At 71.7% G+C, this 57,671-nt stretch carries 42 protein-coding genes and 2 tRNA genes (1 of these 44 cut by a window edge); 7 read left to right on the forward strand and 37 right to left on the reverse strand.

Annotated elements, in window-relative coordinates; all coding sequences use genetic code 11:
• The 3 genes from ABZ842_RS05600 to leuS all read right to left on the reverse strand — a co-directional run.
• Positions 1-266 carry the 5' end (the start) of a DegV family protein gene (locus tag ABZ842_RS05600; protein WP_361532117.1) on the reverse strand. 580 nt of this gene lie to the left of the window's left edge, so the window shows 266 of its 846 coding nt (coding positions 1-266); its start codon is at positions 264-266; its stop codon lies beyond the left edge, outside the window.
• 119 nt (positions 267-385) lie between these two features.
• Positions 386-1,165 (reverse strand): hypothetical protein, encoded by a 780-nt coding sequence (locus tag ABZ842_RS05605; RefSeq protein WP_361532120.1) that lies wholly within the window; start codon positions 1,163-1,165, stop codon positions 386-388.
• Between the two features lie 193 nt (positions 1,166-1,358).
• Positions 1,359-4,232 carry a leucine--tRNA ligase gene (gene leuS / locus ABZ842_RS05610; protein ID WP_361532123.1) on the reverse strand — a complete coding sequence of 958 codons (2,874 nt, stop codon included), beginning with the start codon at positions 4,230-4,232 and terminating at the stop codon, positions 1,359-1,361.
• Positions 4,233-4,836: 604 nt separating this feature from the next.
• Between leuS and ABZ842_RS05615 the strand changes: the two genes are divergently transcribed.
• Complete coding sequence (locus tag ABZ842_RS05615) at positions 4,837-6,159, forward strand: hypothetical protein (RefSeq protein WP_361532126.1); 1,323 nt, start codon at positions 4,837-4,839, stop codon at positions 6,157-6,159.
• Positions 6,156-7,748, forward strand: coding sequence for an NADH-ubiquinone oxidoreductase-F iron-sulfur binding region domain-containing protein (locus tag ABZ842_RS05620; protein ID WP_361532129.1), 1,593 nt, complete (start codon positions 6,156-6,158; stop codon positions 7,746-7,748). Before ABZ842_RS05615 ends, ABZ842_RS05620 begins: the two co-directional genes overlap by 4 nt.
• 107 nt (positions 7,749-7,855) lie before the next feature.
• Here ABZ842_RS05620 and ABZ842_RS05625 read toward each other — a convergent pair.
• From ABZ842_RS05625 to ABZ842_RS05640, 4 genes are all read right to left on the reverse strand, one after another.
• Positions 7,856-7,928 (reverse strand) — tRNA-Ala (locus ABZ842_RS05625).
• A gap of 148 nt (positions 7,929-8,076) precedes the next feature.
• Positions 8,077-8,310, reverse strand: coding sequence for a hypothetical protein (locus tag ABZ842_RS05630; protein ID WP_361532132.1), 234 nt, complete (start codon positions 8,308-8,310; stop codon positions 8,077-8,079).
• A gap of 3 nt (positions 8,311-8,313) precedes the next feature.
• The gene (locus tag ABZ842_RS05635; protein WP_361532135.1) at positions 8,314-8,478 is read right to left on the reverse strand and encodes a hypothetical protein; all 165 of its coding nucleotides are present in this window, start codon (positions 8,476-8,478) and stop codon (positions 8,314-8,316) included.
• 71 nt (positions 8,479-8,549) lie between these two features.
• A complete protein-coding gene (locus ABZ842_RS05640) occupies positions 8,550-10,010 on the reverse strand; it encodes an MFS transporter (protein ID WP_361532138.1) in 1,461 nt (486 codons plus the stop codon).
• Positions 10,011-10,113: 103 nt separating this feature from the next.
• On the opposite strand from ABZ842_RS05640, the gene ABZ842_RS05645 reads away from it, so the two are divergent.
• Entirely contained in the window at positions 10,114-11,043 is a 930-nt protein-coding gene (locus ABZ842_RS05645) for a helix-turn-helix transcriptional regulator (protein WP_361532141.1), read from the forward strand.
• Between the two features lie 93 nt (positions 11,044-11,136).
• Here the strand turns inward: ABZ842_RS05645 and ABZ842_RS05650 are convergent.
• From ABZ842_RS05650 to ABZ842_RS05675, 6 genes are all read right to left on the reverse strand, one after another.
• Positions 11,137-11,209: transfer RNA gene (locus ABZ842_RS05650), tRNA-Ala, on the reverse strand.
• Between the two features lie 108 nt (positions 11,210-11,317).
• On the reverse strand, positions 11,318-11,932 hold the full coding sequence (locus ABZ842_RS05655) for a histidine phosphatase family protein (protein ID WP_361532144.1): 615 nt from the start codon (positions 11,930-11,932) through the stop codon (positions 11,318-11,320).
• Between the two features lie 38 nt (positions 11,933-11,970).
• Positions 11,971-12,402 (reverse strand): ribosome silencing factor, encoded by a 432-nt coding sequence (gene rsfS / locus ABZ842_RS05660; RefSeq protein ID WP_361532147.1) that lies wholly within the window; start codon positions 12,400-12,402, stop codon positions 11,971-11,973.
• Positions 12,403-12,579: 177 nt separating this feature from the next.
• Positions 12,580-14,370, reverse strand: a complete 1,791-nt coding sequence (locus tag ABZ842_RS05665; protein ID WP_361532150.1) for a LytR C-terminal domain-containing protein — start codon at positions 14,368-14,370, stop codon at positions 12,580-12,582.
• 19 nt (positions 14,371-14,389) lie between these two features.
• Positions 14,390-15,034, reverse strand: a complete 645-nt coding sequence (nadD, locus tag ABZ842_RS05670) for a nicotinate-nucleotide adenylyltransferase (protein ID WP_361532153.1) — start codon at positions 15,032-15,034, stop codon at positions 14,390-14,392.
• Between the two features lie 47 nt (positions 15,035-15,081).
• Positions 15,082-15,231, reverse strand: a complete 150-nt coding sequence (locus ABZ842_RS05675; protein ID WP_361532156.1) for a hypothetical protein — start codon at positions 15,229-15,231, stop codon at positions 15,082-15,084.
• Positions 15,232-15,608: 377 nt separating this feature from the next.
• Between ABZ842_RS05675 and ABZ842_RS05680 the strand changes: the two genes are divergently transcribed.
• Complete coding sequence (locus tag ABZ842_RS05680) at positions 15,609-16,736, forward strand: M48 family metallopeptidase (protein WP_361532159.1); 1,128 nt, start codon at positions 15,609-15,611, stop codon at positions 16,734-16,736.
• Positions 16,737-16,880: 144 nt separating this feature from the next.
• Here the strand turns inward: ABZ842_RS05680 and ABZ842_RS05685 are convergent, their stop codons facing one another.
• The 11 genes from ABZ842_RS05685 to rplU form a co-directional block, all read right to left on the reverse strand.
• Positions 16,881-18,098 (reverse strand): hypothetical protein, encoded by a 1,218-nt coding sequence (locus ABZ842_RS05685; protein WP_361532162.1) that lies wholly within the window; start codon positions 18,096-18,098, stop codon positions 16,881-16,883.
• Positions 18,099-18,212: 114 nt separating this feature from the next.
• Positions 18,213-18,863, reverse strand: a complete 651-nt coding sequence (locus tag ABZ842_RS05690) for a hypothetical protein (protein WP_361532165.1) — start codon at positions 18,861-18,863, stop codon at positions 18,213-18,215.
• 167 nt (positions 18,864-19,030) lie between these two features.
• Positions 19,031-20,323 carry a glutamate-5-semialdehyde dehydrogenase gene (locus tag ABZ842_RS05695; protein ID WP_361532168.1) on the reverse strand — a complete coding sequence of 431 codons (1,293 nt, stop codon included), beginning with the start codon at positions 20,321-20,323 and terminating at the stop codon, positions 19,031-19,033.
• 79 nt (positions 20,324-20,402) lie between these two features.
• Complete coding sequence (locus tag ABZ842_RS05700) at positions 20,403-20,918, reverse strand: hypothetical protein (RefSeq protein WP_361532682.1); 516 nt, start codon at positions 20,916-20,918, stop codon at positions 20,403-20,405.
• 227 nt (positions 20,919-21,145) lie between these two features.
• Complete coding sequence (gene proB, locus ABZ842_RS05705; RefSeq protein ID WP_361532171.1) at positions 21,146-22,273, reverse strand: glutamate 5-kinase; 1,128 nt, start codon at positions 22,271-22,273, stop codon at positions 21,146-21,148.
• A 190-nt stretch (positions 22,274-22,463) separates the two neighbouring features.
• Positions 22,464-24,635, reverse strand: a complete 2,172-nt coding sequence (locus tag ABZ842_RS05710; protein ID WP_361532174.1) for a hypothetical protein — start codon at positions 24,633-24,635, stop codon at positions 22,464-22,466.
• 116 nt (positions 24,636-24,751) lie between these two features.
• Entirely contained in the window at positions 24,752-26,251 is a 1,500-nt protein-coding gene (locus ABZ842_RS05715) for a bifunctional cytidylyltransferase/SDR family oxidoreductase (RefSeq protein ID WP_361532177.1), read from the reverse strand.
• Between the two features lie 216 nt (positions 26,252-26,467).
• Positions 26,468-28,606, reverse strand: a complete 2,139-nt coding sequence (locus tag ABZ842_RS05720; RefSeq protein WP_361532180.1) for a glycosyltransferase family 4 protein — start codon at positions 28,604-28,606, stop codon at positions 26,468-26,470.
• A gap of 293 nt (positions 28,607-28,899) precedes the next feature.
• The gene (gene obgE / locus ABZ842_RS05725) at positions 28,900-30,339 is read right to left on the reverse strand and encodes a GTPase ObgE (RefSeq protein ID WP_361532183.1); all 1,440 of its coding nucleotides are present in this window, start codon (positions 30,337-30,339) and stop codon (positions 28,900-28,902) included.
• Between the two features lie 197 nt (positions 30,340-30,536).
• Positions 30,537-30,791, reverse strand: a complete 255-nt coding sequence (rpmA, locus tag ABZ842_RS05730; RefSeq protein WP_361532186.1) for a 50S ribosomal protein L27 — start codon at positions 30,789-30,791, stop codon at positions 30,537-30,539.
• 14 nt (positions 30,792-30,805) lie between these two features.
• Positions 30,806-31,126 (reverse strand): 50S ribosomal protein L21, encoded by a 321-nt coding sequence (rplU, locus tag ABZ842_RS05735; protein WP_361532189.1) that lies wholly within the window; start codon positions 31,124-31,126, stop codon positions 30,806-30,808.
• Between the two features lie 310 nt (positions 31,127-31,436).
• Here rplU and ABZ842_RS05740 point away from each other — a divergent pair, with 310 nt between their 5' ends.
• The 3 genes from ABZ842_RS05740 to ABZ842_RS05750 all read left to right on the forward strand — a co-directional run bounded on the left by ABZ842_RS05740 (position 31,437) and on the right by ABZ842_RS05750 (position 36,013).
• Entirely contained in the window at positions 31,437-32,039 is a 603-nt protein-coding gene (locus ABZ842_RS05740) for an acyltransferase (RefSeq protein ID WP_361532192.1), read from the forward strand.
• Between the two features lie 438 nt (positions 32,040-32,477).
• The gene (locus ABZ842_RS05745; protein ID WP_361532195.1) at positions 32,478-33,734 is read left to right on the forward strand and encodes a glycosyltransferase; all 1,257 of its coding nucleotides are present in this window, start codon (positions 32,478-32,480) and stop codon (positions 33,732-33,734) included.
• Positions 33,731-36,013, forward strand: a complete 2,283-nt coding sequence (locus ABZ842_RS05750) for a glycosyltransferase (RefSeq protein ID WP_361532198.1) — start codon at positions 33,731-33,733, stop codon at positions 36,011-36,013. The genes ABZ842_RS05745 and ABZ842_RS05750 overlap by 4 nt, the downstream gene beginning before the upstream one ends.
• Before the next feature lie 302 nt (positions 36,014-36,315).
• Here the strand turns inward: ABZ842_RS05750 and ABZ842_RS05755 are convergent, their stop codons facing one another.
• From ABZ842_RS05755 to ABZ842_RS05815, 13 genes are all read right to left on the reverse strand, one after another.
• Positions 36,316-37,599, reverse strand: a complete 1,284-nt coding sequence (locus ABZ842_RS05755) for a nucleotide sugar dehydrogenase (protein ID WP_361532201.1) — start codon at positions 37,597-37,599, stop codon at positions 36,316-36,318.
• Positions 37,596-39,245 carry a glycosyltransferase gene (locus ABZ842_RS05760; protein WP_361532204.1) on the reverse strand — a complete coding sequence of 550 codons (1,650 nt, stop codon included), beginning with the start codon at positions 39,243-39,245 and terminating at the stop codon, positions 37,596-37,598. The genes ABZ842_RS05755 and ABZ842_RS05760 overlap by 4 nt, the downstream gene beginning before the upstream one ends.
• A gap of 62 nt (positions 39,246-39,307) precedes the next feature.
• Positions 39,308-40,327, reverse strand: a complete 1,020-nt coding sequence (locus tag ABZ842_RS05765) for a Gfo/Idh/MocA family oxidoreductase (RefSeq protein ID WP_361532207.1) — start codon at positions 40,325-40,327, stop codon at positions 39,308-39,310.
• A complete protein-coding gene (locus ABZ842_RS05770; protein WP_361532210.1) occupies positions 40,324-41,454 on the reverse strand; it encodes a DegT/DnrJ/EryC1/StrS family aminotransferase in 1,131 nt (376 codons plus the stop codon). The genes ABZ842_RS05765 and ABZ842_RS05770 overlap by 4 nt, the downstream gene beginning before the upstream one ends.
• Positions 41,455-41,818: 364 nt before the next feature.
• Positions 41,819-45,931, reverse strand: coding sequence for an Rne/Rng family ribonuclease (locus ABZ842_RS05775; protein ID WP_361532213.1), 4,113 nt, complete (start codon positions 45,929-45,931; stop codon positions 41,819-41,821).
• Between the two features lie 304 nt (positions 45,932-46,235).
• Entirely contained in the window at positions 46,236-47,003 is a 768-nt protein-coding gene (locus ABZ842_RS05780; RefSeq protein WP_361532685.1) for a TIGR03936 family radical SAM-associated protein, read from the reverse strand.
• A gap of 313 nt (positions 47,004-47,316) precedes the next feature.
• On the reverse strand, positions 47,317-49,245 hold the full coding sequence (locus ABZ842_RS05785) for a TIGR03960 family B12-binding radical SAM protein (RefSeq protein WP_361532216.1): 1,929 nt from the start codon (positions 49,243-49,245) through the stop codon (positions 47,317-47,319).
• Positions 49,246-49,363: 118 nt separating this feature from the next.
• Positions 49,364-50,899: a CYTH and CHAD domain-containing protein gene (locus ABZ842_RS05790; RefSeq protein WP_361532219.1), complete on the reverse strand. Its 1,536-nt coding sequence runs from the start codon at positions 50,897-50,899 to the stop codon at positions 49,364-49,366.
• A 95-nt stretch (positions 50,900-50,994) separates the two neighbouring features.
• Complete coding sequence (rodA, locus tag ABZ842_RS05795; RefSeq protein ID WP_361532222.1) at positions 50,995-52,197, reverse strand: rod shape-determining protein RodA; 1,203 nt, start codon at positions 52,195-52,197, stop codon at positions 50,995-50,997.
• Positions 52,198-52,202: 5 nt separating this feature from the next.
• Entirely contained in the window at positions 52,203-54,482 is a 2,280-nt protein-coding gene (gene mrdA / locus ABZ842_RS05800; protein WP_361532225.1) for a penicillin-binding protein 2, read from the reverse strand.
• Between the two features lie 22 nt (positions 54,483-54,504).
• Positions 54,505-55,167 carry a rod shape-determining protein MreD gene (mreD, locus tag ABZ842_RS05805; RefSeq protein WP_361532228.1) on the reverse strand — a complete coding sequence of 221 codons (663 nt, stop codon included), beginning with the start codon at positions 55,165-55,167 and terminating at the stop codon, positions 54,505-54,507.
• A 14-nt stretch (positions 55,168-55,181) separates the two neighbouring features.
• Entirely contained in the window at positions 55,182-56,264 is a 1,083-nt protein-coding gene (gene mreC, locus ABZ842_RS05810; protein ID WP_361532231.1) for a rod shape-determining protein MreC, read from the reverse strand.
• 139 nt (positions 56,265-56,403) lie between these two features.
• The gene (locus tag ABZ842_RS05815) at positions 56,404-57,423 is read right to left on the reverse strand and encodes a rod shape-determining protein (RefSeq protein ID WP_361532234.1); all 1,020 of its coding nucleotides are present in this window, start codon (positions 57,421-57,423) and stop codon (positions 56,404-56,406) included.
• Positions 57,424-57,671: the final 248 nt, after the last annotated feature.

Below are 57,671 nucleotides of genomic sequence, written 5' to 3' on the forward strand. Positions count from 1 at the left end.
TGCAGGGAGACGATGCCGGTCGCGCCCGCCGCCGCGCACGTGCGGTACGTCTCGGCGAAGACCTCCGGGTTCGGCCGGGACGTGGTCACCGGACGCCGCTTCTGCAGGGCGGCAGCGAGCGAGCGCGCCGAGATCTCCGTACCCTCTTCCAGCGCCTGATCGCCCAGGACCACCGTCAGCGGCACCGTCACGATGCCGTGGTGCTCCACGGCCGGCGGCGGCAGGTAGGCCGTTGAATCGGTGACGATCGCGACATGGGGGGACATGACCGGGAGGTTACCGGTCAGCGGCGCGGCACGGCAGTCCGACCCCTCGGGCGCCTCGACGATCTCCACACCCCGGCCGGCCGCGGGGCCCGGCGGTCGCAGCACCGCAGCCGAAGGCGTCAGTTGGTGGTCTCGGGGCGGGTCGTCTTCTGCCAGGGGTAGTGCTCCTGACGCGGATCCCTCGCGGTGATCGCCGGCGGCTCGGGCTCGGCCTCCCGCTCCGCGCGACCAGCGCCAGTCCCCGCACCCGCACCCGAGCCTGCAGCACCCGCGGCCGGCTGCGCTGTGTGCCCCGTGTCCTCCTCCGCCCAAGAACGCCCGGGGGACGAGCTCGACGCCGCACCGGGCTCAGAGCTCTCGGTCCAGTGCCGCAGCGCGCCCGCCTCCATGTCGATCTGGGTGCTCAGCACGTCGAGGTCGTCCTCGGCGAACTTCTGCGCCCGGTCACGGGCGGCCCACCTCAGCGACTCCGCCGAGTGAACGATTCGCTCCATGCGCTCCCGCAGCTCCGGAAGCCGCGCCGCCACCGTGCTCCGGTCGGGCTCCCGCTCCAGCCGCTTGAGCTCGTCGTCCAGCTCGTGTCCGTGCACGCTGAGCCGCTCGAAGAGGGCGATCGACTCCGCGAGCCCCGCGTCCTCCGCCACGCCCGCCTTCAGCGCGTCCTGAGTGGCCCGCATCGAGGTCCGCAGCGACAGCCGGAGCTGGGCGAGCTCCCCCGCGACCCCGACCTGGCCGAGGCTCTTGGCCCGCAACGTGGTCTCTTCGACGGTGCGCCGCGCCTGCGTGACCGTACGCTCCACACCGCGCTTCGCCGCACCCACGGCCTTGACCGTGACAAAAGCCCCCAAAGCGACGAAGGCGAAGAAGAGCAGCGCCAGAATCAAGATCACGGCTTCCATGGGCGGCCCTTCGACATCGGTTGTGGTCCTTCCAACGGTAAACGGAACGGGCGGGCCGCGGGTTCCAGCAGAACCCTCAGCCCGCCCGTAGGAAGAACCCTGGTGTGCCCCCGAGAAGGAACCCGGAGAAAACCCCGAGGGCAGCACCGCCCGAAAACGGTGCTACCCCGGAGGGCGTTCCGCGGCCACGGCGTTACGCAGGGACGATGTTGACCAGCTTGGGCGCCCGGACGATCACCTTCCGGATGCCGGCGCCGTCCAGCGCGGCCACGACGGCCGGGTCCGCCAGCGCCAGCGCCTCCAACTCCTGCTCCGAGATCGAAGGCGGCACCTCCAGACGCGCCTTCACCTTGCCCTTGATCTGCACCACGCACGTCACGGCCTCGTCCACGACGTACGCCGGATCGGCCACCGGGAAGGGCTGGTGCACCACCGAATCGGCGTGCCCCAGCCGCCGCCACAGCTCCTCGGCGACGTGCGGCGCCAGCGGCGCGACCAGCAGCACCAGCCGCTCGACCACGTCCCGCGGCACCGCCCGACCCGCCTTGGTCAGGTGGTTGTTCAGCTCGGTGATCTTGGCGATGGCGGTGTTGAAGCGCAGCCCCGCCATGTCCTGGCCGACCCCGTCGATGGCCTTGTGCAGCGCCCGCAGCGTCGCCTCGTCGGCCGTGCCGGCGTCCGCGACCGCGACCTCCCCGGTCGCCTCGTCGACGACGTTGCGCCACAGCCGCTGCAGCAGCCGGTACTGGCCGACGACGGCCCGGGTGTCCCACGGCCGCGAGACGTCCAGCGGCCCCATCGCCATCTCGTACAGGCGCAGCGTGTCCGCCCCGTACTCGGCGCAGATCTCGTCCGGAGTGACGGCGTTCTTCAGGGACTTGCCCATCTTGCCCAGCTCGCGCTTGACGCGCTCGCCCTCGTAGAAGAAGCCGCCGTCCCGCTCCTCCACCTCCGCGGCCGGCACCGCGAACCCGCGGGCGTCCCGGTAGACGTACGCCTGGATCATGCCCTGGTTGAACAGCCGGTGGAACGGCTCCACGGAGGAGACGTGCCCCAGGTCGAACAGCACCTTGGACCAGAACCGCGCGTACAGCAGGTGCAGTACGGCGTGCTCCTGACCGCCCACGTACAGGTCGACGCCGCCGTGCGGCTTCTCCTCGTCGGGCCCCATCCAGTACCGCTCGATGTCCGGCGCGACCAGCTCGCGGTCGTTGTCCGGGTCCAGATAGCGCAGCTCGTACCAGCACGAACCCGCCCAGTTGGGCATGGTGTTGGTCTCGCGGCGGTACCGGCGGGGGCCGTCGCCCAGGTCCAGGGTGACGTTCACCCAGTCCTCGTTGCGCGACAGCGGGGTCTCGGGCTCGGTGTCGGCGTCGTCCGGGTCGAAGGTGCGCGGCGAGTAGTCGTCCACCTCGGGCAGTTCCAGCGGCAGCATCGACTCGGGCAGCGGGTGCGCGACGCCGTCCTCGTCGTAGACGATCGGGAACGGCTCGCCCCAGTAGCGCTGCCGGCTGAACAGCCAGTCCCGCAGCCGGTAGGTGACCGTGCCCTCGCCGATGCCCTCCTCGCGCAGCCAGCCGATCATCTTGGCCTTGGCCTCGGCGACGTCCAGGCCGTCCAGGGAGATCCGGTCGTTGGCGGAGTTGATCGCCGGCCCCTGGCCGGTGTACGCCTCGCCCTCCCAGCCCTCGGGCGGCCGTACGGTCCGGATGATCGGCAGCTCGAACGCCTCCGCGAACTCCCAGTCCCGCTCGTCCTGTCCGGGCACGGCCATGATCGCGCCGGTGCCGTAGCCCATCAGGACGTAGTCGGCGACGAAGACGGGGACGCGGGTGCCCGTCACCGGGTTGACCGCGTAGGCGCCGGTGAACACACCGGTCTTGTCCTTGTGCTCGGTCTGCCGCTCCACGTCGCTCTTGTTCTGCGCCTGCTTGCGGTACGCGGCCACGGCGTCGGCCGGGGTCGCGGCGCCGCCCGTCCAGGCCTCCTTGACGCCCTGGGGCCACTCGGCGGGCAGGATGGAGTCGATCAGGTCGTGCTCGGGCGCCAGGACCATGTACGTGGCGCCGAACAGGGTGTCGGGGCGGGTGGTGAAGACCGTGACGGCAGCGTCCTGGTGGCCCTCGACCGCGAAGTCCAGCCGGGCGCCCTCGGACCGACCGATCCAATTGCGCTGCTGCAGCTTGATGGCGTCCGGCCAGTCCAGTGCGTCCAGGTCGTCCAGCAGCCGGTCCGCATAGGCGGTGATCCGCATGTTCCACTGGCGCAGGTTGGCCTTGAAGACGGGGAAGTTGCCCCGCTCGGAACGGCCGTCGGCGGTGACCTCCTCGTTGGCCAGCACGGTGCCCAGGCCGGGGCACCAGTTGACCGGGGAGTCGGAGGCGTACGCCAGCCGGAACCCGCCCAGGACCTCCGCGCGCTCCGCCGCGCTCAACTCGCCCCACGCGCGCGTGGTGCCGGGCACCGCGCGCCCCGCCTCGAACCGGGCGACCAGCTCGGCGATCGGCCGGGCCCGCCCCGCCTCCTCGTCGTACCAGGAGTTGAAGATCTGCAGGAAGATCCACTGGGTCCAGCGGTAGTACGCGGGGTCGATCGTGGCGATCGACCGGCGCTGGTCGTGGCCCAGGCCCAGCCGGCGCAGCTGCCGCTTCATGTTCTCCATGGCGGCTTCGGTGGAGACCCGGGGGTGCGTGCCGGTGGCGATGGCGTGCTGCTCGGCGGGCAGGCCGAAGGCGTCGAAGCCCAGGGTGTGCAGGACGTTGTGGCCCGTCATGCGCTGGTACCGGGCGTACGCGTCGGTGGCGATGTAGCCCAGAGGGTGCCCGACGTGCAGTCCGGCGCCGGAGGGGTACGGGAACATGTCCATGATGAACTTGCGCGGCCGGGCCACCACCTCGGGGTCGCCGACCAGATCGCCGCTGGGGTTCGGCGTCTCGTAGGTGCCCTCGGCCTCCCAGACGTCCTGCCAGCGTGCCTCGATGTCGGCGGCCATGGCTGCCGTGTACCGGTGCGGCGCGGCCACCTGCGCAGCAGATGCGGCAGCAGCGGCGGAATTCATCTCGCTCATGGTCCTCAAAGCTCCATCGATCGTCTCTGCTTGCGGTCGGGACGGGCTCGTGGCCCACCGTCGAGTGGCCCACAAACAAAAGGACCCCTCGCACAGGAGGGGACGCCGCGCCGATTCCGACCGGATTCTTCATCCGTCGGGACTGATCAGCGCGGCTCGCTAAGCAGAAGGCGTACGGCACGCATGGCGTCAGGGTACCGCAGCGGCCCTCACGGACGCGCGCGGGTGCGGGGCGCGCAGTGTCGCACGAAACCCGTCGCCGAACCCGCTGATCGAGACGAAGTCCGGGAGATCGAGACGAGCGGAGGCCACCGCCGTATCCAACGGCATGGAGATCGAGGCACGAAGAACGCGGCACGGAGGTCGAGGCGTGACAGCCGGGGCGCGGCGGGCCGGGCGTGGCAGTCGGGGCACGGGGGTCGGGGCACGGGGGTCGAACGGCCGCCCGGCCCCCTTACCCCGCGTATCGCCCCTATCCAGGGCAAGGTCAACCGGCATTGACGCCATCCGCCCTTCCGAAACCGGCAAACCCCGAACCGCTCGGTATGCGTCGACCTAGCATGCGACCACCGGGACCGCACTTCCCGCACCCTCGGAGCCGCCCATGAAGCCCCACCGCAAGAGCCGTTCGTCGCCGGTGCCCCGTGCAGGGCTCGGCCGCCCGGTGCGGGGCGGGCTATTGGTGGCCGCGATCGGGTGCCTCCCGCTGATCGCCGTCGGCAGCGGCGACGACGTCCGCGCAGCGCTGGACTTCACCACCGGCGTGCTGTCCCTGGTGGCGCTGACCGCGTCCGTCGCCTGGGGGCTGCTCGCCACCGACCGACTGCTGCTCTCCCCGCGGCATCGACTCGTCGCGCAGGCCGTGCACCGGGCGACCGCGGTCGCAACGCTCGGCTTCCTGTTGCTGCACGCCACCGTGAAGGTCTCGCTCGGGCACGTGTCGCTGTTCGGCGCGCTGGTCCCCTTCGGGCTCGGGGTGACCAGTACGGAGGGTCTCATCGGCTTCGGAGCGCTGGCTGGGGTCCTCACGGTGGTCGCGGGGGCGACCGGGGCGCTGCGCAGCGCCCTCGCCGGCAACGTCCGGGCCGCGGGGCGCTGGCGGTCCCTGCACGTGCTGGCGTATCCCGCGTGGTGCTCCGCCCTGGTGCACGGGCTGTTCGCGGGGCGCCCGGCGCCGCCCTGGGTGGTGGCGGCGTACGGTGCGGCGCTGCTCGCCGTCGCGGGCGCCGTCTCCTTGCGACTGCTGCCGCGCCCCGTGCAGCGCCGGCTGGCGTCGAGGATCGTCGCGCTGACGGACGGCGGACGGGAGGGCCGGCACCAGGAGGCGCCGGCGGCGCCCGGGGCCCTCACCGACCGCCCGCCGCGCGCCCGCACGGCTCCAGCCGCACATCAGCGCGTACGGCCCGGCGTGCGGCCCGGACCGGACGTCGGACGGACGGGGCTGGGCGAGCGCCCGCAGCGACCGCGCCTCGCGCCGCCGTCCCCGCAGTTGTACGAAGTGCCGCCGCCCCCTGTCCCCGAGCCGGCCGCACACAGCAGGGACCTCGGCGCCGACTCCCTCTCCGGCACGGGGATGTCGGCCGCCTATTGGGCGGTCTCCCGCGCGCGCGGGACCGGTGCGACGGTGCCTTGGGCCGAGCGCGTGCCGATGACGGAGGAGTTGCCCGTCATACCGGAGCAGAGGCACCCGCCCGGAGCGTGGCCCACGCCCTCCCCCGCACCCCCCGCACCGCCGGCCGTTCCGCCCCAGCAGCCCCTTCCGTACGGCCACCACGCCCCGACGCCGTACGCCGATCAGGCCCCGAACGTCCCACCCACCCAATACGACACGTACGACGCGTACGACGACACCGCCGGCGCACAGCCCGGGCCCCACCCGCCGCGGGCCGGCGAGCCCTGGGGCGCGCCCGTTGGAGACCGACCGTGAACGACCCCCTCCCCGACGTCCCCGAAGTCCGCGTCGTCGGCCTCCCCCAGCTCACCCAGGGCTTCGACCTGGTCGAGCGGCTGGACCTCTCGATGCACCTGAAGGTGCACGGCCCCCTCGAACCGATTGCGGGCGAGCTGCTGGCGCGGCTGGCCGAGGAGGTGTCCCTGCGCGGCCGGGGCGGCGCGGGCTTCCCCTTCGGCCGGAAGCTGCGCGCGGTGGCCGCGTCCGCGATCCGCCGCGGGGTGCGGCCCGTCGTCGTGGTCAACGGCAGCGAGGGCGAGCCCGCCTGCCGCAAGGACACCGTGCTGTTGAACCGCTCGCCCCACCTGGTCCTCGACGGGGCGCTGCTGGCGGCCGAGGCGCTCGGTGCCCGCACCCTTGTCGTCGCGGTCACCCGGGACTCCACCGAGATCTCGATCCGGGCGGCGCTCGCCGAGCGGGGCCTTTCGGATCGGCGCGGACAGCCGATGCGCGTCCGGATCGTCAGGACCCCGGAGCGCATGGTCTCCGGCGAGGCGTCCGCGGTGATCCGGGCGATCAACGGCGGTCCCGCGCTGCCCCCCGGCCGTCGAGTGCGCGCCGCCGAGAGCGGCGTGGGGGGCGCGCCGACGCTGCTCTCCAACGCCGAAACGTTCGCTCAGCTCGCGGTCGCCGCTCGGATCGGGTCGCGGCGCTACGGCTGCACCGGCACCGCGACGGAACCGGGCACGGTCCTGCTGACGATCTCCGGGGCCGTGGCGCGGCCGATGGTCGTGGAGGTGCCGACGGGGGTGCCGCTGCGGTACGTGCTCCAGCTCGCCGGCGCCCCGCCGGAGCCCGCCGGGGTGCTGACCGGCGGCTACCACGGCGAGTGGATCGGCTCGGCCGCGGTCCACGAGGCGGTGGTCTCGCGCGAGTCCCTGGCCTCGGTGGGCGGCTCGCTCGGCGCGGGCGCGATCTTGCCGATCGGTCCTGACACCTGTCCGCTGGGCGAGGCGCTTCGGGTCGCGCACTGGCTCGCCGCGGAGACGGCCGGCCAGTGCGGACCGTGCAGGCTGGGCCTCCCGGCCGCGGCCGGAGGGCTGGCGGACGTCATCAACGGTGGCGGTCCGACCGCCCTGGAGGCCCTGCGCGAGGTGACCCGGGCGGTCAAGGGCCGGGGGGCGTGCAAGCACCCCGACGGCTCGGCACGGTTCTTCGCCTCCACGCTGTCCGCCTTCACCGACGACCTGGCCGCCCACGTGCTGTACGGCGGCTGCGGACGGGAGACGGAAGGGGTGCTTCCGCTGCCGTTGCCGGACCATCGGGACGCGGCGGAGTCGGCGCGGAGCAGCGAGCGGATCGTCATCGACTGGACGCTGTGCCAGGGCCACGGCCTGTGCGCGGACGTCGTGCCGGAGCTGATCCGGATCAATCCGGACGGCTATCCCTCGGTGGCGGACGCCGTGGTGCCGGTCCAGCTGCGGGGGCGCGCGCAGCGTGCCGTACGCCGGTGTCCCGCGCTGGCGATGCGCATCGAGCAGACGGCCCCGTCGGGTTCGGACGGTGCGCCGCGTCCGGTGCTGCCCGCCCCGCGCCGCAGGGCGCTGGGCAGCGGCCCGCGATGAGGGCCCTCAGGCAGGGCAGGCCCTGAACAGGGCAGAACAAGAATCCCGCCGGACCGATGGGTCCTGGCGGGATCTTTGGTGTCCGTCCCTCGTCGAGACGGAGACTGTGGAGCTAAGGAGAATTGAACTCCTGACCTCCTGCATGCCATGCAGGCGCTCTACCAACTGAGCTATAGCCCCTTGCGAGATGTCGCCCGGCCGGTTTCGTTCTCCGTGTCGCGGCGACGTCGACAACATTAACGCTCATCCGGGCGCTTCACCAAATCCGTTTCCGGCGCCCTGCCGGGGCCGTCCCCAGGTGCGGCGCCGGACCCGGCTAGAGCCCGGATCATGCCGTGGCGAAGGAGTAGAAGCGCTTCAGTGCGCAGTGTTCGTCCAGCAGGCGGCCGTAGATCGGCTCGCCCTCCAGCTCCCGGTACGTCTCGATCGGGTCGCCCTTTATGATCAGCGCCCGTGCGCATTCCTCGCACCAGTACTGGTAGTCGGGGTTGATCGGATCCATGTCGCGAACGATGGGCGTACCGCTGCCGCACCAGTCGCATTTACGCCTGTGTGCCCCCATCAGTCAGCTCCAGCAGTGGCCGCAGGACGTGCACACGTAAGAGACTCCACCATTGTCGCCGAGGACCTGGGCGACATGCGCCGATCCACAGGACGGGCAACTGAGGAGGGCACGCGCGTCCACCGCGGCGAGCAGGGCGTCACCGTCCTGGCTCGTACTGGCGGACATCGTGCTCTCCTTCCCGTTCCGGCCGGTGTCCCCTCCGGCCGTCCGATTCTGTCACGACCAGGGCTGTTAGGTCAGCGGCGTTCGCGCACGAGATGGGCCGCGGCCCCCACGACGGACACGAGGGCCAGCGCGAGCGCACACCACCACCAGCCCTGAGCGGACCCCTCCGCTCCGACCGTCGCCCGCCGACTGAGGAACAGCGTGCCGAAGACGGCCACCCCCAGGACCTGTCCCAGTTGGGTGACGGTCACCAGCAGTCCACTCGCGTCGGGCGCGCCTTCCGGACGCACGGTCGCCAACGCACCTGCCAGAACGGGGCTGAAGGCCATCGCAAGGCCCGCTCCGAAGCCGACGAGCGCGGGCAGCAGCAGGGGTCCGCCACCCCCGCCGCCCCGCCACAGGAGCCCGCAGACGGCCGTCGAGAGCCCCGCGAGGGCGAATCCCGCGGGGACCAGCGCCGGTTGGAGCCGCGCCGGCCAGCGCTGCCAGGTCAGCCCCACGAGGCCGAAGGCCAGGGCCGTCGGCGCGAACAGGAGCCCGGCGCGCAGTGCTGCGTAACCGAGTCCGTCCTGTACGTGGAGCGCTGCGGCGAAGACGAAGCCCGCGTTCACGGCCATCGCGACGGCGATGCCGAGGGCGGCCCGTCCCATGCCCGGGATCCGTAGGACGCGCGGGGCGATCAACGGAGCGCCACCGCGCCGCGCGAGCCGTGACTCGTACGCGAGGAACGCGCCGAAGACGACGGCGGACGTCGCGAGCCCGACCCAGGTCCAGGCGGGCCAGCCCGTCTCGTGGCCGAGCACCAAAGGCACCGTCAACAGGCAGACGGCGACGGCGAGCAGGACGAGCCCCGGCAGGTCGAGGCCGCGCGCGGACCGGTCGCCGTGGTCGCGCGGCAGCACCCGCAGCCCCAGCAGCAACAGTGCCGCCCCGATGGGGACGTTCACCAGGAAGACCGGCCGCCACGTCAGGCCGAAGAGGTCCGCGCTGACCAGGACCCCGCCGACCACCAGCCCGCAGACCGCGCCGAGGGCGAGCACCGCGGAGTACGCACCGAGCACGCGCGCGCGTGCCTCGCCGACGAAGTTGCGTTGGATCAGGCTGAGCACCTGGGGGATCAGCAGGGCCGCCCCCGCGCCCTGGACCAGTCGGAAGCCGACCAATTGCCCGGCGTCCGCGGCGAGTCCGCAGGCGAGGGAGGCGGCCGTGAAGAGGGCGAGCCCGCCGATCCAGGCCCGTCGGTGCCCGATCAGCCCGCCCAACCGTGCGCCGGTGACCAGGAGCACGGCGTACGCGATGGTGTAGCCGGCGGCGACGAGTTGCAGCCCGGCACCGGACGCGCCGAGTTCGGTGCGCAGGGTGGGGATCGCCGTGCTGACGATGAAGGTGTCCAGCAGCGCCATGAACTGCGTGCCCAACAGGGCAACCAACAGCAGGCCGGGCCGTTTGCCGCGGCGATTGTCAGTGCCGGGCTCTTTACTGGACGTACGGACGTCGCCGGGTTCGGGCTGCCGGGAGGAGGTGGTCGACATGACGAGGAGCCTGCCGACTGTCCGGTACGGGTACCGAGAGCCCGCTGATTCTGGTACTGGCAGCACCTGGCACGGGACGGCAGTGGCGTCGAGCATGGGGGGTGTGACGACGATGACGACCGCCGACGGCGCGGATGGCACCACCGGGACGGGCCGAACGGCCGGGGCGGAGCGGCACGGCGGCAGGCGCTCCTGCCGTCGCCGGCCGGAGCTCGCCGCCTTCCTGCGCAGCCGCCGGGCCCGGGTGACCCCCGCCGACGTCGGCATGCCGCCCGGCGCCCGGCGGCGCACTCCGGGGCTGCGCCGCGAGGAGGTGGCCCAGCTCTCCGGCGTCGGCGTGACCTGGTACACGTGGTTGGAGCAGGGAAGGCCGATCAATGCGTCGCCCCAGGTCCTCGACGCGATAGCGCGCACGCTGCGGCTGGGCCCGTCCGAGCGCCAGCACCTGTACCACCTGGCGCAGGTGCCGTACGAGCAGAAGGTGTGGGAGGACCCCACCGGGGTGGGGCCCGAGGTGCAGGGCATCCTCGACGCCCTCGACCCCCGCCCCAGCGTGGTCTACAACGCCCGGTACGACGTCCTGGCGAGCAACCGGAGCTACGACAGGCTCTTCCGGAGCGAGCTGTTCCTGGGCAAGGGACGGGGCAACGTGCTGTGGACGCTCTTCGTCGCGGCGGGGTGGGACCAGTGCCCGGTGCGCTACCCGGAAGTGGAGCTTCCACTGATGGTGGCGCAGTTCCGCGGGGCGTACGGGCGGCACGTGGGCGAGCCCGCCTGGGACTCGTTCGTCAAGGAGCTGTCGACGGCCAGCGAGCACTTCGCCGAGCTGTGGCGCAGCGGGGACGTCGTGCTGCCGGGGCCGCGGATCAAGACGTTCCGCCATCCGGCCGTGGGCGTGATGCGGATGTCCTCGGTGTCCATGGAGATCAACGGCATGCCCGAGTGCCGGCTGGTGGTGTACACCCCGGGCGACGAGGAGAGCGGGCAGCGGCTGGACGGGCTCCGGGAGCTCGACGAGCAGGGGGCGCTGTGAGACGTACGGCCCGCCGAGAGGGCAGGCGCCGAGGGGGGTACGGTGCGGCACATGAGAAATCCCGCCCTCGGAGGAGGACGGGATCTCGGTGTGTGGAGCTAAGGAGAATTGAACTCCTGACCTCCTGCATGCCATGCAGGCGCTCTACCAACTGAGCTATAGCCCCTGGTGTTCTTCGCGCTCGGCGCTGCGAACAAGAAGAACTTTAGCCTGCGACCAGCCGGAAAGTGAAATCCGGTGAGGCGGGGCCGCCGGGCCGGGTGAACGGCCCGGGTCAGGTGTCGTCGCCCAGGACCGGCTCGGGCAGCGTGCCGGCGTTGTGCTCCAGCAGACGCCAGCCGCGCGCGCCCTCGCCGAGGACGGACCAGCAGCAGTTGGAGAGGCCACCGAGGCTCTCCCAGTGCCGGGAGTCCAGGCCCAGGAGGCGTCCGATGGTGGTGCGGATGGTGCCGCCGTGGCTGACGACGACCAGGGTGCCGTCCTCGGGCAGCTTCTCGGCGTGCTCCAGGATGACGGGGGCCGCACGGTCGGCGACCTCGGTCTCCAGCTCGCCGCCGCCCCTGCGCACGGGCTCCCCGCGCTTCCACGCCGCGTACTGCTCGTGGTGGCGCTCGATGATCTCCTGGTGGGTCAGGCCCTGCCAGACGCCCGCGTAGGTCTCGCGCAGGGCTTCGTCGTGCACGACCGGCAGCCCGGTCACGTCGGAGAGCTCGGCGGCGGTGGCCGCGGCCCGCTTCAGGTCGGAGGCGACGATCGCGTCCGGCTTGAGGGAGGCGAGCAGCCGGGCGGCGCGACGTGCCTGGGCGATGCCGGTGTCGGTGAGCGCGATGTCCGTGGTGCCCTGGAAGCGACGCTCAAGGTTCCACGCGGTCTGGCCGTGCCGCCACATGACCAGGCGGCGGCCGGAGCGCTTGTACGCGTCCTCGTTCAGCGCAACTCACCGTCCGGGCCTCCGGTCAGCTCCGCGTGCTCCTTGCCCTTGCCGCGGGTCTTCGCGGCGTCCTCGGGCAGGGGCAGCTCGGGGCAGTCCTTCCACAGCCGCTCCAGGGCGTAGTAGACGCGCTCCTCGCTGTGCTGGACGTGGACCACGATGTCGACGTAGTCGAGGAGGATCCACCGGGCTTCGCGGTCGCCTTCGCGGCGCACCGGCTTGGCCCCCAGCTCCTTGGACAGCCGCTCCTCGATCTCGTCGACGATCGACTTGACCTGGCGGTCGTTGGGCGCGGAGGCGATGAGGAAGGCGTCCGTGATGGACAGCACATCACTGACGTCGTACGCGATGATGTCGTGCGCGAGCCGGTCGGCCGCGGCTTGCGCGGCGGTGTTGACGAGCTCGATGGAGCGGTCCGTAGCGGTCACAAAGCTGGCTTTCTTCGACGGTCGGATACCACCCAAGGGTCTCACGGACGGCTGACAACCCCCGCCTCCTTTGTTGACGGCCCCTTGCAGGCCCGGGCCGGGCCCGTAATAGGGCCGGTCCGGGCCCACAGGGGGCCGTCGGCGCGGTCGGTCAGCCGTCTCGGCGAGTGCGGTGGATCACCCCGTGCGGAAGTCCTTGCCGAGGACGACGCTGACGTCGGCGTTCGGGGGCGCCTTGCCCTGCTTCACCGCGCCGGCCGGGAGGCCGAGCGTCTTGGCGATCTCCGCCGCCTCCGCCTTCCGCCCCTCGTCACCGTAGGTGACCTGGGATGCGTCGGCGGTGTCCGCCTTGCCGCCGTCGACGACCGCGTAGCCGGCGTTCACCAGCGAGATCCGGGCCTTCTCGGTGGCCGCGGCCTCCCCGGTGGCGTTCCTGATGCCGACGCGGACGGCCGCGCCCTGTTCGGGGGCGGTCACGGAGCCGCCCAGGACGTTCTTGACGACATCGACGGACGCCTGCTCGCTGAGGGTGCCGTCCGGCTGGACGGGCAGCAGCGTCGTGGTGTGGTCGCCGCCCTTGGCGTGGTCGGCGAGCTTGGCGAGGGAGGCCCCGAGGTCCTTCTCCGTCAGCGAGGGGTCAAGGATCTGCGCCAGGGTCTCCACGGTGACCGTCGCGGACTGCGCGTCGCTCGGGAACTTCTTCAGCACGCCCAGCATGACCTGGCCGAAGCGCTGGAGCTGCTGCGCCTCGGACTCCTTGGGGCCGAGGTGGGTGGCGTACGCGACGGCCGCGCGGCCGTTCAGCGTCTGGTTCTCGCCCTTGCTCACCAGCGGGGCGGCGCCCTTCTTCTCGCCGGGGACCTCGGTGTCCGTCGTCAGGTCGATGGAGCCGACGAGTTCGACCAGGTTCTCCAGGAAGGGGGTGTCGAGCCGCCACGTACCGCTGATCTTCGCACCGAGGAGGGCGCCGACGGCCTCGCGGGTGCCGGCCGAGCCGTCCTCCTCGACGGACTTGCCCAGGGTGCTGGCCGCGCCGTCCTCGCCGGCGACGCCGAGGGCGTTCGGGAGCAGCACCGTGGTGCCCCGGCCGGCGGTGACGTTGTCGACGAGGAGCACGGTGGACGTGCCCTTCTTCTTGGTGTTGTGCAGGTGCACCACGATGACGTCGCGCTTCTGCGGGCCGCCGGCCGAGCTCTTCTCGCCGTCGTCGGACAGGCCGGGCAGCTTGCCGGCGGCCCAGAGGTAGCCGACGCCGCCCACGGCGAAGAGCGCGAGCACGACGGCGAGCGCGATGACCCGGAACCGACCGCGGCGCCTGGCCTCCTCGCGCCGCTCGGAGCGGCTCTCGGTGAACTTCAGCCAGTCGATGACGTCTTCGGACTCGCCGTTCTCCTCGATGAAGGAGAACTGCTCGGTGCGGTAATCGCGCTCTTCCGCGCCCTCGTCCCCCGCCCGGCGCTGGCCGGGCACGGAAAGAGGGCTCTCGGCCGGCGCAGCCCCCTCGAACGCCTCGGGGCGCTGGTGGGGCGCGGCCTGCTGCGGGGGGACGCTCCACTGCTGGGTGGTGTCGACGGCGGGCTGCTGGCCGGTGTCGTAGTCATACGCGGCGGGGGCCTCAGGGGCGTAGCCGGCGGTGGGATAGCCGCCGGCGTCGTAGCTCCCGGTGGCGTAGGGGTCGGAAGCGTAGGCGTCTGGGGTCGCGGGAGCGGGGGCGTCGTAGCCGTACGCATGCCCCGGGGCCTGACCCTGAGCCTGGCCCGGCTGCGCGTCGTGGGGCTGCTGCGGCTGTTGCTGCCCGTAGGGGTCGTAGCCGTACTGCTGTGAGGCGTACGTGTCGTACCCGGAGTGCTGCTGGTGTTGTTGGGGCTGGGGCTGCTGATAGACCGGCTGCCCGTACTCGTCGTAACCGATGATCTGCGGAGGTGGGTAATACGGGTCGTACGGCTGAGGCTGCTGCTGGTCGTTCACCGGGGCCCCTCTCCGCGGCTCAGTCGCCGCGGTACAACTGGCGCTTGTCGATGTAGCGCACGACACCGTCCGGCACCAGGTACCAGACCGGATCCCCCTGGGCGACCCTCGCCCGGCAGTCGGTCGAGGAGATCGCCAGCGCGGGGACCTCCACCAGGGAGACCTTGCCCTCGGGGAGCCCGTCGTCCGTCAGGTCGTGGCCCGGACGCGTCACCCCGATGAAGTGGGCGAGCGAGAACAACTCGGAGGCGTCCCGCCAACCGAGGATCTGGGAGAGCGCGTCGGCTCCGGTGATGAAGAAGAGGTCGGAGTCCGCGTTGAGGGCGTGCAGGTCCCGCAGGGTGTCGATGGTGTACGTCGGGCCGGGCCGGTCGATGTCGATCCGGCTCACCGAGAACTGGGGGTTGGACGCCGTGGCGATGACCGTCATCAAGTAGCGGTCCTCGGGCGGGGACACGGTCTTGTGGGTCTTCTGCCACGGCTGCCCCGTCGGCACGAACACCACCTCGTCGAGGTGGAACAGGGCGGCCACCTCACTGGCCGCCACCAGGTGGCCGTGGTGGATCGGGTCGAACGTCCCGCCCATGACGCCGAGTCGACGACGGGCCGGGCCGGGGCCCGAGGCACCGGGCCCGGCTCCATTGGCCACTTCCTGCTCTCCCATGCGTGCAGAGCCTACTGGCACGTTCGTGCGGACCGCCCGGTCGGGACTCAGCGGTCGCGGTTGAAGCGGGTCGTGATCCACAGCAACAGGAGCAGCGCGGCGAGGGCGCAGGCGCCGATCAGGAGCGGGCTCAGGCTTTCGTGACCGCCACCCTCGGCAAGGGTGACCAGGTCGGCAGCAGTGCTTGTGAGGCTCATCTTCAGCGGGACCAATCGATCGGTTGCGGGGCGGAGAGACTTCGGGCACATCGTATGCGGGCGGGTCGGGCACGCTCACGCCGACTCAGACGTTGTCGTTGTCACGGTGCCGTCCATGCGGTGCCGGCGGGTGGAGAACGGACGGGGCGACCGGTGGATTTCGGGGGCCAACACCCCTCGGCGAGCGGCGATCCGGAGTTATCCACAGGCTTCGGCGGACCTGGACGCCAGCGCCTAGGCTGGAGGTCGTCAGGGGGGCGAGCCGTCCGTTCGCACAGCCGTCGCATGCGCACGGACGTACACGAGTACGGACGCATACGAGCACAGACGCACATGAGCACCATCACATGCACCATCGGTTCACACAGGGGGCTGGAATGACCGAAAGCAGTCAAGAGAACGTGCCGAGCAGGCAGCGCCGCCGCTTCCCGGGCATCTCCTCCCGGGCGTACGAGCATCCCGCGGACCGCTCGGCGCTGGTCGCCCTGCGCAAGCTCAGCGGCTTCGACACCGTCTTCAAGGCGCTGAGCGGACTGCTGCCGGAGCGCAGTCTGCGCCTCCTCTTCCTCTCCGATTCCGTTCGGGTGAGCGACGCCCAGTTCGCCCATCTGCACGCCATGTTGCGGGACGCCTGTTACATCCTCGACCTGGAGAAGGTCCCTGCGATGTACGTGACGCAGGACCCGCGCCCCAATGCCATGTGCATCGGCCTGGACGAGCCCATCATCGTGGTGACCACGGGTCTGGTGGAGCTCCTGGACGAGGAGGAGATGCGGGCCGTCGTGGGCCACGAGGTGGGCCACGCCCTGTCGGGCCACTCCGTCTACCGCACGATCCTGTTGTTCCTGACGAACCTGGCGCTGAAGATCGCCTGGGTGCCGCTGGGCAATGTGGCGATCATGGCCATCGTCACGGCACTGCGCGAGTGGTTCCGCAAGTCGGAGCTGTCCGCGGACCGCGCGGGGCTGTTGGTGGGACAGGACCTCCAGGCGTCCATGCGCGGTCTGATGAAGATCGCCGGTGGCAACCACCTCCACGAGATGAACGTGGACGCCTTCCTGAAGCAGGCCGAGGAGTACGAGGCCGGCGGCGACCTGCGCGACTCCGTGCTGAAGATCCTGAACGTGCTGCCCCGCTCGCACCCGTTCACCACGGTCCGCGCCGCGGAGCTGAAGAAGTGGGCCGAAAGCCGCGACTTCCAGCGCATCATGGACGGCCACTACCCCAAGCGCGACGAGGACAAGGACACCTCGGTGACGGACTCCTTCCGCGAGTCCGCCTCCCACTACGCGGACACGGTGCGCACCAGCAAGGATCCCCTGATGAAGCTGGTCGGCGACATAGCCGGCGGCGCGGGCGACCTCGGCGGCAAGCTCCGCGACAAGTTCGCGGGCAACGGCAGCCGCGGCGGCTCGTCCGCGGGTGGCAAGGATGCCGGCGGCTCGGACACCGGCAGCAAGGACACCGGCGGCTCGGGCAGCGGTAGCGCCGGCAGCGAAGGCTGACGACACCTCCCTGGCCCCGGGCCCGGCTCCGGCCTCCACACCCCGCCCCACCCTCCCCGTCGTCCGGTCCGGTCCGTGGCGTCCGGCCCCGGTTCCGGCCCGGAACCGGGGCCGGGGCCGGAGCGGAGGCCGAGGGCGGGGGCGTCAGGGGCGGGAGCGGGTGGGGGACGGTTGGGCCGCTGGGGAGAGCGAGCCGCACAGCGCCGTCGTCGGCTCGGCCGTGGTGTACGGGTCCGTCCCGGCCGGGACCCCGAGGGCCGCTCGCTGACCGGCCAGCAGGGGCCGCAGGGTGCCGGAGCCGTCATGGGTGCAGCTCTGAGGGCCCGCCTGGATGTTGCTGGAGACGAGTTCGGCCCGGCGGTGCGGCAGGTCGTCGTGGTCGAAGCGAAGCCGCAGCTCACGACGGACGACGAAGAGCGAGGCGCCCCGGTCCGCCGGATCCACCCGCTGGTCGGTGCCCGCCGAGCCTTCCTGCCGCCACGAGCCAGCGGGCGGAGTCGTCGGGTCGGCCGTCGTCGCCGGGCCGGGTGCCGGGGTCGCGCCCGGGGGCTCCACGGGGCGCAGGGCGTAGGTGAAGGAGTGGTTGGAGGTCACCTCCAGGGCGTCCGACCCGGCCATCGAGTAGCTGAGCGTGCCCTGGACCCGGACCCCGGGGTCCGCCAGTGCGACCTTCGCCGGGTCGAAGCGGATCAGCCAACCCGTGGCCGCGTGGCGGCCGTCGGGCGCCGGGGTGGCCATGCTCCGGTCGAACTGGTCGAACTGATCGGGGTCGAGCAGGACCCGCACCGGGCGGACGGCCCCGCCCGTGAGCACCTCCGGATAGAGCGAGGAGACCACGAGGTAGTTCTTGGCGATGGTGAGCGCGGCCAGCACGTCGCTCTCGGAGAAGCTCCCGGTGCGCCGGGCGCCGGGCAGGGTGATGCCGGCGGCGCCGATGCGGTGCTGGGCGGCTGGGCTGTTGCGATACAGCTCCTCGGGGGTCCCACCGGGCACGGCGCCGGCGGGGACGAGCGGGATCATCGAGATCCGCAGGGGGTCGGCCCGCTGGCTGACCGGGGAGCGGTGGGGGTGGCGTACGCCCAGGTAGATCACGGTGCCGAAGGCGATGGCGATCAGCAGTGCGAGGACGAGTGCGGAAAGGGCACCGCCGCTTCGGCGGGGGCTGTTGTGCCAGGCCGGGAGGGTGCGGACGGCGCGGGCGGGGCTGCCGTAGCGCTCCCGCGCCGAGTACTCCTGGAGCCGGGCAGCGCGTACGAACGATTCGTCGAAGACGACGGATCGGTACTCGTCCTCCCCGTCGCCGGGAGGCCCCTCGGGTGTCCCTCCGGGGGTCTCCCCGGGCGGGTCTCCGCGCCCAGCCATACCTTCAGGGTAGGTCTGCCGGCCGTTCAGTAAACGCCCCTGCGCAGGGCAAAGTTTGACGAGCCGTCACTCGGTGTCGAGTGGTGCGCCGGCGTGCGGGCCGGGCGGTACAGGTCAGGGGGTGTGCGGGTCCGGCGGGACCGCTGCGGCGGGGCGGTCGGGTGCCGCGGACGAGACGGCCACGCGGTCCCGCAGGGCGTTCGGGTCGGCGGCGGAGCCGGGCGGGCCGGGGGTGCCGGCGCCGGCTCCGGGGGTGGACCGGGTGCTGTCCACGCCGGTCGTCGCGGGCGTCGGGACCTGGTCCTGGCGGTTGCCGGCGGCGCCCCGGTAGACCGCGGTGAAGGCGAGGGCGACCATCCCGATCCCCATCAGCAGGGCCAGCACCCAGGCGACGGGCCGGTGCCAGCGTGCGGTGCTGCGGTAGGGCCGCAGGGCGCCGTCGTAGGGGCTGTAGTTGGCGGACCAGCCGTCGTCGGGGGCGCCGTCGGGGCCACGGGGCCGGTCGCGGCCGTACGCGTCGTAGCCGTCTGGATAGGGGTCGTCGTCCGGGGCGCCCATCCCCGCGCCGGCGCGGGCGGCCTCGGCCTCCGCCCTGGCCTGGGCCGCGGCCAGCAGTCGCTCGACGGCGGTCGGCTCGTGGACCTCGGCCGCCCTGACGAAGTCCTCGTCGAACACCACGGAGGCGAAGTCCTCGTCCGCGCCTCCGCGGTCGTCGTCAGGCTCCGAGCCGTCCGGGAACGGCCTGCCCCCCACGTCGTCCGGCACGCCTTCAGAGTAGACCTGGGCGGTGGGTTTGGGCAGACGGCGGAAGAAGTCCGCCGCGAGCGTGGCCGACTCCCCACCGCTGCCGGCGCCCGCCCTCCCCGCCGAAGCGACCCCGGCAGAAGCGTCCCCAGGTGCACCCCTGATGCACCCGGGGACGGCGCGGGCCGTCAGCGGGTGTGGCCGTCGCCGGTCACGATGTACTTCGTTGAGGTCAGCTCCGGCAGCCCCATCGGCCCCCGGGCGTGCAGCTTCTGCGTGGAGATGCCGATCTCCGCACCGAAGCCGAACTGGCCGCCGTCCGTGAAGCGGGTGGAGGCGTTCACGGCGACCGTGGTCGAGTCCACCAATTGGGTGAACCGTCGGGCCGCGGCCTGCGAGGAGGTCACGATCGCCTCGGTGTGGCCCGAGGACCACAGCCGGATGTGGGCCACCGCCGCGTCCAGCGAGTCCACCACGGCCGCGGCGATGTCGTACGACAGGTACTCCGTCTCCCAGTCGTCCGGGGTGGCCTCGACCACCGTGGCCTTGCTGTCGGCCGCGTACCCCAGCACCCGCTCGTCGCCGTGGACGGTCACCCCGGCCTCGGCCAGGGCGTCCAGCGCCCGCGGCAGGAAGGCGTCGGCGATGTCCCGGTGGACCAGGAGGGACTCCGCGGCGTTGCAGACGCTGGGTCGCTGCGCCTTGGAGTTGATCAGGATGGACACCGCCATGTCGAGGTCGGCGTCCGCGTCCACGTACACGTGGCAGTTGCCCGTGCCGGTCTCGATGACCGGGACGGTGGACTCGGTCACCACGGTCTGGATCAGCCCGGCGCCGCCGCGCGGGATCAGGACGTCCACCAGACCGCGGGCGCGCATCAGCTCCTGCACGGAGTCGCGGGACTCGCCCGGCACCAGCTGCACCGCGTCCGCCGGCAGCCCCGAGCCGCCGACCGCGTCGCGGATGACCCGCACCAGCGCGGTGTTGGAGGAGTACGCGGAGGAGGAGCCGCGGAGCAGGACGGCGTTGCCGGACTTGAGGCAGAGCGCGGCGGCGTCCACCGTGACGTTCGGCCGGGCCTCGTAGATGATCCCGACGACGCCGAGGGGGACGCGGACCTGGCGCAGGTCGATGCCGTTCGGGAGGGTCGAGCCGCGCACCACCTCGCCGACCGGGTCGGGCAGCGCCGCGACGTCCCGCACGTCGTGCGCGATGGCCCGCACCCGCTCGGGCGTGAGGGTCAGCCGGTCGACGATCGACTCGCTGGTGCCCGCCTCGCGGGCCCGTGCGACGTCCTCGGCATTGGCTGAAACGATCTCGTTCGCACGGACCTCCAGGGCGTCCGCGATCGCCAGCAGCGCGTCGTCCTTCGCCGAGCGCGGCAGGGGCGCGATGTCGGCGGCAGCGGCTCGGGCACGGTAGGCGGCCCGGGCGACCGGGGAGAGGTTGTCGTACGGCGAGAGCGGCGATGACGTCGTCATACCCGCAGGGTAGTGCGCCGGGCGGAACGACCCCTCCCACATCCCGCACTCCGAGACGCCCCGCCCGCCGCCCCGGAACCTAGAACGGGTGGATGCCGACGGGGGACGCCGGCGGCGGGCCGTACCCCTCCGCGATGCGCTGGTGGTACGTCTGGCGGTCGATGACCTCCAGGCCGACGATCGTCCACGGCGGCAGCTTCGCCGACGAGCGGTGCTCGCCCCACAGCCGCAGGGCCACCGCTGCCGCGTCGTGCAGGTCGCGGGCCTCTTCCCAGTACCGGATCTCGGCGTGGTCGTTGGCGTACCGGCTGGTCAGCAGGAACGGATGGTCGTGCGCCAACTGCTCCAGGCCCCGCCGGACCTCCGTGAGCGGCGCCTGCGCCCCGGAGACGCTGAGCGTGATGTGCCACAGCTTCGACTGGCTGCCCTCGTCCCCGCCGCCGGCACCGCCGTCCTCGCGCCGGCCGTCGCGGGGGCCGCCCCCGGACGCGTCGACGCTCGTCAGGGTCCGCTCGGACCGGGCCGTCGCCGTGCCCCTGGCCGCGACCGTGGCCGCGGCGGCGTCGAGGGCCGCGGACCGCTCCCCGCCCGCCAACCCGCGCAGACGGGGGACGCCATCGTTCCCTCGGGACAAGTCCCCTGGGCGCGCTCGTGTCACCAGCGGCCTCCTGTTTGCATGTGTCCTGGTGCTCTGCCCTGCCCGCGCCCCGGCGCGCGGCGGGACCCCCGTCCGACCCCCCGCAACAAAGTTGACCAGTCCCGGACGGGACGTGGGGCGGTTTTAGTAAAGGTCCCTGTTGGTTGACGGCAGTTTCAGCCGATTCAGGGGTGCAGGACGACCAGATCGTCCCTGTGTACGACTTCTCTCTCGTATGCCGGACCGAGTTCCTGTGCGAGGTCGCGGGTGGAGCGGCCGAGGAGTCGCGGGAGTTCCCTGGCGTCGAAGTTCACCAGCCCGCGGGCCACCGGACGGCCCGCCGTGTCGCGCAGCTCGACCGGGTCCCCCGCGGTGAACTCGCCCTCGACGGCCGCGATTCCGGCCGGCAGCAGCGACTTGCGGCCCTCCACCACCGCCCGCACCGCGCCGTCGTCGAGGACCAGGGCGCCGCGCGGCGTGGAGGCGTGGGCGAGCCACAGCAGCCGGTCGGCGGAGCGCCGGCCGGTGCTGTGGAAGTACGTGCCGGTGGCGCGGCCGGCGAGGGCGTCGGCAACGCTGACGGCGGAGGTGAGGACCACGGGCACCCCGGCGGCGGTGGCGATCCGGGCGGCCTCGACCTTGGTGACCATGCCGCCGGTGCCGACGCCCGCCCGGCCCGCGCTGCCGATCTGGACGTGCTCGATGTCAGCGGGGCCGCGCACCTCGTCGACCCGGGTGGCGCCCGGCTTCGCCGGGTCCCCGTCGTAGAGCCCGTCCACGTCCGAAAGCAGGACGAGCAGGTCGGCGCGGACGAGATGGGCGACCAGGGACGCGAGCCGGTCGTTGTCGCCGAACCTGATCTCGTCGGTGGCCACGGTGTCGTTCTCGTTGATCACCGGGAGCGCGCCCATGGTGAGGAGCTGGTCCAGGGTCCGGTAGGCGTTGCGGTAGTGGGCCCGGCGGCTGGTGTCGTCGCTGGTGAGCAGCACCTGGCCGACGCGTACGCCGTACCGGGCGAAGGACGCGGTGTAGCGGGCCACCAGCAGGCCCTGGCCGACGCTGGCGGCGGCCTGCTGGCGGGCGAGGTCCTTGGGGCGGCGGGCGAGGCCGAGCGGGGCGAGCCCGGCGGCGATCGCCCCGGAGGAGACCAGCACGATCTCCTTCTCCCCGCCGCTGCGGACCTTGGCGAGGACGTCGACCAGGGCGTCCACCCGGTCGGCGTCGAGTCCGCCCGAAGCGGTGGTCAGGGAGGACGAACCGACCTTGACGACGATCCTGCGGGCCTGCACTACCTGCTGTCTAGCCACTGTCACGGACCGAATCTATGCCAGGGCACGGTCCCGGCGCCCCGGCATTTCATCCGCTGGACACCGCTGGACCCCCTGGCTCCGCTGGACACCGCCGGGTCCGGCAGCACACCGCGACCGGACGCGTACGGGAAAGCCCGGGGCCCGTGGGGGACGACTCCCCCACGGGCCCCGGGCACCTCCGTACGACCGCGCCTCAGCGCGCCAGTCGCGCCTCCGTGCCGTTGGTCTCGTCGGTGTCGCTGCCCTCGGCTCCCTCGCCGCGCTCGGCTCCGGCGCCGGTGGCCGTGCCGTGCGGTGCCCGGCCGGCGGAGCCCGGCAGCAGCGGCGCGCCCGCCTGCTCGCCGATGCGCTGCTCCACGCGCCGGTTGCGGGCCTCGGCGACGGTCTGGAGGGTCCGTACGGCCGCGTTGAAGCGCTCCATCGAGGTGGGGCGGTCCGGCCCGAGGAGGTACTGCTTCAGCTCGCGCCGGGCGCCCGCGAGCACGTCCCGGTCCGGGGAGGCGACCGCGGCCAGCAGCCGGTCCAGGTCCTGCGCGTCGTTGGTGAGGACGACGGCGGCCCGTGCCGCGGTGTTCTGCCGCTGGAACTCGTCGGCGCCGACGCCCGCGGAGTCCGTCACGGCGTAGGGCTTGCCGCTGGCCATGAAGTCCGAGACGACGCTGGAGATGTCGGAGACCATGGCGTCGGACTCGTTGAAGCAGTCGTAGAGGCGCGGCTCCGGACCGGTCACGATCCGGTGCTCCCACCAGCCGACCGAGCGCCAGTACGCGTCGTTCCACCCGGCCCGCAGCGTCGCGATGCGCTCCAGCTTCACCGGGTCGGCCAGCGACACCCGGGACTGCTCGGCCTCGTCGCCGCCGGCGCGCCCCGGCTTGGTCAGCGCCGCGAGCTCCGCCTCGATCGCGGCCAGCTCGCCGCGCGCCTTCTCGCGGTCCGACGCCGAAGCGGCGACCTCTGCGGCCCAGCGCGGGTCGCTGCCGCGCTCGGCCGCGGCCTTCTTCACCATGGCGACGATCCGCTCGTGGACGGCCTTGGCCTCCTTCTTGCGGATGCCGGTGAAGGGGTGCGGCTTGTAGACGAGGCGGACCGGCTGCTCGGCGGTCAGCAGTCGACGGACGATGTTCTCGCCGGCGAGCAGCAGGGAGGTGTTGCCCGGGTTGTCGTCCCAGCCCTCCCAGGTGGGCGCGTACAGGACCGTCGGAACGGGGTTCTTCGGGGTGCCCGTCCAGGTCTGGATGGGGGCGAGCTGGGGGCGTCCGACCTCGACGACGTCCTCGTCGCGCACCCCGACGTCCGCGAGGGCGTACCGGTCGCGACCCGCCCGGCCGGCCGTCCACACCTCGTCGTACGCCTTGCTGAACGGGTTGACGCTGGCGAGCTTGTCGCTGTCGCCGTGGCCGATGAAGACGTGCTTCATGCCGGGCTGGCGCAGCATGTGGATGTTCTTGCCGACGTTGGCGGGGTAGAGCGCGACGCGGACCGTGGACAGGTCCAGGTTCATGGTGTGGGTGCCGCCGGGGACGCACAGCACGGGCACGGTGGTCACGTTGAGCTTGGACACCAGGTCGCGCTCGCGCATCAGGATCAGCGGGCGGCCGTCGACCTGCTCCATGGTCTCCAGCCACATGTTGACCTGGTACGCCGACTCGCTGCCGCCCGAGAAGTACAGGACGACGGTGGGCCGGTACTCGCGCAGCCAGGTGTTCACGGCCTTCAGCACGGCGGCGGCGGCCGGCACCCGGCGGTTGCGCAGACAGGGCACCAGGACCGCGGTGTAGAGCAGCCCGAGGGCGACGCTGACGGCGACGCCGGCGTATCCGAGGGCGTACGTGCCGGTGGCGGCGGCGACCAGGACGCCGGCCATGGCGGGCAGGTCGAGGTGGAGCATCTTCTCTGCGGAGCGGCGCATCAGCAGCCGCGGCGGGGCGTCCGGGATCCGTACGCCGTGCAGGTCCACGTTGCGGGTGACCACCGGCAGGGTGCGGCGCAGCCGGATCAGGGTCGTCAGCGCGCCGTGCGGGGCCTGGAGGCCGTAGAAGACGAGGAACCCGGCGACCGCGGTGTAGAAGAGCGAGGTCTCGGCGAGCCCTTCGCGGGCGAGCAGCAGCACGACCAGGAGCTGGCGCAGCAGGAAGCGGATCGGGAGGCCGACCCGGACCTTGTTGAGGCGGTTGAGCAGATAGCTGCCTCTGTGGTGCAGGTAAGCGTCCGCCGCGTAGGTCACGGCGGCCGAGCCCACGAAGACCGGGATGCTCGGCAGGAGCGCACCGAGCATGGCGGCGGGGTAGCCGAGTCCGATGAGGAGGGCTGCGACCAACTCGGACTTGCTGCCGACGCGTACCAGACGAATGACGGTCGAAATCACGGGGAACCTGCTCCAAACGGTGCGGGTCGATCTCACACGAGCACAAGCAAATGAGGCGGAGGACGGGACGGAAGGGCTGGGGTGGGACGGGCAGGGCGGGGGACGCGGTCAGGGCGTCACATGTCCCCCTCGCGATCGAGGACCGCGGCGAGCGCCTGCTCGAAGTCGGACGCTTCGCTCGCACCGCGGGTCGGGTCCTGCTGGCGCACGTCGATGACGTGGCCGGTCAGCTCCGACAGCAGGACGTCGAGGGAGGTCCGGGCGACGGCCTCGGAGGAGAGCAGGGAGCCCGCGGGCTCGGTGCCGAACGCCTTGGTGCGCATCGGGGTCGCGGTCCGCTCGGGGTTGACGCAGTTGACCCGGATGCCGTCGCCGGCCCACTCGTCGGCGAGGGCCTGGGTGAGGTTCACCATGGCGGCCTTGGTGGAGGAGTACAGGCTGTACTCGGCGCGACCGCGGGTGTAGCTGGAGGAGGTGTACAGGAGCAGCTGCCCCTTGGTCTCCGCCAGGTACTTGTAGGAGGCCCGGGCGATCTGGACCGGCGCCAGGTAGTTGACCTGGAGGGCTTCTTGGATGGTGCTGTTGTCGGTCTCGGCCAGCTTGCCGATGCGCAGGACGCCCGCGGTGTTGATGACGTAGTCGATGCGGCCGGTCTCCGCGTAGGCGCGGGAGAGGGCGTCGTCGATGTGCTCCGGGTTCTCCACGTGGGTGCCGGTGGTGGAGCGGCCGAGGGCGTACACCTTCGCGCCGTACGTCTCGGCCAGTGCGGCGATGTCCGCGCCGATGCCGTACGAGCCGCCGAAGACGACCAGCGTGCGGCCGTCGAGCAGCTCGCGGTACGCGGCCTCGTCGGCCTGACGGGGGGCGGCGGTGGAGGCGAGCTGGAAGAGCTTGTCGGCGATGAAGACGTCGACCGGCTGGGTGACCTTCATGTTGTACTCGTCGCCGGCGACGACGTGGATCGGCACGTCCGGCAGGTACTTCAGCACCACGGAGCAGTCGTCGGTGGCCTGGAAGTTGGGGTCGCCGGCGGCGACCTCGTACGCCCGGCGGATGGTGGAGAGCTTGAACGCCTGCGGGGTCTGGCCGCGGCGCAGCCGGGAGCGGTCCGGCACGTCGGTGATGAACTCGCCGTCCTCGCCGTGGGTGCGGGTGACGATGATGGTGTCCGCGGACGGGATCGCCACGTCCACGGCCTGGTAGCGGTCGAGCGCGTCGACGCAGTCCTGGATGACCCGCTGGGACAGCAGCGGTCGGACGGCGTCGTGGAAGAGGACGTTCGGGTCCTCGCCGTCCGCGAGCCCCTCGCCGATGGCGGCGATCGCGCGGCGGGTGGTCTCGTTGCGCGTCGCGCCGCCCTCGATGACCCGGCGGACCTTGGTGAGCCCGGCCTTGGCGACGATCCGCTCGACGTCCGGCACGAAGCCGGGCGCCATCAGGACGATCACCTCGTCGACGGAGTCGGCCTGCTCGAAGGTGGTCAGCGTGTGCTCGATGACGGCCTTGCCCGCGATCTTCAGCAGCTGCTTCGGGATCGCGAGTCCCACTCTTTGGCCGGTGCCACCCGCGAGCACGACTGCCGTGGTACGGGGCTTGGCTTCACGCGGTGCGGACACAGGGAGACCTACCTTGGAGGAAGTGGGGAACGGGGCGATGGTCGCACTCTGCGTGACCGTCTCGCAAGGTGGGTACGGCCTGCCAAACACTATGAAGACACTGTGATTTCACACTGTGTACAACTACGCCACGATTTTCGTGGAGGGGTCGTGAAGTCGGGGCGCACGGAGAGTGACGGTGAGGGTGGAGCGGGGGGTGGAGCGGGGCGGGGCTGGTCATCGGTCCTGCACCCGCAGCACGAGGTGGTTCGTGTCGTCGAAGGCGAGTCGCAGCTTCACCAGGCGCTGGTCCTGCCTGCGCAGCCGTCGGATCACCCGTCGGGCGAAGAGCAGGGGGCGCTGCTTGTGCACCAGCACTTCGGGATAGACCCGGACATCACTCTTCTGGACTACGTCGTCAAGGAGCCGGGCGAGCTGCACGGGCTCGTGGTCGGGGGCGAAGCGCAACCACAGCTCCCACCGCTCGTCGCCGGTGCGCTGGAGGGCCGCGACGGACTCGCAGTCGATGATCGCCGAGAAGCCGCGGGTGCCCTCGCGGGTGCCGTGGAAGGTGATCTCGTCGCCGGAGACGGTGGTGGTGGCGGTGGCGTCCGGCGCCGTGTCCGCGGTGGCCGCAGGTCTGCCGGTGCCGGCGCGGCGCAGCACCAGGGTGGGCTCGCCGGACGGCTCGACGGGCCCGACGATGCGCCCGGTCAGCGCCAGCCGGCGCTCGACGACGGTGCTCAGCCGGCGCTCCAGGACCGTGACGTCACCGGACTCCACGTGCACCGGGCGGACCCAGGAGCGCAGCACCAGCCGGTGCTCGAACTGCTGGCGGTACGGAACGACGTGCCGCACGCCGCAGTCGGTGCGCATCCGCTCGGCGACGTTCATCGCGCCGCGCTGGTCGACGGAGCGGGCGATCACCTCGGTGCGACGGCCGGTGACCGGGCTGTCGGTGTGGCACACCCACAGGCCGTCCGCGAAGTCCTCGCCGGCCGGGACGACGGAGGTGCCGTTCGGCGCGAGGGCGTACGCCCGCTCGTCGGCCGCTCCCTCGCTGTGCGTCCACACGAGCTGGAGCCCGGGGTGCTTGAGCGCGGCGGCTTCGGGCGAGACGACGGTGACGGTCAGGGAGCCGTCCGCCTCGGCGACGCAGTCCGCGACCGGGGTCGGGGACGGCTCCGGGGCGCTCGCGGTCGAGGAGAGGAAGGAGCGGCTGCGCTGGGCGGACCCGGCGCCGAGCTCGGCGAAGAGGTCCGCGTACTGCTTGGCGACGGCGGCGGGGTCGTAACGGCGGGAGTTGCGCAGGGCGGCCTCGGCCATGGTGCGGCGCAGGGGCTCGTCCTCGATCAGCTTCAGCAGGGAGGCGGCGACGGCGTTGACGTCGCCGACGGGGACCAGCAGGCCGTCCTCGCCGTCCTTGACGATCTCGCGGGGGCCGTAGTCGCAGTCGGTGCTGATCAGGGGCAGTCCGCAGCGCATCGCCTCGACGAGCGTCATGCCGAAGGACTCCTGGCGGGAGGTGGAGACGGCGATGGAGCCCTTGACCCACTCGGGCTCGATCGGTGAGCGGGGGCCCATGAGCTGGACGCTGTTGTGCAGCCGCAGCCGGTGCAGGACGCGGCGGATCCGGTCCCGGTCCGGGCCCCAGCCGCAGATCCGCAGGGACCAGTCGGGGTGGACGGCGACGACCTTGGCGAACGCCTTCAGCAGCACGTCGTACTGCTTCTCCTTGGACAGCCGACCGGCGGCGACGACCAGCTTCTGCGAGAGGTCGGCGGGGGCGAGGAGGGGCCCGGGGACGCTGTTGGGGATGCAGAGCAGCCGGGTGTCGGGCAGCGGCATCTGCTCGCGCCACACCGCGGCGTCGCCCTCGGAGACGGTCACGAAGGCGTCCATCGCCTCCAGGTGCGGACGCAGCTCTTCCTTCAGCGCCGCCTTGTGGTGGTTGAACGTCATGTGCTCCTGACCGATGAGCACCGCGTTCTGAGGGGCGAACTGGGCGAGGTAGGCGACGAGGCCGGGGCGGGTGCCGATGACCACGTCGGCGTCCGAGTCGGCGTAGTGGGCGCGCACCCGCTCGTCGGTGAGCTTGCTGTACTCCTTGTAGCGGGCCTCGTGCCGGGGGAAGTGCTCGGCGGGCTGCTGGTGGTCGGGGTGGCCCTTCTCGTACGTCGGCGACTTGGGGCGGGTGTCGACCAGGTACGACAGCTTGACCCGCGGGTCGATCGGGAACAACGGGACGTCGCGGTGTCGGAACGCCGAGACGATCTCCACCTCATGCCGGACGGCCAGCTCCTCGGCGAGGTTCACCGTGGTGCGGATGGTGCCGCCGATGCCGTAGACCGTATGTATGAGGAAGGAGATCTTCATCAAGGCTCCGTTCGGTTTCCAGGGGCGGTGAAGCGGCACTGTCTCACGGCCGACACCCCGGAATCACAACGTCCGCCGACGATTCGAGACCTGATTGTAAGACGCTCGTCGGACACTCAGAGTTTCCGTTCCGGGCGAGGAGTTTTCGCCCGCCGGTCACGGAACGGGCTCGGTGCCCGTTGGGCACCCGGGTCGGACGGTCGCCGTCCGACCCGGGAACTCACCGACGGTCGTCGCGCGCCCACCGGGCGTCGCGGCCATCCGCAGCCTACTGGCTGCGCGACGGTGGCGGACTACTGGAAGGGGTCGAAGTCGTCGTACGCCTGCTGCGCCTCGTCCCGCTCCGCGTCGCGGTCCCGGCGCCGCTGCGCGGACGGCCGCGGGGCGTCGAAGCGGTGGTCCTCGCCGCGTCGGCCGAGCATCTCGGCGCCCGCCATGACGGTGGGCTCCCAGTCGAAGACGACCGCGTTCTCCTCGGGGCCGATGGCGACGCCGTCGCCCGCGCGGGCCCCGGCCTTCATCAGCTCCTCCTCGACCCCAAGGCGGGCCAGCCGGTCCGCCAGGTAGCCGACGGCCTCGTCGTTGTTGAAGTCGGTCTGCCGCACCCAGCGCTCCGGCTTCTCGCCGCGCACCCGGAACAGGTCCCCGTCCTCGCGGGTGACCGAGAAGCCCGCGTCGTCCACGGCCTTCGGCCGGATGACGATCCGGGTCGCCTCCTCCTTGGGCTTGGCGGCGCGCGCCTTGGCGACGATGTCGGCGAGCGCGTACGACAGCTCCTTCAGCCCCGTGCGGGCCACCGCGGACGCCTCGAAGACCTGGTAGCCACGGGCTTCGAGGTCGGCGCGGACCAGGTCGGCGAGGTCCTGGCCGTCCGGGATGTCGATCTTGTTGAGCACCACCAGCCGCGGCCGGTCGTCCAGACCGCCGTACTGCCGCAGCTCCTCCTCGATGACGTCGAGGTCGGAGAGCGGGTCGCGGTCGGACTCCAGGGTGGCGGTGTCCAGTACGTGGACGAGGACGGAGCAGCGCTCCACGTGCCGCAGGAACTCCAGGCCGAGGCCCTTGCCGCGGCTGGCGCCGGGGATCAGCCCGGGGACGTCGGCGATGGTGTAGACGGTGGAGCCGGCGGTCACCACGCCGAGGTTCGGCACGAGGGTGGTGAAGGGGTAGTCCGCGATCTTCGGCTTGGCCGCGGAGAGCACCGAGATCAGCGAGGACTTCCCGGCGGAGGGGTAGCCGACGAGGGCCACGTCCGCGACGGTCTTGAGCTCCATGACCACGTCGCGGCTCTCGCCGGGCTCGCCGAGCAGCGCGAAGCCGGGGGCCTTGCGGCGGGCGGAGGACAGCGCCGCGTTGCCGAGGCCGCCGCGACCGCCCTGGCCGGCGACGAAGGTGGTGCCGTGGCCGACGAGGTCGGCGAGGACGTTGCCCTGCCCGTCCAGCACCACCGTGCCGTCCGGCACCGGCAGGACCAGGTCCTGGCCGTCCTTGCCGGAGCGGTTGCCGCCCTCGCCGGGCTGGCCGTTGGTGGCCTTGCGGTGGGGGCTGTGGTGGTAGTCGAGCAGCGTCGTCACGGACTGGTCGACGACGAGGATCACGTCGCCGCCGCGCCCGCCGTTGCCGCCGTCGGGCCCGCCGAGCGGCTTGAACTTCTCACGGTGGACGGAGGCACAGCCGTGGCCTCCGTTACCCGCGGCGACGTGCAGCTCGACGCGGTCCACGAAGGTGGTCATGGGATGTCCTCCAGGGTCACTGCCGGTTTCGGGGGCAGGGGCGGTCGCACCGCTCGCTGCCGGATCTGCTTACTCGTAACACGCGAAGGGCGGACCCGCTTCCCCTACGGTTCCGGGATACCCGGGCCCGGTACGGGAAGTGAGGTCCGCCCTCGCGAAGAGAACCGTGTTACGGCGCCTCGATCAGAAAGATCGGATCAGGCGACCGGAACGATGTTCACGACCTTGCGGCCACGGAAACGGCCGAACTCGACCGCACCCGGCTGCAGCGCGAACAGGGTGTCGTCGCCGCCGCGGCCGACGCCCTTGCCGGGGTGGAAGTGGGTGCCGCGCTGGCGGACCAGGATCTCACCGGCGTTGACGACCTGACCGCCGAAGCGCTTCACGCCGAGCCGCTGAGCGTTGGAGTCGCGACCGTTCCGGGTGGACGATGCGCCCTTCTTGTGTGCCATCTCTCCTCAGTCCCTTACTTCGCAGCCGTGGGGATGCTGGTGACCTTGATCGCCGTGTACTGCTGGCGGTGGCCCTGGCGACGGCGGTAACCGGTCTTGTTCTTGTAGCGCAGGATGTCGATCTTGGCGCCCTTGTGGTGGTCCACGACCTCGGCCTCGACCTTGATCCCGGCCAACACCCACGGGTCGCTGGTCACAGCGTCGCCGTCGACAACGAGCAGGGTAGAGAGCTCTACCGTGTCGCCAACCTGGGCGGTGGAAATCTTGTCGACCTCGACGATGTCACCAACAGCAACCTTGTGCTGGCGACCGCCGCTGCGCACGATGGCGTACACGCGGAACTCACTCTCGCTCGGAACGGAAGCCCCTGATGCCAGCCGCTCGCACGGGCCGGAGCCCGCGACGTACCGGAATGGATGAGCGGCCTCTCCGGGCGGCGACCGGGGGCGGCCACCGGAGGAAGGTGCTCAGGAGCTGGCGTGCGTACAGACACGCCGACGGTCAAGGGTACGGGGCGCCCTCGGGAGGGGTCAAACCGGGCCCTGCGCGTATGCTCGCTCGCCTGAGCGATGCCGCCGTCACCCCGCCAGGGGAGGCCGGCGCCTCCTCTCGCACCGTACGCCCGCGTTCCCGGAAGGCAGCACAGTGAACTACAGGGTCCAGCCCTCCGCCCAGGTCGACGAGACCGCCGAGATCGGCGACGGCAGCAGCGTCTGGGAGCTCGCCCAGATCCGCGAGGGCGCCCGGCTCGGCCAGGGCTGCGTGGTCGGCCGCGGGGCGTACGTCGGCACCGGCGTGCGCATGGGCGACAACTGCAAGCTCCAGAACTACGCGCTGGTGTACGAGCCGGCCGAGCTGGGCGACGGCGTCTTCATCGGCCCCGCGGTGGTCCTCACCAACGACCACAACCCCCGCTCCGTCGACCCCGAGGGCCGGCAGAAGCGCGGCGGCGACTGGCAGGCCGTGGGCGTGAAGATCGCCGACGGCGCCTCCATCGGCGCCCGCTCGGTGTGCGTGGCCCCGCTGGAGATCGGCCGCTGGGCGATGGTCGCCGCGGGCGCCGTGGTCACCAAGGACGTGCCGGACTTCGCCCTCGTCGTAGGCGTGCCGGCCCGACGGGTCGGGTGGGTCGGACGCGCGGGCGTACGCCTGGTGGAGCGGGACGGCGAGCCGGGGACCTGGGAGTGCCCGCAGACGGGCGAGGTGTACGAGGAGAAGGACGGCGAACTGGCCGAGCGCTCGGCCTGAGCCTTCCGCTCCCCCACTTCTTCTCCACCGCCCCTTCTCTTCGCGTCCCCTTCTCGCTCCCTTCGCCCTCCCTTACGGCTCTCTTACGGCCCTGACGTGATCCTTTTCCCTGAAGTCGGAGTGGCGTCGAGTGGCCGGGACGAACCGTTGCGTCCAGGGCGAGTTCCGGCACCCCGCGTATACTCAACTGGACCAGCCCCCACCGAACATGGCCCGACGGGCGGCCGATCACCCCGATCGATTGCCGTCTGCACCGGTCACGCGCGGGGTGTCGGGACGGGGCCCTCGCCGAGCGGTCCGTGCGGACTCCCCCGCTACGATGGATTCCGATTTGTCTTGAGGAAGGGTCATCCCACCGTCATGCCGCTCGGGTCACGCGGACGCCCACCGCGCGTTCTCTATCTCGCGTTCTTCTTCCCGCCCAGCCGAGCGAGCGGTGTGTTCCGCGGTCGCGCCACGGCGAACCACCTGGCCGAGGCGGGGTGGGACGTCACCGTCCACACCGCCCCGCGCGAATTCTTCGAGACGTACCTCCACGACGCCTGCGATCCGTCGCTGGAGGAGACCGTCGACCCCCGGGTCAAGGTGGTCCGCCCGCGCATGACGTATTACGCGTGGGAGCGGGACATCCGCCAATTCGGGAAGCTGCGCCGCAACTTTCCCACGGTGGCCGGCAGCCTTTACAAGCTCTTCCAGGACAAGGTGTTCCCCGAGCACTACCTCTCCTGGATCCCGGGCGTCATCTCCGAGGCCGTCAAGGCGCATTTCAAGGACAAGTTCGACGTCATCCTCGCCACCGGGAACCCTTTCTGTTCCTTCGCCGCCGCGCGGATGCTCAGCAAGCTGCTGAAGATCCCGTACGTGGTCGACTACCGCGACGCCTGGACCTTCAACCAGTTCACCGAACAGTTGAAGTTCAAGGAGGACAGCAAGGCGTTCGAGTGGGAGGAGAAGGTCCTCCGCGACGCCTCCGAGGTCGTCTTCGTGAACGACGGCATGCGGCAGTGGCACATCGACCGCTACCCGCACGCCGCCGAGCGGATGACCGTGGTGCCCAACGGCTGGGAGCCCGAACTGCTCGGGGACAGCCCCTTCACCCCGCCGGACCCGGACCGCCCCCTGCGCTTCGGCTACCTGGGCACCGTCACGTCGTACCTGCCGCTGGAAGACCTCTTCGAGGGCTGGCGGATCGCCCGCGCCCACCCGCTGCTGCGGGACGCCGAGCTGAACATCCACGGCCACCTCGGCTTCTTCCCCAACGACCGGGCGCCCCTGATGGAGCGGCTGCCGCTGGAGGAGAACGTCGGCGTGCGCTACCACGGCGCCTTCGGCAAGGCCGAGGCGAAGGCCGTGTACGCCGAGACCGACGCGCTCGTCTTCTGCGTGCCCGGCGCCCGCTACGTCACCTCGGGCAAGATCTTCGAGTACATGGCGTCCGGCAAGCCGATCGTTTCGGCGCACCGGCCCGACATCGCGGCCACCGAGGTCCTCGACGGCTACCCGCACTGGTTCCGCGGCGAGGAGCTGAACGGCGAGGCCGTCGCCAAGTCCTTCATCGCCGCGGCCGAAGCGGCGCGCGGGATGGACCGGACCCAGCACGAGCTGGCCGTGAAGCACGCCCACTCGTACACCCGGGCGGCGACCCTGGGACCGTTGGAACAGCGTATGCGCAAGCTGGTGGAGGGCCGTCGATGAGCACCACGACCACGACCGCGGGCAAGCACGTGCTCTACCTCGCGCTCGGCAAGTACCGGGTGCGCGGCAACCGCGCCCACGTCGAGCGGCTGGCCGCCGACGGCCGCAGCGTCGTGCTGGTGATCCCCGACGTCGACGAGTGGGCCGACCTGCCGGAGCTGCCCGGCGTCCGCGTCATCAAGGTCAAGGAGAACAAGAAGGGCTCCGTGTGGCGCGCCGCACGGAACCTGGTCCTGGCCCGCAAGGGTCCGCTGAAGGACGCCGAGCTGCTGATCGCGGGCGACGCCCAGTCACTGCCGGTGGCCTGGGCCGCGCTGCGCCGGCGCAACAAGCTGCCATTCCAGCTGGAGCCGTACGACACCGCGGGCCGCGGCACCGAGCCGGCTGACCTGGCGATCGTCACGCCCTGGTACCCCTCGCCGAACAACCCCTTCGCGGGGTCCTTCGTGCAGGCCGCGGCGGAGTCCGTCGCCGACCACTTCGACCGGGTGTCGATCCTGCACACGGAGGACTGGGCGGGCAGCGCGGACGCCCTCCTCGAAGACGCCATCCGGGTCACCGCCGACCGGTTCCAGGACCGGCCCGAGCTGATCCCGGTGCTGGACGCCCCAGAGGGCGCGGTCACCCGCGTCCCCGTTCCGCTGACCACCCGTCGCCACTACGCGACCTGGGTGACCCTCCAGGAAGCCGCGCTGCGCAAGGCGCTGCCGACGGGACGCATCGAGGCGCCGGTCATCCACGCCCACACCGGCATCTACGGCGGCTACCTGGCGACGCGCCTGGGCCGGCCGGACGCACGGCTCGTGGTCACGGAGCACTCCAGCTTCCTGGAGAAGATCTTCCGCCAGCCCGCCAGCCGCAAGCTGTACGCGGAGGTGCTGGAGCGCGCCGACGAGTTCATGTGCGTCAGCCGCCACCTGCGCGACCAGGTCGTCCGGGAGTTCCCGCAGTACGAGGGGAAGATCCGGGTCGTCCCCAACGTGATCAACTTCGAGCAGTTCAGCGCCGAGGCCCAGCCCTCGGAGAAGCTCCTCAAGTGGCTGTACCTGGGCCGGCTGATCCCGCTCAAGGGCGTCACCACCCTCTTCGAGGCCTTCGCGCAGGTCGCGGAGAAGGAGCCCGAGGCCACGCTGACCATGGTCGGCTCGGGCCCCCTGAAGGCGGAGCTGCAGGAGCGGGCCGAGGAACTGGGGCTCGCCGACCGCTTCACGATCCTGCCGGCCGTGCCGCCGGAGGAGGTCAACGCACTGATGCACCAGTACGACCTGCTGGTGCACGCGAGCCACTCCGAGACGTTCGGCATGACGGTCGTCGAGGCGAACGCGGCGGGCCTGCCCGTCCTCGTGACCCGCTGCAACGGTCCCGAGGAGTCGCTGGACGGCATCGACCACCTCGCGGGCGCGCTCATGGAGGTGAGCGACGACCCGCAGGTGATAGTGGACGCCTACTGGGGTCTACGGGAGCGGTTCCACGAGCTGGACCTGGAGAAGGCGCGGACGGAGCTGTACGCGCGGTTCAGCCGCGGCGTGATCCGTGACCAGCTGATCGAGGTGTACGAGGACCGCGCAGGCGAGATCGAGCCGGATCCGCCGAAGGCGGAGGCGATGGCGGAAGCCGTTGCCGCCGCGCCGGCTGCGGTTGCGGTTGCGGCCTCGGGCGAGCCTGCTGCCTCGTCCGAGCTGGTGCCCGCGGCCCCCGGCCGGGTGGTCGTGCTGGCCCTCACCCCGGGCCGGCCGCGCCGGGTGTCGAGCTTCGTGAACTACCTCGCCGAGCGGGGCGTCTCGGTCGACCTGGTCACGGCCAGGGAGGGCGCGTGGACGCGCACCACCCTGGACGACCGGATCGAGGTGCACAACATCGAGGCGTGGGAGCAGAAGCTGGTCATCCCGCGCGGTGAGCGCTTCGTCGTGTACCGCGCGCCGCGGGCGGTGCTGCGCAGGGCGGACCGGATCGCGCAGAACCAGCGCGACAAGATGGGGCCGGAGTTCGCGGTGCAGGTCGCCAAGCGCGCCCACAACAAGGTCGCGCACGGCTTCCACAAGAAGGTCTTCCAGCGCGGGTACCGGGTGCTGCGGCCCCGGATCCTCGCGAAGATCGCGGAGCGGGAGGCGGTGCCGCAGCTGCGGCTTGAGGAGACGGAGTACGTGTTCGTGTGCGACACGAACGCGACGTCGGTGGCGTGGCGGATGGCTCAGGCGCATCCGCACCTGAAGGTCACGAACACGATGACCCGCGAGCCGTTCCAGCACCTCCCCGTCCTGGACGCGTCCACCACCTGACGCCCCGCCCATCTGACGGACCTCCCTCGGCTGGCCGAGCCGCTTTCTAGCTCGGTCGGCCGAGGCATCTAGGGCGCTGGGGGTCCCCCAGCGCCCTAGGTTGCCCTGCCGAAGGCCGCTCGTGAGGATCGGCGGGCCTGGGTTGCCGGCGCACGGCCGCTCGTGAGACACCGCGGCACTAGGTTGCGCGGCGCGCGGGTGCTCGTGAGTTCCGCAACGTTGGACGCCCCTGGCGGGGCGTCGTTTCCCCCTTCGGGCATGGGAAGGCCCCGGCCGCTGGCGCGGCCGGGGCCTTCCTGGGGTCAGCCGCCGATGACGACGCGGCGGACGCCCTCCCAGTTCGCCGGGTCCGTCGTACGGCGGCCGTCGACCAGGACCGTCACGTCCGGCAGGTCCGACGCCGCCAGCTCGCGGTACTCCGCGTGGTCGGCCTGGAGGACCGCCGCGGTGACCTTCTCGCCCTGGTGCGGGGTCAGCCCGTGCGCGGCCAGCTCCTCCGCCGTGTACATCGGGTCGGACACGTACGGCACGGCGCCGCGCGCCTTCAGGGACTCGACGGTGCCGAAGACGCCGGAGAACGCGGTCTCCTTGACGCCGCCGCGGTACGCCGCGCCGAGGACCAGCACGTTCACGCCCGTCAGATCGCCGTACGCCGCGGCGAGCAGGTCGACGGCGTACTCCGGCATCGCGGCGTTGGCCTCGCGGGCCGAGCGCACCACGGTCGCCTCCGGGTCGTTCCACAGGTACATCCGCGGGTAGATCGGGATGCAGTGGCCGCCGACGGCGATGCCGGGCTGGTGGATGTGGCTGTAGGGCTGCGAGTTGCAGGCTTCGATGACCTTCTTGACGTCGATGCCGTTCTTGTCGGCGAACCGGGCGAACTGGTTCGCCAGGCCGATGTTGACGTCGCGGTAGGTGGTCTCGGCGAGCTTCGCCAGCTCGGACGCCTCGGCGGTGCCGAGGTCCCACACGCCGTTGGGGCGCGGCAGGTCGTCGCGGACGTCGAAGTCGAGGACCTTCTCGTAGAACTCGACGCCGTGCCGGGCGGACGCCTCGTCGATGCCGCCGACCAGCTTCGGGTAGCGGCGCAGGTCGGCGAAGACGCGGCCGGTGAGGACCCGCTCCGGGGAGAAGACCAGGTGGAAGTCCTCGCCGGGGGTGAGGCCGGAGCCCTCCTGGAGCATCGGGGCCCAGCGGGTGCGGGTGGTGCCGACCGGCAGGGTCGTCTCGTACGAGACGAGGGTGCCGGGCTTCAGGCCCTTGGCGATGGCGCGGGTGGCGGAGTCCATCCAGCCGAAGTCGGGGGTGCCCTCGGCGTCCACGAAGAGCGGGACGACGACCACGACGGCGTCGGACTGGGCGACCGCAGCCGCGGTGTCGGTGGTGGCGCTCAACAGGCCGGCATCCACGGTCTGCTTGAGCTTGACGTCGAGGTCGTGCTCACCCGGGAAGGGCTCGGTGCCGGCGTTGACCAGCTCGACGACCTTCTCGTTGACGTCCGCACCGATGACCTTGTGGCCCTTGGTGGCGAACTGCACGGCGAGCGGAAGGCCGATCTTGCCGAGAGCGACTACACAGATATTCATCGAGTCAGTTTCCTCTTCACACGGGACAGCTGGTGGCGCAGTCGCTTGCGCGCGCCGGGAGACGGCGTCCACAGGGGGGCCGTGGTGATCACGAGACGGCCCTTGCGGTCGCCGGTGGCGGAGACCCGGAAGGGGACCTTCTCCCGCCAGCGACGGGCCAGCGGCAACGGCCGGTCCTGGATGCGTACGGCGATCTCGTACGTACCGCCCACCATGGTCACATAGGCGCGCACCCCCTGGGCGGCGCGCCGGGCCGGCAGCGGGAAGCGGGCGCGCAGCACCGTGCCCACGCCGTCGGGGGCGGGCTCGCTGGATCGTTCCCCCTCGGTGACCGGGGGGGTCGTGCCCTGCGGCAGCCGGCGCGCGCCGACCTTCTGGGCGCCCTTCGGCAGCTCCTTCGGGGAGAGCGCGAGCGTGAGGGAGCCGAGGTCGCCGACGAACGGGGTGCGGACGGCCAGGGCGACCGCCATGTCCTCGCCGTGCTCGCCGGTCTGGTCCCACTCGGCGTCGACGAGCGAGGTGCCGTCGGCGAGCAGCGTGGGCAGCCCCTCTCCGTCGAGGACCTCGAAGAGCCGGTCGGGCAGGCCGAGGCGCGGATCGCGGAAGCCGGGGTAGCGGGCGTAGACGCGGCCGTCCTCGACGAGGAAGTCCACCGGGCCGCCGGCGATCGCCCCGACGAGTTCGTCGAGCGCGCCCGCCTGGGCGAGCCCGATGCGCACCCGGCGCTTGACGTCCACGGAGTCGCGCACGGCGTCCGTGAAGTACAGGTCCGCGAGGGCGGCGATGCCGGCGCAGACGTCGCGCCGCGTCTCCGGCTCCAGCGCGGGGAAGTCCTCCTGGACGAGCTTGGCGAGCTCCCAGGTGAAGTGGCGCTTGAAGAGCGCGTCGCGGCGGGGGCCGGCCTCCACCAGCCCGGCCGCGTGCCGCATGATGTCGGCGGCGCAGCGCAGTCGCGCCAGGTGGTTGGCGCGGTAGGTGATGTTGGAGGCGTCGCCGCGCTTGACCGCGTAGTAGCAGACGTAGTCGGCGAGCACCGAGATCTTCTTGGCGCGGACCAGAGCTTCGATGGTGAAGGGCTGGTCGGAGCCGACCGGCATGTCCTCAGGGAAGCGCAGCTTGTGCCGGTCGACCAGCTCCCGGCGGAACAGCTTGGTGTTGGCCAGGGTGAACGGCAGCGCGGAGTCGTACAGGCTGACGTCCGGGTCGTTCTTCTTGTACAACGCCTGGTGCACGTAGCGGCCGTTGGTGCCGACCATCTTGCCGACGACGACGTCCGAGCCGTGCCGGTCGCCGTAGTCGACCATGCGCTCCAGGGCTTCCTTGCCCAGGTGGTCGTCGGAGCCCATGAAGTAGACGTACCGGCCGGTCACGACCTCCAGCGCGCGGTTGCTGGGGGCTGCCGGGCCGCCTGAGTTCTCCTGGTGGATGACCTTGACCGTGCCCGGGTGTTCCCGGGCGAACCGGTCGAGCTCGCGTCCGCTGTCGTCGGTCGAGCCGTCGTTCACCGCCACGATCTCCAGGCGGCCCGTCCCTATGGACTGCTTGATCAGGGAGTTCAGGCAGTCGGTCAGGTACGGCATCGTGTTGTAGACGGCGATGACGACGCTGACGTCGGGCGCACCGGCCCGGTTGTTCTTGCTACCCACCGGACGCCTCCCGTGCACGCCGTGGGGTGGCGTGGTGCTGCGTGCCGTCGGTCGGCATGTCCCTAGCGCTCCTGGTCCGCGAGGTCGATCGTGGTCCCGCTCGCCGCGGATTCGAGGACCGCAGCGGCCACTTCGACCGTCCGCAACCCCTGTCGCAGCGTGCAGATGTCGTGGCTGGTGCCCAGCACGGCGTCGCGGAAGAGCTCGTGCTCGACCAGCAGCGGCTCGCGCTTGGGGATGGCGTAGCGGATCATGTCGCCCTCGGCGACGCCGCGGAACGCCTGCAGCGCCTCCCACTCGGTGGCCTGGGCGGCGTTGGAGTGGAAGGTGAGGTCGGCGGTGAGGGTGTCGGCGATGAAGCAGCCCTTCTCACCGGTGACGGAGGTGAATCGCTCCTTCAGCGGGGAGAGCCAGTTCACCAGGTGATTGACCATGGTGCCGTCGGAGAGCTGGCCGACCGCGGAGACCATGTCCTCGTGCGGACGCCCCGACTTGGAGACGGTGCGCGCGGAGATGGAGGTGTACGTCTGGCCGGTGACCCACCCGGTGAGGTCGATGTCGTGGGTGGCGAGGTCCTTGACCACGCCGACGTCGGCGATGCGGTGCGGGAAGGGGCCCTGACGACGGGTGACGACCTGGTAGACGTCGCCGAGTTCGCCGGACTCCAGGCGCTGGCGCAGCGAGCGCAGCGCGGGGTTGCACCGCTCGATGTGGCCGACGCCCGCGACCAGGCCGCGGGACTCGAACGCCTCGACGAGGCGGCGCGCGCCCTCGACGGTGTCCGCGACCGGCTTCTCGACGAGCGCCCCGACGCCGGCCTCGGCCAGCTTCAGCCCGACCTGCTCGTGCAGGGCGGTGGGGCAGGCCACCACCGCGTAGTCGATGCCCAGGTCGATCAGCTGCTCGACCTCGGACAGCACGGGCGCGCCCTGCGCCCAGCCGTTCTTGTCCCCCATGGGGTCGACGACGCCCACGAAGGACACGCCGTCGAGGCCCGCGAGGACGCGGGCGTGGTGGCGGCCCATGGAGCCGAGGCCGATCAGCCCGGCCCGCAGCTGCTGGGCGCCCTGGACGGTGGTCACAGATTCTCTCCAAGCTCGTTCACGGCGGCGGCGATACGCTCCAGGTCTTCCCCGGAGAGCGACGGGTGTACCGGGATCGAGACGACCTCGGCGGCGGCGCGCTCGGTCTCGGGCAGGTCCCAGGTGCGGCCGGCCTTCTGGTCGGGCTCCCAGAACGGCTTCAGTCGGTGGATCGGGGTCGGGTAGTAGACGGCGTTGCCGACGCCGGCTTCGGTGAGCTTCGCCATGGCGGCGTCGCGGGCCTCGGCTCCCCCGGCCACTCGGATCGTGTACTGGTGGTAGATGTGGCGGGCGCCGTCGGCGACGACCGGAGTGGTCACGTTCGGCGCGGTGATGTGCTCGCTGAGGTACGCGGCGTTGGCGATGCGCTGCTCGGTCCAGCCGTTCAGCTTGCCGAGCTGGACGCGGCCGACGGCGGCGGCGACGTCCGTCATCCGCATGTTGCAGCCGACGATCTCGTTGGCGTATCGCTTCTCCATGCCCTGGTTGCGCAGCAGGCGCAGCGTGCGGGCCAGCTCGGCGTCGCCGGTGGAGATCATGCCGCCTTCGAGGGAGTGCATGTTCTTCGTCGGGTAGAAGCTGAAGGTGCCGCCGGCTCCGAAGGCGCCGACCGGGGTGCCGTTCAGGGCCGCGGCGTGGGCCTGGCAGGCGTCCTCGACCACGGCCAGCTTGTGCTTGGCGGCGATGGCGGTGATGCGGTCCATAGCGGCGGGGTGGCCGTAGAGGTGGACCGGCATGATCGCGGCGGTGCGCGGGGTGATCGCGGCTTCGACGGCCGCCGGGTCCAGACAGTACGAGTCGGGCTCGATGTCGACGAACACGACGTCGGCGCCGACCAGTCGGACCGCGTTGGCGCTCGCGGCGAACGAGAAGGACGGGACGATGACCTCGTCGCCGGGGCCGATCTCCAGTGCCAGCAGGAGCAGGTGGAGCGCGGAGGTGCCGGAGTTCACCGCGACGCAGTGCCGGCCGGCGACCAGCTCGGAGAAGCCCTCTTCGAAGGCGGCCACCTCGGGGCCCTGCACGACCAGGCCGCTGCGCAGTACGCGTACCGCGGCCTCGATCTCCTCCTCGCCGATGACCGGGCGGGCAGCGGGGATGGGCTGCCTGTTGCTGCTGCTCGTCATGGTCGTCCTCCTAGAACACCAAGAGCTGTCTGTGGCAGGAGGTCTGGAGTGCTGCGGACGTCTCACGAGGCCGCGCACACCCCATCCGGCACAAGCCGACGCCCTACCGAGGATCGAGGACCGGGCCCTGTTCGGGCGAACCGGGTCGGTCACCCACCGTAGTGTCCGGGCTGGTCCTTTCCCGGTAGCGACCGCCCGTCACATTATCAGGGATTTCCTAGCCCAATTCGGGGGTTCAGCGGCCCGTCGCGCATCAATTGGGTGTCAAACAGCGTGTCCCGTCCCACAGGTGTGGGACGGGACACGCCGGGGTGTCGACGGTGGGTCGGGCGGTCGTTACGCGACCGCCGTCGCCGGGCGGTGGCTACTGCTCGGCCGCCGCCTTCTTCGCGGTCTTCACCGTCTTCTTCGCGGCGGCCTTCTTCGCCGTCGTCTTCTTCGCCGCGCTCTTCTTGGCCGCCGTCTTCTTGGTGGCGGCCTTCTTCGCGGTGACCTTCTTGGCGGTCTTGCGGGCCGCCTTCCTGGCCGGGGCCTGCTCCGTCGGCTCCGCCTCGTCGGCGGCGTCGGCGGACGCGTCGCCGGCCGGAGCCGACGCGACCACGACGACCGCGGCGTCCTCGCCGCCGGCCGGGGCGCCCGCGGGGGCGGTGACCTTGCGGACCACCCGACGGCGCGCACGGGGCGCGGCGGCTTCGGCGACCGGCTCGGGCTCGGCGGCCGGCGCCTCGGGAGCCGCTGCCTCGGCCGACGGCTCCGACTTCGCCGCGATGATCACTTCGGTCTCCGCGGTCTCCGCCACCGGCGAGCCGGCCGGGGCCGTCGCCTTGCGCGTGGCGCGACGACGGGTGCGCGGCGCGGGGGCCTCGACCGCCGGAGCCTCGACCACGGCCTGCTCGACGGCCGCCGGCTGCTCGACCTCGACGTGCTCCGTCACCGGCTCTTCGGCCGGCTGCGGCGCACCGGCCGGGGCCGTCGCCTTACGGGTGGCGCGACGACGGGTGCGCGGCGCGGGGGCCTCGACCGCCGGAGCCTCGACCTCCGCGGCCTCCGCCACCGGCGCGGCCTCGGGCTCGGGGGCCCGCTCCTGCACCACCACCGGCTGCGGCTCGGCGGCCTTGGGCGCTCCGCCGGGCGCGGACACCCGACGCGTCACCCGACGGCGACCCCGGCCGCGCCGGGCCGCGGCCTCCGCCTCGGCGGCGCTGCTGTACAGCTCCTCGTCGGGGACGAACGCGGGCTCGGCGAGCGCGACCGGCTCGGCGACCTCGGCGGCCACCTCCGCCGCCGTCTCGACCTGCTCTTCCTTGCTGGGCTCGTGCTCGTGCACGGCGTGCGCCTCGGGAGCGTGCGCATCGGCGCCGCGCCCCCGCTTCTTGGCGCGCTTGCCGCCGCCACCGCCGCCGACGGAGGTCGGCTGCTCCATGTGGACGATCACGCCGCGGCCGTTGCAGTGCACACAGGTCTCGGAGAAGGACTCCAGCAGGCCCTGGCCGACCCGCTTGCGGGTCATCTGGACCAGGCCGAGCGAGGTGACCTCGGCCACCTGGTGCTTGGTGCGGTCCCGGCCCAGGCACTCCAGCAGCCGGCGCATGACCAGGTCCCGGTTGGACTCCAGGACCATGTCGATGAAGTCGACGACGACGATGCCGCCGAGGTCGCGCAGCCGCAGCTGACGCACGATCTCCTCGGCCGCCTCCAGGTTGTTCCTGGTGACGGTCTCCTCCAGGTTGCCGCCCTGGCCGGTGAACTTGCCGGTGTTGACGTCGACCACGACCATCGCCTCGGTCTTGTCGATCACCAGCGAGCCGCCGCTGGGCAGCCAGACCTTGCGGTCCAGCGCCTTCATCAGCTGCTCGTCGATGCGGTACGTGGCGAAGACGTCGACCTCGCTCGTCCACCGCTGGAGCCGGTCCGCGAGGTCCGGGGCGACGTGCGACACGTAGCCGTGGACGGTCTCCCACGCCTCGTCACCGCTGACGATGACCTTCGAGAAGTCCTCGTTGAAGATGTCGCGCACGACCCGGACGGTCATGTCCGGCTCGCCGTACAGCAGCGTGGGCGCGCCGCCGCTCTTCGCCTTCGTCTGGATGTCCTCCCATTGCGCCTGGAGCCGTTCGACGTCACGGCGCAGCTCGTCCTCGCTGGCGCCCTCCGCCGCGGTGCGCACGATGACGCCCGCGTCCTCGGGAACGATCTTCTTGAGGATGGACTTCAGCCGGGCGCGCTCGGTGTCGGGCAGCTTGCGGCTGATGCCGGTCATCGAGCCCTCGGGCACGTACACCAGGTAGCGGCCGGGCAGGGACACCTGGCTGGTGAGCCGGGCGCCCTTGTGGCCGATCGGGTCCTTGGTGACCTGGACGAGGACGGACTGGCCGGACTTGAGGGCGGCCTCGATGCGGCGGGGGCCGTTGGCCATGCCCAGCGCCTCGAAGTTGACCTCGCCCGCGTACAGGACGGCGTTGCGACCCTTGCCGATGTCGACGAACGCGGCCTCCATCGACGGCAGGACGTTCTGGACCTTGCCCAGGTAGACGTTGCCGACGTACGAGGTCGACTGCTCCTTGTTGACGTAGTGCTCGACGAGGACGTTGTCCTCCAGCACGCCGATCTGGGTCCGCTCGCCGCTCTGCCGGACGACCATCACGCGCTCGACGGCCTCGCGGCGCGCCAGGAACTCGGCCTCGGTGATGATCGGGACGCGGCGGCGGCCCTGCTCGCGGCCTTCGCGGCGGCGCTGCTTCTTCGCCTCCAGGCGCGTGGAGCCCTTGATGGACTGCACCTCGTCCGAGGGCTCCTCGCGGGTGCGCGCCGGACGCGGCTCGCGGATCTTGACGACGGTGCGCTCGGGGTCGCCGGTCGCGGTGCCCACTTCGTCGGCGTCGCCGCTGCGGCGACGCCGACGGCGACGGCGACGGCTGCTGGAGGAACCGGCGGACGCCGTGCCCTCGTCGTCGGCCTCGTCGTCGCCCTCGTCCTCGACGGACTCGGCGTGGTGCTCGTCGGCCTCCTGGGCCTCGGTGCCGTCCGCGGCTTCGCCGTCGGCCCGGTCCGTGCCCTCGTCGACGGCCTCGCCCCGACGACGGCGGCGACCGCCGCGGCGGCGCCGGCGCGAGGGACGGTCCTCGTGCTCGTCGTGCTCGTCGTGGTCGTCGGACTCGACGTCCTCCGCGGCCTCGACGGGCTCCTCGGCGGCCTGCTCGACCTCCTCCGCGGGCGCTTCCGCCTCGACGCGCTCGGCGGACTCCCCGCGGCGACGGCGGCGACGGCGGCCGGTGGGCTCGGGGGCGGCCTCGACGACGACCGGCTCGGTCTCCTCCGGCTCCTCCTCCTCGACGTCCTCGGCCTCCTCGTTGACGGAGTGGGCCGCGGCGGCGGCAGCGGCGGCCGTCTCCGGGGTCTGGAACATCGGCTCCGCGAAGACGGGGGCCTGGAAGACGGCGACGGAGGGGCGCGGCCGGCGGCGTCCCGGCTTCTCGGCGGCTTCGGCCTCGGCCTCGTCGGCGGCGGCGGCAGCGGTCGGCTGGGCGGCCTTCGCGCGCCCGCCGGCGGCCTCTGCGGTGAACTGGGGCGCCACCACGCGGCGGCGCGCACGGCCGCGGGAGGCGGCCTGCTCGGCGGCGGTGACCTGCTCCTCGTGGGCGGTGATCACGGCGACGGAGTTCTGCGGCAGGCTCTCGCCCCGCACGCCGGCGTTGTTGCCGTCGGTGTCGTTGGCGACCGGCTCGGCGGCCGACGCCTTGCGCGTGGCACGACGACGCGTCCGCGGCGCCGGGGCCTCGGCGGTGTCAGTGGTCTCGACGCTCTCGACGGCTTCCGGGGCCGCGGCCTCGGGGGCGCTCGCGGCACGCGTGGCGCGACGACGGGCACGCGGTGCCGGAGCCTCAGCAGTCTCAGCGGCTTCGGCAACCTCAGCGACCTCAGCCGCCACCGGCTCCGGAGCCGCAGCGGCCCGGGTCGCACGACGACGCTTGCGCGGCGCGGCAGCCTCAGTGGTGTCTCCGGCGGTGTCAGTGGTCTCGGCGACCTCAGTGGCTTCGGCGGCCTCCGGGGCCACGGCCTCCGGGGCGCTCGCCGTACGCGTGGCGCGACGACGGGTGCGCGGCGCCGGCGCCTCATCGGCTTCGGCAACCTCAGCCGCCACCGGCTCGGGAGCTGCGGCGGCGCGCGTCGCCCGACGACGGGTGCGCGGCGCGGGAGCGGCTTCCTCGGCGGCCTCCGCCACCGGGGCGCTCTCGGCGGCCGTCGCCTCGGCGACCGGCTCGGCTGCCGTCGTCTTGCGCGTGGCGCGACGACGCGTCCGCGGCGCCGGCGCCTCAGCCGTCTCGGCGGCTTCGGCGACCTCGGCGGACGCTGCGGCCGGCGGTCCCGCCGGGCGGGACGCGGCGCGCCGACGGCGCGGGGGCAGCGTGTCGCTCGGGGTGCGGGACTCGTTGGTGTTGTTGTCCCCGGCGGTGCCGGGTTCGTTCGACTCGTGCATGCGGGCGGTTCTCCCGTCACGCTCCCGGGCGGACGCGCTCGCGGTCCGGCCTTCGTCCGCGCTGTGCGCGGTGTTGCCGTCCGGGGCGGGGCCGCCGCACGGGAGCTGTTGTGTCTGGCTCGCCGGTTCCGTACGCCTGGTGCGTACGGCCTGGCGAAAGTCTTGTGGTGGTGCCGCGGCCCGACCCAGGTGGCTTCCTGGTACGAGGGCCGCGCTGCGACGACTGCCTGAGCGGCGGGACCTTCGGGCGCCGTCGCGAACTCCCCCGGCGTTACTGGGGGGCGGCGGCCCCGACGGCCTTGGGTCAAGCGGTCGGAGCTGCCTCGCGGTCGAGCGCGAGCGGGTCGGTCACCGTGCCGGACTCCTCGTCGAAGAGCCCCTGCGCCAGCCTGGTCACCGCTGCGGGGACCGGCGGCGCCAGGTCGGCCACAGCGCGGAGACCGGACAGGACGTCGTCGGGTCGTACGGCAGGTGTCACGTGCCGTACCACCAGCCGCAGTATCGCACAGGGCCCCTGCGTCGGCCTATCAGGCAGCGGTGCGTGCGCTTCGAGCCCGGCGACGGGGCCGCGGGCGTCGAAGGCGCGCATGCCGTTCTTCGTGCGCCGCTCGACCTCGACGGCGTCGGCCGCGAGGAAGGCCGCGACGGCCTTCTCCGCGTCCTCGACCGCGACCCCGTCGAGCCGCAGCTCCCACTCGGAGGCGGTGAGCCGGTCGGCGAACCCGGAGGTCCGCACCTCGACGGCGTCGACGACGTCGAGCCCGCCCGGCAGCGATTCGTCCAGCAGCTCGCGCAGGGCGTCGGGATCGCGCTGCTCGACGAGGGCGATCTCCAGGTACTCGGCCTCGCTGCCCGTACCGGTGGGTGCGGCGTTGGCGTACGAGACCTTGGGGTGCGGGGTGAAGCCCGCGGAGTACGCCATGGGCACTTCGGCCCGGCGCAGCGCGCGCTCGAAAGCGCGCTGGAAGTCGCGGTGACTGGTGAACCGGAGGCGACCGCGCTTGGTGTAGCGCAGGCGGATGCGCTGGACCGCGGGTGCGGGCGGCGGGCCTTCGGGCTGTCGCTTGCCCAGTGGTTCTTCTCCTCGGTGCGGGGCGGGCGCGGGTGGGCGCCGCCCTCGGAATGCGGGTGTCGCGTGGAGGGGCCGGCCCGGCTCGCACCCGCGTGCGCGGGGAGACCTCGGGCCCGGCCGCCGCTCGGGCGACAGTCGTTCTCCTACCCAGAGTACGCGCAGCGACCACAACCGGTTCCCCCGGTTCCGCGGCGGTTCACTTCGGCGGGCGCGGTCCCGCCGTGCCGGCTGAGCAGTGATGGCGTGTGCGACCAGCCACGGGGCCGCAGACGCCATCACGCACACTCATTACGGCGGGACCGCGCCGGCGCAGCTACTTGACGACCGTCAGCGGGAGCAGCTTCTTGCCCGTGGGGCCGATCTGGATCTCGGTGCCCATCTGCGGGCAGACCCCGCAGTCGAAGCACGGAGTCCACCGGCAGTCCTCGACCTCGGTCTCGTCGAGCGCGTCCTGCCAGTCCTCCCAGAGCCAGTCCTTGTCCAGACCGGAGTCCAGGTGGTCCCAGGGCAGGACCTCCTCGTAGGTGCGCTCCCGCGTGGTGTACCAGTCGACGTCCACGCCGAGCTCGGGCAGCGCCTTGTCCGCGCACGCCATCCAGCGGTCGTACGAGAAGTGCTCGCGCCAGCCGTCGAAGCGTCCGCCGTCCTCGTAGACGGCGCGGATGACGGCGCCCACGCGGCGGTCGCCGCGCGAGAGCAGGCCCTCGACGATGCCGGGCTTGCCGTCGTGGTAGCGGAAGCCGATGGAGCGGCCGTACTTCTTGTCCCCGCGGATCTTGTCGCGCAGCTTCTCCAGCCGCGCGTCGGTGGCCTCGGCGGACAGCTGCGGGGCCCACTGGAAGGGGGTGTGCGGCTTGGGCACGAAACCGCCGATGGAGACCGTGCAGCGGATGTCGTTGGAGCGGGAGACCTCGCGGCCCTTGGCGATGACGTTGACCGCCATGTCGCCGATCTGGAGGACGTCCTCGTCGGTCTCGGTGGGCAGACCGCACATGAAGTACAGCTTCACCTGGCGCCAGCCGTTGCCGTAGGCGGTGGCGACCGTGCGGATCAGGTCCTCCTCCGAGACCATCTTGTTGATGACCTTGCGCATCCGCTCGGAGCCGCCCTCTGGGGCGAAGGTGAGGCCGGAGCGGCGGCCGTTGCGGGTGAGTTCGTTCGCCAGGTCGACGTTGAAGGCGTCGACGCGGGTGGACGGGAGCGACAGCCCGATCTTGTCCTCGGTGTACCGGTCGGCGAGGCCCTTGGCGACCTCCCCGATCTCGGAGTGGTCGGCGCTGGACAGCGACAGCAGGCCGACCTCCTCGAAGCCGGTCGCCTTCAGGCCCTTGTCGACCATCTCGCCGATGCCGGTGATGCTGCGCTCGCGCACCGGGCGGGTGATCATGCCGGCCTGGCAGAAGCGACAGCCGCGGGTGCAGCCGCGGAAGATCTCCACCGACATCCGCTCGTGCACGGTCTCGGCGAGCGGGACCAGCGGCTGCTTCGGGTACGGCCACTCGTCGAGGTCCATGACGGTGTGCTTCGACACCCGCCACGGCACGCCGGAGCGGTTGGGCACGACGCGGCCGATGCGACCGTCGGGCAGGTACTCGACGTCGTAGAAGCGCGGGACGTACACCCCGCCGGTCTTCGCCAGGCGCAGCAGCAGCTCTTCGCGGCCACCGGGCCGGCCGTCCGCCTTCCAGGCGCGGATGATCTCGGTGATGTCGAGGACGGCCTGCTCGCCGTCGCCGATGACGGCGCAGTCGACGAAGTCGGCGATCGGCTCGGGGTTGAAGGCGGCATGGCCGCCGGCGAGCACGATCGGGTGGTCCACGCCGCGGTCCTTGGCCTCCAGCGGAATGCCCGCGAGGTCCAGGGCGGTGAGCATGTTGGTGTAGCCGAGCTCGGTGGAGAAGCTCATGCCGAGGACGTCGAAGGCGCCGACGGGGCGGTGGGAGTCCACGGTGAACTGGGGGACGCCGTGCTCGCGCATCAGCTCCTCCATGTCGGGCCACACGCTGTAGGTGCGCTCGGCGAGCACGCCCTCGCGCTCGTTCAGCACCTCGTAGAGGATCATGACGCCCTGGTTGGGCAGTCCGACCTCGTACGCGTCCGGGTACATCAGCGCCCAGCGGACGTCACACGACTCCCACGGCTTGACGGTGGAGTTCAGCTCTCCGCCGACGTACTGGATCGGCTTCTGCACGTGCGGGAGCAGTGCTTCGAGCTGTGGGAAGACCGACTCGGCAGCAGACATCTCAGGGATCTCAGAGCTTTCGTGAGCTGGCGGGGGTGACCATCCAGCCTAACCGACGGAAGCCGGCCCCTCAGCCCCCACCGGGCCCGCCCGTTGCGGGCGGGCCGGTTGCGAACTCCTAGCCGCTGAGGGCCGCGCGCAGGTTCTCGTCCGCGGCGTCCGCCCAGACCTGCGGCAACTCCCGCTCGCGGTCGGCCGCGGCCCGCTGCTCCTGCCCGTACAGCAGGCCCCAGGTGAACGCCGACTCCCCCGAGGCGTGCGCCTGGATTCCCAGGTCGCGCAGGGTGTCGCGGGCCACCACGCTGTCCTGGTGGTCGCCCAGCAGGGACTGCACGGCCTTCATCCGCTTGGCGAACCGGCGCGCGGGCCGGCCCAGCGCCGCGGTGGCCGCCTCGCCGGCGTACCGGGCCCGCTTGGCCGCCTTGCGGGCGTCGTGCATGGCGAGGTCCCGCTCGTGGCCCGGGGGCAGCGCCAAGGCGTGCTCGACGCGGCCCGCCAGCCGCTCGTAGTCCTTGATCACCGCCCGCGGCAGGACGACGTCGGGGGCGCCGCCGGCCTGCTTGAGCCGCGGCGGGTCGGCGAGCAGGGCGTCCAGGGAGCCCAGCAGGGCGAGGTAGCGCTTGCCGTCGAGGGCGGCGACGGCGCGGCGGCGCGAGCCGGAGCCGCGGGCCGCGGTCCATCTGCGCAGCCGTCCGCGCACCGGCCCGAGCAGCAGGACCCTGGGCAGGGCGTCGATCCGGGCGCGCAGCCGCTCGGCCAGCACCTCGGTGTCCCGGGCCACGCCCAGCTCGCCGGCGAGCCACTTCAGCTCCTCGCCCACCGGGTCGGTGACGTCCCGGTCCAGGACCTTGCGGTACGTGCGGAACGCACTGCGCAGCCGGCGGGTGGCGACCCGCATCTGGTGGACGGCGTCGGGCAGGTCGCGCCGTACCCCCGGGTCGTACGCCAGCAGGGCCGCCACCTGCTCGCGCAGATAGACCAGGACGTGCTCGCCCGCGTCGCCGGGCGCTTCGTCCTGCGGTGCGTCGGCCGGCGCCGTGGCCTGCGGCGGCACGCTCAGCCCGGTCTCGTCCAGGGCGCGGGCGAGCTTCGACGGCGACGCGGAGGCCGGGATGCCGGCCTTGCGGAACTTCTTGTCGACCTTGGCGAGCAGTGCGGGGTCGCCGTCGTCTGCCAGCTCGACCTCGATCTCGTCCCAGGCGGCGGTGCGGCCGTCGTCCAGGCGCTCGGCCCGTACGGCGTCCCGGCTCAGTTCCGCCAGTGGGGTGCCGTCCTCGGCCAGCAGCTGCGTGACCTGCCGGGAGGAGCGCAGTCGTACGACGGGGACCAGCTCGGCGTCCCGGGTGCGGGCCCTGGCCAGCGCTTTCAGACGGCGCGGCAAGGCCGGCGACAGGGCCGCCCGGATCTCGTCCCGCACTCCCGGTGCGACCGGCAGTTTGAGGTGCCAGCCGGCGTCGTCGCCGCCGGTGCGCCGGCGCAGGGTGATGGACGCGGCGGCCAGCCGCAGGTCGGTGGTGTCGTAGTAGACGGCGTCGAGTTCCTGGACGCCCAGGTCGTGGACGGTCGAGACCCCGCCCACCCGGGTCAGGTCCGGCAGTCGGGTCTCGGGGGTGGCTTCGTACTTCCGCTCGATCTCGCGCTTAGTGTCCGCCATGTATCGAATCTAGTTCGGGATGATTCACCACGGCAGTGCGAGAACGGCACCGGTGTCACTCCGGCGGCCGGCCCCGGTCGGGGCCGGCCGCCGTTTCACGCGCTCATGGGCCGCTGGACCCTGATCGACTGGAGCAGTCCGATCGCCACCCAGACGGCGAACATCGAGGATCCGCCGTAGGACACGAAGGGCAGCGGCAGCCCGGCCACCGGCATGATGCCGAGCGTCATGCCGATGTTCTCGAAGGACTGGAAGGCGAACCAGGCGATGATGCCGGCGGCGACGATCGTGCCGTACAGCTCGGTGGTCTCCCGGGCGATGCGGCAGGCGCGCCAGAGCACCACACCGAGCAGGAGCAGTATCAGCGCCGCGCCCAGGAAGCCCAGCTCCTCGCCGGCGACGGTGAAGACGAAGTCGGTCTGCTGCTCGGGGACGAACTGACCGGTGGTCTGGGAGCCCTTGAACAGGCCGGTGCCGGTCAGTCCGCCGGAGCCGATCGCGATCCGGGCCTGGTTGGTGTTGTAGCCGACGCCCGCGGGGTCCAGCGCCGGGTTGGCGAAGGCCGCGAAGCGGTTGATCTGATACTCGTCGAGCAGTCCGAGAGCGGCCACGAGGACCGCGCCGACCACTCCGCTGCCGATCAGACCGAGGATCCAGCGGTTGGGGGCGCCCGAGGCCAGCAGCACCCCGAGCACGATCACCACCATGACCATCACGGAGCCGAGGTCGGGCATCAGCATCACGATGGCCATCGGCACGGCGGCGAGCACCAGCGACTTGGCGACGGTGCGGTGGTCGGGGTGGAGGGTGTCGCCGGCGTCCACCCGGGCCGCCAGCAGCATCGCCATCCCGAGGATGATGGTGATCTTCACGAACTCGGACGGCTGGATGGAGAAGCCGCCGCCGATCACGATCCAGGCGTGGGCACCGTTGATGGTGGCGCCGACGGGGGTCAGCACCAGCAGGATCAGCAGGATCGAGATCCCGTACAGCACCGGCACGGCACCGCGCAGGGTGCGGTGGCCGAGCCAGATGGTGCCGACCATCAGGGCGAGCCCGATGCCGGTGTTGAGGACGTGGCGGAAGAGGAAGTAGTACGGGTCGCCCTGGTTCAGCTCGGTGCGGTTGCGCGTGGCCGACCAGACCAGCAGGGAGCCGATGGCGGAGAGCGCGAGGGCGGAGAAGAGCAGCGGCCAGTCCAGTCGCCGGACCATCGAGTCCCGGGAGCTGAACTGGGCCCACAGGCCGCCGCGCTTGGGGCCGTATCCGGAGACGGAGAAGCCATTGGTGCTGGCCATGCCGTTTAGTCCCTCCGAGCGGGCGGGCCCGCGAGCTGGTCGGTGTCTCGGTCCTGCTGCTGGTCCTGTTGGTTCTGGTTCTGGTTCTGGTTCTGGTCTTGATCCTGTTGGTTCTGGTTCTGCTGGTTCTGGTTCTGCTGGTCGCCCAGCGGCTCGCCGGCCTCTTCCTCCGGCTTCGGCGGCTCGTACGGCTTGACCTCCGGCGCCTCGATGGTGCCGTCCGGCTCGACCTTGGGCAGCGACGTCTGCGGCTTGGGCAGCAGCGCCCGCTTGAGGTCCTGCTCGCCCTTCTCGTTGAGGCCGTACATCGCCTCGTAGATGTTGCGGACGGCCGGTCCCGACGCGCCGGAGCCCGTACCGCCCTGGGAGATCGTCATCACGATCGTGAAGTCGTCGGTGTACGTGGTGAACCAGGAGGTCGTCTGCTTGCCGAAGACCTCGGCGGTGCCCGTCTTGGCGTGCATCGGGATCTTGTCGTGCGGCCAGCCCTGGAACCGCCAGGCGGCCGAACCGTTGGTCACGACTCCCGCGAGGGCCTTGTCTATCTTGTCCCTGGTCTTGCGGTCCATCGGCAGCTTGCCGTGCGACTTGGGCTTGATCTCCTGCACGGACTTGCCGTCCGGGCTGATGACCGCCTTGCCGATGGTGGGGTCGTAGAGGGTGCCGCCGTTGGCGATGGCGCTGTAGATCGTCGCCATCTGTATCGGCGTGACGAGGATGTCGCCCTGCCCGATGGAGTAGTTGACGGAGTCACCGGCGCGCATCTGGTTGCCTTCGAGGCAGTTCTCGTACGCGACCTGCTCGGCGTAGTCCCCGCCCTTCTTCCCGGTCTTGCACCAGGACTCCTTGTTGGCCTCCCAGAACTTCTGCTTCCACTCGCGGTCCGGAACCCGGCCCTTGACCTCGTTGGGCAGGTCGATCCCGGTCTCCTTGCCGAGGCCGAAGTCGTGCGCGGTCCGGTAGAACCAGTCCTTGCTGTCCTTCTTCGGCTTGATGCCGCCGTCCTTCTGCCACTCGTTGTACGCGAGGCCGTAGTAGACGGTGTCGCAGGAGACCTCCAGCGCACGGCCCAGGCTGATGGAGCCGTACCCCTTGGACTCGAAGTTCTTGAACTCGCGGCCACCGAAGCTCAGGGACGACGGGCAGGGGTAGTTGCCGTCGAACTCGTAGCCCGCGCGGACCGCGGCGGTCGAGGAGACCACCTTGAAGATGGAGCCGGGGGCCGCCTGGCCCTGGATCACCCGGTTCAGCAGCGGAAAGTTGGACTCGGTGCTGGTCAGCGCGGCGTAGTCCTTGGCCGAGATGCCGCCGACCCAGGCGTTGGGGTCGTACGTGGGCTGCGAGGCCATGGCGACGACCCGGCCCGTCTTGTTCTCCATGACGACGACCGCGCCCGCGTCGGCCTTGTAGGTGCGCTGGGTGTTGCGGTCGAACGTCTTGCGGGCCTCCTTCATCGCCCAGTTCAGCTCGTACTCGGCGACGGCCTGCACCCGGGCGTCGATGGAGGTGACCAGGTTCGAGCCGGCCTGCGCCTCGTCGCGGTCGGACTCGCCGATGACCCGGCCCAGGTTGTCCACCTCGTAGCGGGTCACGCCGGCCTTGCCGCGCAGCGCCTTGTCGTACGTGCGTTCCAGACCCGAGCGGCCGACCTGGTCGGAGCGGAGGTAGGGCGATTCGGAGTCCTTGGCCTTCTCGATCTCGCCGTCCGTGACGGGCGAGAGGTAGCCGAGCACCTGGGCGGTGTTGGCCTTGCCGGGCGCGGTGTAGCGGCGTACGGCGGTGGGCTCGGCGGTGATGCCGACGAAGTCCTCGGCGCGCTCGCGGATCTGCAGCGCCTGCTGGGTGGTGGCCTCGTCGGTGACCGGGATCGGCTGGTAGGGCGAGCCGTTCCAGCAGGGCTTGGGCGTCTTCGCGTCGCACAGCCGGACCTTGTCCATGACCTCCTTCGGCTGCATGCCGAGGACTTCGGCGAGCCGGGTCAGGACGGCCTTGCCGTCGTCGGGCATCTTCATCAGCTCGGTGCGCGAGGCCGAGACCACGAGCCGGGTCTCGTTGTCGGCGAGGGCCACTCCGCGGGCGTCCAGGATGGAACCGCGCACGGCGGGTTGGACGACGCGCTGGACGCCGTTGTTCTTCGCCTCGTCGGTGTACTCCTGACCGTTGCGGATCTGGAGGTACCACAGGCGCCCGCCGAGGGTGAGCAGGAGGGAGAAGACCAGGATCTGGATGATGACGAGCCGGATCTGGACCCGGGGGGTCCGCCCGGTCTCCGGGATGTTGCTCATGCTGCTCGTTCCCCTCCCTCGCTCACAGTCGCTTGACGCCCTTGATGCGGCCGGCGCGGTTCGCCCGGGTCCGCGCCGTCTTCACCCGTAGCCCGCCGCGCTGGCTGCCGATCCGCAGACCGGTGCCGGAGGCGAGCCAGCCGGAGGCCACGTCGCCGCCGCTTTGGGACTCGGCGAGCGGATCGTGGTCCGTCTTGCGGGCGAGGGCCATGATGAACGGCACCGTGAACGGCGCCAGCAGCAGGTCGTAGACCGCCGCGGTGAACAGCAGTCCGCCCAGGCCCACGTGGCGGGCGGCGGTGTCGCCGACGAGGGCGCCCACCCCCGCGTACAGCAGCGTGGAGCCGATCGCGGCGGCGACCACCACGGCCATCGGGCCGGTGGCGGAGCGCAGCTTGCCGTCCTGGGGGCGGGCGAGGCCGGCGAGGTAGCCGATGACGCAGAGCACCAGGGCGTACCGGCCCAGGGCGTGGTCGGCGGGCGGCGCGAGGTCCGCCAGCAGGCCGGCGCCGAAGCCGATGAAGGCGCCGGCCAGGTGCCCGTAGACGAAGGCCAGTCCGAGGACGGTCAGCAGCATTAGATCGGGCACGGCGCCCGGGAGCTGGAGCCGGGCGAGGACGGAGACCTGGATCACGAGCGCGACCACGACCAGGGCCGTGGAGAGAAGGATCCGGTTGACACGCATGTACGGATCAGCTCCTACTGCTGCTCGTCGGTGCGACCGCCGGGGGCCGCGGGGGTGGCGGCGCCCTGGGGCGGGGGCTGGTTCGGAGGCGGGTTCGGGGGCTGGCCGGGGTCGGGCGTCTGGCCCGGGTCCGGGGCCGCGCCCTGGTCCAGCTCCTGGCTGTCGCCCTGGGCCTGCTCGCCCGCGGGCGCGGACGGGGTCACCGTGACGGTCACCGTGGGCGTGGGCACCGGCTTCGGCTTGGGCGGCAGCACGGCGTCGCGCGGATCGGTCCTGGGCGCCTGGACGACGACGCCGACGATGTCGAGCCGGCTGAAGCCGACGTAAGGCCGGACGTAGATGGTGCGGGTCAGGTCGCCGCGGGCGGGGTCGACGCGGACCACTTCGCCGATCGGCACGCCGGCGACGAAGGGCCGGGACGCCTGCGAGCCGAAGGTGACCAGTCGGTCCCCCGCCTTCACCTTGGACTTTCCGTTGAGGAGTTGGACGGAGAGCGGGCGGTCGCCCTGGCCGGTGGCGAAGCCCAGTTCGTCGGTCTTCTCCATGCGCGTGCCCACGGTGAAGTCGGGGTCGTTGGCGAGCAGCACGGTGGAGGTGCCGGGGCCGACGGTGGTGACCCGGCCGACCAGCCCGTCGCCGTTGAGCACGGTCATGTCCCGCTTGATGCCGTCGCGCGAGCCGACGTCGATGGTGACGGTCCAGGAGAAGCCCTGGGCCGCTCCTATGGCGATGACCTGGGCGCCCTTGACGCCGTACTGGCCGGCGCCGGCGGTCTTGAGCATCTTGTCCAGCTCGCGCGCCCTGCTGCGGTTGCGGTCGTCGCTGCCGAGCCGCGCCTTCAGCTCTGCGTTCTCCCGCTCCAGCACGCTGATCCGGTCGTGGCGCTCGCCAGAGTCGCGCACCGCGCCGATGGCGTTGCCGACCGGGTCTACGGCGGTGGCGACGCCGTTCTGGATCGGGCCGAAGACGGTGGCGGCGGCCTGCCGGGCGCCGTCGACCGGTGAGTCCTCCCCGCCGCGGATGTCCACCGTGATCAGTGCGAACGCGATGGCGATCAGCAGCACCAAGAGCAGCCGGCTCTCTCGTGTGTCCCTCACGTGCGGCGGCCGTGCCTTCCTCGTAGGAATGTCGACATCTCTGTTGTGATCTCAGTTGTGTGAACGACTCGGCCGTACGGGTCGGCAGGCACCCGTACGGGAACGGATCCGGCGCGGAGTCGCTGGCGGCGCGGGGGCGCTAGCGGCGGGGCTGGGCGTCCAGGACCTGCTGGAGCGCCTCGAACTCCTCCACGCACTTGCCGGAGCCCAGCGCCACGGAGTCCAGTGGATCCTCGGCGATGTGGATCGGCATGCCGGTCTCCCGGCGCAGCCGCTCGTCCAGGCCGCGCAGCAGTGCCCCGCCGCCGGTGAGGACGATGCCCCGGTCCATGACGTCGCCGGACAGCTCCGGCGGGCACTTGTCGAGGGTGGTCTTCACGGCGTCGACGATGGCGTTGACCGGCTCTTCGATCGCCTTGCGGACCTCGGCGGCGGAGATGACGACGGTCTTCGGCAGTCCGGAGACCAGGTCACGGCCGCGGATTTCGGTGTGCTCGTCCTGTTCGAGGTCGTAGGCGGAGCCGATCGTGAGCTTGATGGATTCCGCGGTCCGCTCGCCGAGGAGGAGGGAGTACTCCTTCTTGATGTGCTGGATGATCGCGTTGTCCAACTCGTCGCCCGCGACCCTGATGGACTGTGCCGTGACGATTCCGCCGAGGGAGATCACGGCGACTTCGGTGGTGCCGCCGCCGATGTCCACGACCATGTTGCCGGTGGCCTCGTGGACCGGGAGGCCGGAGCCGATGGCCGCGGCCATGGGCTCCTCGATGATGTGCACCTGGCGGGCGCCGGCCTGGGTGGACGCCTCGATGACGGCGCGGCGCTCGACGCCGGTGATGCCCGAGGGCACGCAGACGACGACGCGCGGGCGGGCCAGGTACCGCCGCTTGTGGATCTTCAGGATGAAGTAGCGGAGCATCCGCTCGGTGATCTCGAAGTCGGCGATGACGCCGTCCTTCAGGGGTCGGACGGCGACGATGTTGCCCGGCGTCCGCCCGATCATCTTCTTCGCCTCGGCGCCGACGGCGAGAATGCCGCCCGTGTTGGTGTTGATGGCGACGACGGACGGTTCGTTGAGAACGATCCCCCGACCCCTGACGTACACCAGCGTGTTGGCGGTCCCGAGGTCGACAGCCATATCACGGCCGATGAACGACATGTTCTTCCCCAAGAGGATGTGTCCGCCCTTCCCGAATGGAGCTATGACGGCTTTTCAGGAAGGCGCGGTGGTGGATTCTGTGGCGTGGCGGCTTCCATCGTAGTGCCGCCGTTGACTCGGCGGCGCGGTGGACCGCCTCTGTATAGGTGACGTCGTGTCGCTGCGATCCGTTCCCGAAAAGTGTCCGCATATGCCGGAGGGCGACCGAATTCCATCGGTCGCCCCAGGTCACGCACGTCGTTTGGCGC

Origin of the sequence: Streptomyces sp. NPDC047315 (assembly GCF_040643215.1) — a bacterium.
GTDB lineage: Bacteria > Actinomycetota > Actinomycetes > Streptomycetales > Streptomycetaceae > Streptomyces.

Coding starts and splice junctions, on each gene's coding strand:
- ABZ842_RS05605 (WP_361532120.1), bottom strand. CDS start 1,165: ATGGAAGCCGTGATCTTGATTCTGGCGCTGCTCTTCTTCGCCTTCGTC.
- leuS (WP_361532123.1), bottom strand. CDS start 4,232: ATGAGCGAGATGAATTCCGCCGCTGCTGCCGCATCTGCTGCGCAGGTG.
- ABZ842_RS05615 (WP_361532126.1), top strand. CDS start 4,837: ATGAAGCCCCACCGCAAGAGCCGTTCGTCGCCGGTGCCCCGTGCAGGG.
- ABZ842_RS05630 (WP_361532132.1), bottom strand. CDS start 8,310: ATGGGGGCACACAGGCGTAAATGCGACTGGTGCGGCAGCGGTACGCCC.
- ABZ842_RS05635 (WP_361532135.1), bottom strand. CDS start 8,478: ATGTCCGCCAGTACGAGCCAGGACGGTGACGCCCTGCTCGCCGCGGTG.
- ABZ842_RS05640 (WP_361532138.1), bottom strand. CDS start 10,010: ATGTCGACCACCTCCTCCCGGCAGCCCGAACCCGGCGACGTCCGTACG.
- ABZ842_RS05655 (WP_361532144.1), bottom strand. CDS start 11,932: ATGTGGCGGCACGGCCAGACCGCGTGGAACCTTGAGCGTCGCTTCCAG.
- nadD (WP_361532153.1), bottom strand. CDS start 15,034: ATGGGAGAGCAGGAAGTGGCCAATGGAGCCGGGCCCGGTGCCTCGGGC.
- ABZ842_RS05675 (WP_361532156.1), bottom strand. CDS start 15,231: ATGAGCCTCACAAGCACTGCTGCCGACCTGGTCACCCTTGCCGAGGGT.
- ABZ842_RS05680 (WP_361532159.1), top strand. CDS start 15,609: ATGACCGAAAGCAGTCAAGAGAACGTGCCGAGCAGGCAGCGCCGCCGC.
- ABZ842_RS05685 (WP_361532162.1), bottom strand. CDS start 18,098: ATGGCTGGGCGCGGAGACCCGCCCGGGGAGACCCCCGGAGGGACACCC.
- ABZ842_RS05695 (WP_361532168.1), bottom strand. CDS start 20,323: ATGACGACGTCATCGCCGCTCTCGCCGTACGACAACCTCTCCCCGGTC.
- ABZ842_RS05720 (WP_361532180.1), bottom strand. CDS start 28,606: ATGAAGATCTCCTTCCTCATACATACGGTCTACGGCATCGGCGGCACC.
- obgE (WP_361532183.1), bottom strand. CDS start 30,339: ATGACCACCTTCGTGGACCGCGTCGAGCTGCACGTCGCCGCGGGTAAC.
- rpmA (WP_361532186.1), bottom strand. CDS start 30,791: ATGGCACACAAGAAGGGCGCATCGTCCACCCGGAACGGTCGCGACTCC.
- ABZ842_RS05750 (WP_361532198.1), top strand. CDS start 33,731: ATGAGCACCACGACCACGACCGCGGGCAAGCACGTGCTCTACCTCGCG.
- ABZ842_RS05755 (WP_361532201.1), bottom strand. CDS start 37,599: ATGAATATCTGTGTAGTCGCTCTCGGCAAGATCGGCCTTCCGCTCGCC.
- ABZ842_RS05770 (WP_361532210.1), bottom strand. CDS start 41,454: ATGACGAGCAGCAGCAACAGGCAGCCCATCCCCGCTGCCCGCCCGGTC.
- ABZ842_RS05775 (WP_361532213.1), bottom strand. CDS start 45,931: ATGCACGAGTCGAACGAACCCGGCACCGCCGGGGACAACAACACCAAC.
- ABZ842_RS05785 (WP_361532216.1), bottom strand. CDS start 49,245: ATGTCTGCTGCCGAGTCGGTCTTCCCACAGCTCGAAGCACTGCTCCCG.
- ABZ842_RS05790 (WP_361532219.1), bottom strand. CDS start 50,899: ATGGCGGACACTAAGCGCGAGATCGAGCGGAAGTACGAAGCCACCCCC.
- rodA (WP_361532222.1), bottom strand. CDS start 52,197: ATGGCCAGCACCAATGGCTTCTCCGTCTCCGGATACGGCCCCAAGCGC.
- mrdA (WP_361532225.1), bottom strand. CDS start 54,482: ATGAGCAACATCCCGGAGACCGGGCGGACCCCCCGGGTCCAGATCCGG.
- mreD (WP_361532228.1), bottom strand. CDS start 55,167: ATGCGTGTCAACCGGATCCTTCTCTCCACGGCCCTGGTCGTGGTCGCG.
- ABZ842_RS05815 (WP_361532234.1), bottom strand. CDS start 57,423: ATGTCGTTCATCGGCCGTGATATGGCTGTCGACCTCGGGACCGCCAAC.